The organism is Dickeya sp. ws52, assembly GCF_007210685.1.
Classification (GTDB): domain Bacteria; phylum Pseudomonadota; class Gammaproteobacteria; order Enterobacterales; family Enterobacteriaceae; genus Dickeya; species Dickeya chrysanthemi.
The window spans coordinates 1-57,671 of record NZ_SZVX01000002.1 but is presented as its reverse complement, the minus strand read 5'-3'; the positions used below and the strand labels follow the sequence as shown (position 1 = coordinate 57,671).

Sequence of the window (57,671 nt, the reverse complement as noted above, 5' to 3'; positions counted from 1 at the left end):
AAACCCTTCCTGCAGATTGAAACGCATCTGATGACCGAAAATCGATAACGTTCCCGTGCCCGTGCGGTCATCTTTGGGAGTCCCTTCTTCGAGCACTTTTTTCATCAGTTCCAGATACTGTTTCATACCACCTCTATCTACGTAATTAGATCAACAATCACTGCCGGTTCGACTGGCGGCGATACGCCCAGACCATCATCAAAATACCGGCCAGCACCATCGGCACCGACAGAATCTGCCCCATGCTGATGCCGCTGAATAATCCTAGTTGGGCATCCGGTTGGCGGAAGAATTCCACAATAATGCGGAAAGAGCCGTAACCGATCAGAAATAGCCCGGATACGCTGCCCATCGGACGAGATTTGCGAATAAACAGGTTCAGAATGATGAACAGCACCACGCCTTCCAGCAGCAGTTCATACAACTGCGACGGATGGCGCGGCAAAACGCCGTACTGGTTAACAATCGCCTGCCATTGCGGGTTGCCTGCCGCCAGCGTCATATCTTCGGCGCGAGAGCTGGGAAACAGCATCGCCCACGGCGTATCGGTCGTGACGCGGCCCCAAAGCTCACCATTGATAAAGTTCCCCAGACGGCCCGCGCCCAGACCAAACGGAATTAATGGCGCAATGAAATCAGATACCTGAAAGAAATGACGTTTGGTGCGATGCGCGAACCACAACATCACCGCGATAACGCCCAACAGCCCGCCGTGGAAAGACATGCCGCCGTCCCACACCCGGAACAGATAGAGCGGATTATCCAAAAATGAAGGGAGAGCATAGAACAATACGTACCCCAAACGCCCCCCGACGAACACGCCGAGGAACCCGAAGTAGAGCAGGTTTTCTACTTCGTCTTTATGCCATCCGCTACCCGGTTTGTTCGCCCGGCGTACCGCCAGCCACATGGCAAACACAAACCCGACCAAATACATCAATCCATACCAGTGCAGAGAAACCGGCCCGATAGATAAAATCACCGGATCAAACTGGGGAAATACCAGATAGCTCGTCGTCATCGATCACCACATTATCGTTGCTTTTGTCCCTGATTTCGGGGCTATTCAAGGGGCCGGACGCAGGCAGGTCTCCCGCCGGCCGTCCGCGGTTGCGAATGATAGCATAGCCAGCGGAAACAGTTGGCAACGAGGGAATAAAAGAACTGTAAACATTTACGGGGATTACAGGGAGGGAAAGCGGGCGCCGCCGCGTTTAGCGCCCACCGCGAATCAAGCCGCCAAGCCCACGCTCTTCGATGAAGATCGACGCCCATTGGCGCACTTCGCCGGCTGTTTGTGCTTTAAGCACTTTAGCGACCAGTTGACGGGTTTCATCTTCGCCAATGCGGCGCAACAGGTATTTGATGCGGGCCACACTACGCCCATTCATACTCAGCGTGCGGAAACCCAACCCGATCAGCAACAACGCGCCCATCGGCTCCCCCGCCATTTCGCCGCATACCGAAACCGGCAGTTGGTAATGATGGCACTGAGTGATAATCATATTCAGCGCCTGCAGCATCGCGGGATGCAGGCTGTCGTAAAGGGTGCCGACATGTGGATTATTGCGATCCACCGCCAGTAAATACTGGGTCAGGTCATTGGTGCCGACGGAAACGAAATCGATACGGGATACCAGGTGCGGCAACAGGAACAGCACCGACGGCACCTCAATCATAATGCCGATACGCGGCCGCGGCTGCGGGAAGCCGAGCATTTCCGATACCTCGGCCGCCGCCCGGTCGATTAAGCGCTTCGCTTCATCGATCTCATCCAGGCTGTTGATCATCGGCAATAAAATGCTCAGATTGCCGATATATGCGTTGGCGCGCAGCATGGCGCGAACCTGAATCATGAAGATTTCCGGCTGATCAAGCGTTACCCGAATGCCCCGCCAGCCCAGACAAGGGTTTTCCTCGCTGATGGGCAGGTAAGGCAACTGCTTGTCCGCACCGATATCCAGCGTACGCAACATCACCGGCCGGGTCGGATATAGCCGTAACATGCCTTCATATTGCGTCATCTGTTCCTCTTCCGAGGGGAAACCGTTCTGCAACATAAATGGAATTTCGGTACGGTACAGCCCTACGCCGTCAACCTGATTAATAAAGCGTTTCTCATGCTCGGCGCTCAGGCCGGCATTGAGCATCACATCCACCCGTTCGCCGCTTTTCAGCACCGCCGGGCGCTCCATGTCGTCTTCCGCCAGCCGGGTCAGCTCGTTTTCTTCGCTCAGCAGACGCTGATATTCCTGCACCAGCACCGGTTCGGGATCGACCAGCAACTCACCGCGATAGCCATCCAACACCAACAGGCGCTGGTGCAGTAGATCGGGCTGAATATCCGCTCCCATCAACGTAGGGATGCCCATCGCCCGCACCAGTATGGCGGCATGGGAATTGGCGGCCCCATCATAGGCCACCACACCGGCCAGACGATCCTGCGGCACTTCCGCCAGCACGGTCGCCGTCAGTTCGTCGGCGACTAAAATAAAACGCGGCGGCCATTGGCCATTGCTTTGCGCATTGTCGTCAAGATGAAACAGCAAACGCTGCCCTAACGCGCGCAAATCGCTGGAGCGATCGCGCAGGTAGGGATCTTGCAGGCTGGCGAACTGCGCGGCAAACCGTTCGACAACGACCTTGACCGCCCATTCAGCCACGCTGCCGGTATCCACTTCCTGAAACAGGTCGCGTTTGAGGCGGGCGTCGTTGAGCAAGTGGGAATAGAAATCGAAAATGGCCGCACTCTCTTTCTGCGAACTGGCGCTGAAGCGTTTACTGAAACGGCGAAACTCGGCGCCGGCCTCTTCCATCGCCATCAACAGTCGCGAACGCTCACGGTCGCTGTCGAGACTGGAGGCCGGAAATACCAACTCCAGCGACGGCTGGCTGCGGTCTTGCCAGCCTGGCGCGATAGCAACGCCGGACGACGCAGCCATCGCCTTAATGCGTGTTTGCCGGTATTGCCCGAACAGCGCCTTCATCTGAGATAGGGACAGGATCGCCGCCATCTGGGTGGCCAGCGTCACCATGAACGATTCTTCGTTTTTATCGAATTGCCGGTGCTCGCGCTGCTGTACCACCAGCACGCCCAACAGTTGACGCCGGTGGATTACCGGCACGCCCAGAAACGATCGAAAATGCTGTTCGCGTACGGCAGGAATGAATTTGAAACTGGGGTGGCTTTGCGCATCGGCCAGATTGATAGGCTCGGCCCGCTCGCCGACCAGCCCGACAATCCCCTGGCCAAATGCCAGCGTAATCGTACGGCCGCGCGGTTTTTTCAACCCGCGCGTCGCCATCAGGTAATAACATTGACGATCGTGATCAGCCAGATAGATGGAGCAGACTTCCGTATCCATCGCCAGACAGGTTTCATTCACCAAAATGTCTAACGCATCACTCAGCCGGGCCGCGGCTGCAACCTTTTCAATAATTTCTCGCAGTCGCGTGAGCATCATGATGTGTCGGATTATCCTCGTTTTCGTCTGGTTCCTGATGACATTCGGGTAGCCGAATTCTCCTGTAGCTGCATCACGGCGGTGACGAATTCCTTCATCACCTTTCGGTAAACATCACGTTTGAACGACACCACCTGGCGTACCGGATACCAGTAGCTCACCCAACGCCATCCGTCGAATTCCGGGGTGCCGCTGCTTTGCATGTTGATGTCGGATTCATTACACATTAACTGTAGCAGAAACCATTTCTGCTTTTGGCCGATACATACCGGTTTTGTATCCCAACGCACCAAACGTTTTGGCAATTTATAGCGTAACCAGCTTCGGGTGGAAGCCAGAATACGAACGTCCTTTTTCCGCAGCCCCACCTCCTCGAACAGTTCGCGGAACATCGCCTGTTCCGCGCTCTCTCCGGGGTTGATTCCCCCTTGAGGAAACTGCCAGGAGTGCTGGCCGTAGCGGCGGGCCCATAATACCTGGCCCTGCCGATTACAAATTACAATACCAACATTCGGGCGGTAGCCATCATCGTCGATCACCGGACTACCTCGATAAACTAGAATGCAAAGATGACTCGATTGTTTCACACTCCTGACAGGCGGTAAACTCCCGCTTTACATCCCTTTATTGATACGTTTGCGGCAATTGCACAAACATCGACGGTTCCGGCCCGCCGCATCGCTATCCGCACTTTTCTCTAGATAAAATATCGTTAACCCACAGATAGGATCAAAGTTATAAACATTCGAGCGGCAATTACGCCGTTTTATTCACTTTTTCTGTGGACATCTTTGTGAAGAACATCATGAAAAAGTGCGTAAAACTCGTTTCGACTTTTACGTAAGCGTGATCTCTCTCGCTAAATTGCCATTCCCTTTCAATCAATTAACGTGCTTTTCCCCGCTTTCTCCACCGCGCATTACCACCCGAACTTAATGCCGATTTCAGAGTGGCGAAAGATCGCACTACGCCGGTTTTATCCACAGGCAACCACGGAAAACCAGCCAAAAAATCGGCTAAACCAGCAAAAGCAGCGCCCGTCAAGGCTGTAAATCAAAACAGTAATCCTGAGTTATCCCGGTTATCCCAAAAATCTGTGGATAACATAGTGTAAAATCCTGTTCATTGTCGGTGTCTTGTCGTGAACAAAAATCGGCGGCGCTTTTTTCACAACGATGAAAGGAAAAAAAATCATAAAAGAATCATGCTATTATTATTTTCCGCCTGAATAGCTGAATGCCTGACGTTATCCTCCGTTATGGCTGTATTTTTTTTAATCACCTTTATTACCAGTAACGGATACGCAATCCATGCAGATACCCACGCCTCATCAGGTTCCGCCGGACAGTGAACAGACCTTGCTGTTACGGGCGCAGGCGCTGGCCGGTTATTCGCTGGCGGAGCTGGCCCACGTTGCCGAACTGCCGCTGCCTGCCGACCTTAAACGGGATAAAGGGTGGATCGGTGTGCTGCTGGAACGCTTTCTGGGCGCCAGCGCCGGTAGCAAGCCGGAACAGGATTTCCCCGATATCGGCGTAGAATTGAAAACTATCCCGGTCGATGCACAAGGACGGCCGCTGGAAACCACCTTTGTCTGCGTCGCCCCGCTCACCGGCAACAGCGGCGTAACCTGGGAAAGCAGCCATGTGCGCCACAAGCTAACCCGAGTATTGTGGATCCCGGTGGAAGGCTCGCGCCCCATCCCGCTGGGAGAACGCCGAATCGGCGCGCCGCTGTTATGGAGCCCCAACCCGGAGGAAGAACGGCAATTACGACAGGATTGGGAAGAACTCATGGATTTGATCGTGCTAGGCAAAGTGGAAAGCATCACCGCCCGCCACGGCGAAGTATTGCAGTTGCGCCCTAAGGCCGCCAACAGCCGGGCGCTAACCGAGGCGATTGGCGAACACGGGCAGCCGATTCTGACGCTGCCGCGCGGTTTTTACCTGAAGAAAACCTTCACCACGCCGTTACTGGCCCGGCATTTTCTGCTGTAATGCCCACAGGGCGTAGCGCAGCCTATAGCCCAAATACGTCGGGTTGCAGGAAAACCAACACACCTGCCGCCTGAAGTCCGGCTGCTGTAAATCCTCTTGCCTGCGCAGTAGCAAGACAGAGATAATAGTCGTTTACGTTTCGTTTAAGGATGCACTGAGATAATGTTTGATTGGATCGCAGATCCCAATGCCTGGTTAGCGTTGGGAACACTCACCATACTGGAAATCGTACTTGGCATCGACAACATCATCTTTTTGTCACTGGTCGTCGCCAAGCTTCCCAAACATCAGCAGAACAAAGCCCGCCGTATCGGCCTGATGGGCGCAATGCTGATGCGTCTCGGCCTGCTGGCGTCCATCGCCTGGGTTATCAGGCTCACCAATCCGTTGTTTAGCGTATTCGGGCAGGAGGTTTCCGCCCGTGACCTGATTCTGTTCCTTGGCGGCCTGTTCCTGATCTGGAAATCCAGCAAGGAAATTCACGAAACTATTGAAGGCGGCTCGGAAGATCATACTTCGCAGGTGCATTCCTTCTTTGGCGCCATTGTGCAGATTATGCTGCTGGACATCATCTTCAGTCTGGATTCGGTCATTACCGCCGTGGGTTTGTCTGACCACCTGTTTATCATGATGGCTGCGGTGGTGATTGCCGTCGGCGTTATGATGTTTTCCGCTCGCCCCATCGGCGAATTTGTCGATCGTCACCCCTCGGTAAAAATGCTGGCGTTGTCATTCCTGATTCTGGTGGGCTTTACGCTGATTCTGGAAAGCGTCGATATTCATGTCCCGAAAGGCTATATCTACTTCGCCATGTTCTTCTCCATGTCAGTAGAAGCGCTGAACCTGATGCGCGGCAAGAAATCCTCCAAAAAACAGTAATTCCCCGGTGGGAAACGGTCAATCGGCCGTTTCCCACCCTGTCCTTACGTATCTTTTTAATTTTTTTGCCATAAATCCTAACCTCAGCCAAACCACGCTTTGCTAGACTGAAAAGACGTTCAGTTTTTTTGCTAAATAACAGGTAAATTCAGTATGCGATTTCGGATAAAAACCGCCGTTGCCCTGACTTTTGTCGTCCTGCTCTCCGGCTGTGCCAGCCACTATGTTATCGCTACCAAAGACGGACAGATGCTATTGACCAAAGGCAAGCCACAGTTGGATTCGTCCACCGGGCTGCTCAGTTATACTGATGAAAACGGTGTGCAACACCAACTCAACAACGACAATGTTTCGCAGGTTATCGAGCGTTAAGTACGGTTTCCCCTCAGCCGCCCCACATCGGGGCGATCGTTCAGCTCGTCCCCTGCCACTCCCGCGTCTTTGCGGGAAGAACGCGTTTTCCCCGCATGAATACTCCACCTTGCCGCACAAAGGGCCTTCCCCCCTCCTCACGGCTTGGTTATAGTCAAAATTGCGGTGCCGTCGCACCCGAGTTACTCAGAAGAATAAAAAGGAAACCGCAATGCTCTATCACCGTATTCCCCACAGCAGTTTGGAAGTCAGTACGCTGGGTCTGGGCACCATGACCTTTGGCGAACAGAACAGCGAGGCCGATGCTCACGCCCAGTTGGATTTAGCGGTTGCCGCCGGCGTTAACCTGATTGATACCGCGGAAATCTACCCGGTTCCGCCGCGTCCACAAACGCAGGGGCTGACGGAAAGTTATATCGGTTCCTGGCTGAAAAGCCGCGGCGGGCGTGAAAAGCTGATCATCGCCAGCAAAGTCGCCGGGCCGGTACGTCTCAACGACAATAGCCTGCGCCCGCAGCAAGCGTTGGATCGAAAAAATATCCGTGCCGCGCTGGATGACAGCCTCAGACGTCTGAATACCGATTACATCGACCTGTATCAGTTGCACTGGCCGCAACGCCAGACCAACAGCTTCGGCAAGCTGAACTATCAGTACACCAACGAAAAACCGGCCGTCACGCTACTGGAAACGCTGGAAGCGCTGAACGAACAGGTACGCGCAGGTAAAATTCGCTATATCGGCGTGTCGAACGAAAGCCCGTGGGGAGTGATGCGCTATCTGCAACTGGCGGAAAAACACGAACTGCCGCGGATTGTTTCGATCCAAAATCCGTATAGTCTGCTGAATCGCAGCTTCGAGGTCGGTCTGGCGGAAATCAGCCAGCATGAAGGGGTAGAACTGTTGGCTTACTCGCCGCTGGCGTTTGGCACATTGACGGGTAAATACCTGAACGGCGCCAAACCGGCCGGCGCGCGCAATACGCTGTTTAGCCGCTTTGTGCGCTATTCTGCGCCGCATACTCAGCAAGCCATCGCCGAGTACGTGGCGTTAGCGCAAAAACACGGACTGGATCCGGCGCAAATGGCGCTGGCGTTTGTACGTCAGCAGCCGTTCGTCGCCAGTACACTGCTGGGGGCGACCACGCTGGATCAGTTAAAAATCAATCTGGATAGCCTCTCTCTGACGCTGAACGGCGAGATACTTGACGAACTGGAAGCGATCCACCGCCGCTTCACGTTCCCGGCACCGTAATAACAGCCCCCCGGTAATCCTACCTGGGCTTGCTTTTCGCCGTGTAGAATTACCGATTTCACCTCAGAACGTGAGGCCAAACTGCATGTTGGCGCTGTTCTCGCTCATGTTATCGCTCACCAGACCTTTATAGCCTAGCAACAGCGTCGCATTTGGCTTAATCGCCAACGTGACGCCCACCCGCAATAGCAAAGCATCGCGATCATCCGTCGCAGAGCGGATCGTATAAGCATCGCCGCCTTGCACAAAACTCAGCCGCGTCTGGGTACGGTCCGATGTCAGACGCCGCTGATAGCCGGCATCGACATAGAGTCGGACCGGTGAGAGAGAAGACCAGCGCGCTTCGCCGCGTAAGCCCAGCGTTGAGTATCCTGCGCCACTGCCCTGACGCTCCCAGCGCAGTGCGGCGGCGCTACCGTGCTCCTGCCCCCCCGCAAGATCGAGCCAGGCATACGAGACATTGCCATAAGGTTCAACGCTTAAGCTGTCGTTGAACACGAACCGGTGACTTCCTTCTGCAAACCCCTGAACCAGATTCGCATGATAATCCGCCTGAGCACGGCTCGTGAGCCCGGGCACCTGAATGTCTCGCTCGCTGTCCATATCCAGATAGCTGTAGACCAGACCGGAGCGCCATGCGATACCGCTATAGCTCGTTCCCCAATAGCTGCCGACGTGATAGGCCGTCACATCATTGCTGGCGGCACGCGCCTCGGTTTTGATCTTGCTTTTCTCTGCACCGACGGCAAAGCCCAACGCACTACTTTCACCCATTGGAGCGCCATTGCCGATTAAGAAACCATAACCGCTGTGATTAATGCGTGAGGCTTCGGTAGTCTCATCGAACTGACCATTGTTAGCCCACGTACTCAGCCAAAGTGACTGTGCCTTTTCATCGTGCAGCGCGCTATTGATCTCGTCTCGCACATACCGGCTACGCTGGAGCAATGCGGCACGCGAAGCCGCGTAGATCTCGCCGTCGAGGGTATCGAACGCCGTGCGCGCGGCCCCTTCACTTTGGCTGTTGGCAATAGCCGAGAAAACCGCACCACGTTGCTGGCTCTCAATTGCCTGCGCAACGGCGCGTTGATTACGGCTGGCGGCAACGTCGTTAAAGGGCCGATTATTACGCACCACATCCAGATAAGCCTGTTTGTTGCTATAGCTCAGCGTATCTTGCAGGAAAGGCTGGGTTAAGTTGGACGTTAATCCATCAAAGTTGCCGCTCAGAGTACCGCCGACATTCAACAGGGTAAACCGATTGCCCAATGACTGCGAAGGCGCATCCAGCACCACGGTGCCCGCCAGTGTCGCATCCTGCGTGACATTCAACCCGTCGGCGTTCCCCTGCCCATCAATCTCATAGTGATAAAGACTGCCGGACTTAAAAACCACATTACCAACCGTTAATGTGCCAACCGATGCGCCGGGTGAAAGCGTAGAGCCGTTCTCAAGCGTCACCGTGCCGGCGATTTTGCCATGCCCGCCTAGCGTTGCTGTCGATTGCACCCAGACATCGCCCGCCAGACTGCCGCTCCCCTGCGCGACCTTACCCACCACGACGCTACCACCGGCGACAATGGTCGGCCCAAGATAAGTATTATTGCCCGTCAGGTAGAGCACCCCCGCCCCCTGCTTGCGTAAGCCGACATCCAACTGATACAGGGAACTCCCGCTGGTTGTATTTTTCACCTGAGCGATATCATTGCTCCAGGTGCTGGAATATCCTTGTGTATCAACTGCGTAAATCGCGTAGTTGCCGTTAAACGCGCCGCTACTGAGATCGCTATTGCTTAGCCGCTGCGCATTCAATGCGCCCGGCCCCTGCACGGCTTTGTAAGCGTTAACCATCCCCTGGCCAAACAGCGACTGGTAATCCGCCGTCGTGAGCACATTGATATTCTGCGCGCTGGCGCGGGCTAGAATCGCGCTGCGGACCTGATCATCCGTGAGGTTATTGAAGAACGTATCCTCTCTGACTCGGGCCAGCAGCACGGTCATTTCCTCATCGCTGAATGTGACGCTATTGCTCGTCGCATACACATTGAGTTCGCTACCGAGATAGTTCTGGTGGTCATCGTAATTCTTGTGAATGAGCAACACCGCACGCGGGGTGTTACTGCCGGTGAGCGGCGTCGCCGTGGACAAGAGAATATCGGCGAGTTGCTTACCGTTGAGATACGGAAATGCCTCAGACGCCAGCGCGGCAACGCCCGAAACATAAGGCGTCGCAAATGACGTACCGCTGAATGCCCTCGTAGTGCCGGCATCTCTGGTCGAGACAATGTTTACGCCCGGTGCAAGCAACGTGTACGCAGACGCCCCAAATCCCAGATTGCTGAATGATGCAATAAACGCCGCGCTGGAAGGACGTTGAGAAGGGTCGTAAGCCACAACATTTAACCAGTTATTGGCAATCGTATTATCAATACCGTAGGCATCCAATAGCGTGGGCAGCCCGGCAATAATCGACGGAGTCAGGTGCCCCTCGTTCCCGGCAGCAAACACCGTTAACTGGCCCAGCTTTGCCATCTCCGTACCAATCACCATGTTGTTATTGATGATGCCGTTCAGCAATTCAATCTGACGATCGGTGCTGAACGTCTGCACCGTGTCGTTAAATATTCGGTATCCCCAGCTATTATTGACGATCTTGATATCCGGACGATCGAGCACGTTAAGCTGGGCATTCACCAATGTCTGCGATGAAAAGGTGGTGCCAAACGGCAACAGAGTCGCCTGATAAGCGATGCCGTGAACGCCGCTATCGTTTTTCGCCGCACCAATGACGCCCGCAACCGCGTAGCCATGAAACGCACCACTCCAGGGAGAGGAAATCCACCCGCCCCCCGAGTCCACCCGCCCGGCAAATTCATCACCGTTCAGCTCACCGGTAGCATCAATAACCGCTACGCCAACGCCCTTCCCCGAAAACCCGAGCCCGTAGGCCTCTGCTGCGTTGATAGAATCCAACGCGGCACCGTTGCGCTCATACTCCGCCGTCCGAAAATTATCCGCGCCCCATAACGTTGCAGGACAAAACAGCAGTACCCCCATCGCAAGCACACGGTAACGAGCGCCATCATCGCCCTCTTTCACACCGGCATGGCGCGATTTAGCCGTGATGCGCATTTCCTTGCTTTCCCACACCGATAGCATTAACGCCACCCCACTAGAATACAAGAGTGATATCACTCTATGTTACCAATGAAAATAGTCATAACGCATGAAGGTAACAATTGATGAACATGCTAAGGATGAATGTTACGAAGCCCCCGGATACGGGCATAGAGGAGACAGATAAGAAGATACTGAAAAGTGAGAGAGAATGGTCAAACGATCAAAAAACGGGCATCAGCCCGTTTCCTTAACGCTACGTCAACCTACTTCAATGTTTGCAACAGGCTCTTGCGTTGGTTTTCCAGTGCCGTTACCCGGTTACAGACATCGTGACCAAAACGCTGAAAATCCGCTTCCTGATCATTCCATTCGGTCTGAATCGCTTTCTGCAACCCGCCGAGGTTGCCCATCATTGCCTGTAATGGGTTGCCGCCGCTCCCCATCTGTTTCACGCCCATTTCGTTAAGGCTATCCTGCAAGACGCCGCCCATCGTACGTTCAACGATTTGCCGCCCATCCTGCTCAACCTGTTTAATCGCCTGATGATGGAAAGTCAGGCCATCGCTACGATGCTCGATAATCCGATTCATCTGCTGCTTGAGTTGCTCATCCAGCGTACCAAGGCGGTTACGCACATTACTGTCGCTGCCCAATTGCTGCACAATGACCTTATCCAGCGCCTGGCGCGCTTTCTCCAGATGCTGCCTGGCTCCGTCATCAATCCACGGCAGTTGCTGGCGAAGTTCAGACTGGTACGACTTGGCCTGCTGGCGCTGTGCCGCGCTGAGGTTCAGCGCACTGCCGTTGCTCACGATGTCACCCTGCGGCGAAATTTGCAGATTGCCGCTGGCGCCCACCACTTTCACACTCTGCGGGCTGATAACGATGTCGTCCTGAGGTTGAACATTGCACTGATAAGCGGCCTGCGCCTGCCAGGCCAGTAACATCAATGCTCCCAAGGTCACTTTACGCAACATAAAGACTCCTGAAAAAACAGCGCCCGACGCCGGCCGGAATAGCCGGCGGCAAAGACCAACGACCATCATCACCGGCGATAACCGCCAGTGGTGACCAAGAACGCGCGGTTTAACCGAGGTTAGCGGGCAAATCCCACCAGATATCAAACAGATCGCTGACCGTCACATCCGTCAATTGATGGGATACCAGCCAGCTACGCACCAGCTCGCGCTGTTCATCGGTGCAGTTACCCAGCTTTTGCAGGCACACCAGACCTTCCCACTGCAAATAGCCGCTGCCTTCAAACGCCAACCCATTCGGCTCGATCACTTCATCGACGAACAGATCCAACGTGCGGTCAATCTCTTCCACGCCGATTCCCTGTGGAAAACGCCAACTAACGGAAAAACCAAACTCCTGAAACTCATCGATATGTAACTTTTTACGTAAACGACGACTCCGATTCTTAGCCATTATTGATTCCTCTCAAACATCAGATCCCAGACACCATGGCCCAGCCGCTGGCCGCGGGCCTCAAATTTAGTCAACGGCCGTGAAGCCGGACGCGGTACATAATCATTATGGTCCGACAGATTGCGATAACCTGCGACCGCACTCATCACTTCGAGCATATGTTGCGCATAAGGTTCCCAGTCGGTCGCCATATGGAACATGCCGCCAATCGCCAGCTTACGCTTTACCAATTCAGCAAACGGCGCCTGTACGATTCGGCGTTTGTTATGACGCGCCTTGTGCCACGGGTCAGGGAAAAACAGCTGCACCATGGCAAGCGAACCATCGGGGATCATACGCTCAAGCACTTCCACCGCGTCATGACACATCACCCTGAGGTTATCGACGCCCGCTTCCTGCGCCGCCCCCAAGCAAGCGCCCACGCCGGGGACATGCACTTCTATACCGATAAAATTTTGTTCCGGATGCTGCTGCGCCATCGTCACCAGCGACGCCCCCATCCCAAAACCGATCTCCAACACCACGGGCGCATCTCGCCCAAATAACCGGGCAAAATCCAGCGGCTCATTCTGATATTCCACGCCCATCACCGGCCAAAAATCATCCAACGCCTGTTGCTGCCCTTTGGTCAGGCGGCCCTGGCGGCGCACAAAACTGCGGATTCTACGCAGCGGGCGGCCGTTTTCATCGAATTCCGGAGAGATGACGTTATTGATCATAATGCTTTCTGTAAGTCTGATTGGGTTGGGAAAACGCGCATTATCCAAGGATACGGTTGTTTAGCAAGTAGGCGGAGGCGGAAAGTTCCGGTTTACAGTACATTCACTCTGTGCTGGAATCGCTGTCAAATTTTTACCTGCCGGATAACGACGCCCCTTATGATGCAAGCGCAACAGTTCGCGCAACAGGTACTGGAGTGGTACGAGCGCTACGGCCGTAAAACCCTACCTTGGCAACTTGAAAAAACCCCTTATAAAGTCTGGCTGTCGGAAGTGATGCTACAGCAGACTCAGGTCGCCACCGTCATCCCTTATTTCGAACGGTTTATGGCGCGTTTCCCTACGGTAAGCGAACTGGCGGCGGCGCCATTAGACGACGTGCTGCATCTGTGGACCGGACTCGGCTACTATGCCCGCGCCCGCAACCTGCATAAGGCGGCACAGACCATCGTTAATCGCCATGGCGGCGATTTTCCTACTCGCTTTGACGACATCGTCGACCTGCCCGGCGTGGGCCGCTCCACCGCCGGCGCCATTCTCTCGCTGTCGCTCGGCCAGCACTACCCGATTCTGGACGGTAATGTCAAACGGGTGTTGGCGCGTTGCTACGCCGTAGCCGGCTGGCCCGGCAAAAAAGAGGTCGAGAAACAGCTATGGGCGCTAAGTGAAACCGTCACGCCCGCGCGCGGCGTCGAAAAATTCAATCAGGCGATGATGGATCTGGGCGCGATGGTCTGCACCCGCAGTCGCCCGAAATGCGAACTGTGCCCGCTCAGCAACGGCTGCATCGCTTACGCTAACCACAACTGGGCCGAGTACCCCGGCAAAAAACCCAAACAGACTCTGCCGGAAAGGGACGCCTGGTTCCTGTTGCTGCAAAACGAGCAAACCGTCTGGCTGGAACAACGCCCGGCGGTCGGCTTGTGGGGCGGTCTGTACTGTTTTCCACAGTTCGCCACGAAAGATGAACTGACGCAATGGCTCGAGCAGCGCGGCATCCGGCGGCAGGGGCTGCGGCAGGGCATTGCTTTTCGTCATACCTTCAGCCATTTCCACCTGGATATTGTACCGATGTGGCTGGATATCTCCGACAACGGTTCCTGCATGGATGAAGGTGCCGGTCTCTGGTATAACTTAGCGCACCCGCCGTCCGTAGGGCTTGCCGCCCCGGTGGAACGGCTGCTACGCCAGTTGGCTCAGCCGCAATCGGTCTTCGCTGACGCCTGCGCACATGATGAGGAATAAGCATGAGCAGAACCATTTTTTGTACTTTTTTACAACGCGACGCCGAAGGGCTCGACTTCCAGCTCTATCCCGGCGAGCTGGGTAAACGTATCTATAACGAAATTTCGAAAGAAGCCTGGGCCTTGTGGCAGAGCAAGCAGACCATGCTGATCAACGAGAAAAAGCTCAACATGATGAATGTAGAGCATCGCAAGCTGCTGGAGCAGGAGATGGTGCAGTTCCTGTTCGAAGGCAAGGATGTGCATATCGACGGTTATACCCCGCCGCAACATTAAATGACAGGGGCCGTCAGGCCCTGATGCATCCCTGATCCCGTACGGCTTGATACGATGAAGAAACTGTTTGTTTTGCTGCTTGTCGCCCCGTTGTTGATCTCCTGTTCCAGCAAAAAAGGAGGTGAGAACAACGAGGCTTTTATCAAAGACACCAACGCCTTCGACATTTTGATGGGGCAATTCGCCAATAACATCGAAAACATCTGGGGATTGAACGAGGTGTTGATCGCCGGCCCCAAAGACTACGTCAAATACTCTGATCAATATATGACGCGTAGTCACGTCAACTTTGACGCCGGTACTATCACCATCGAAACCATTTCTTCAACGAATTATCAGGCCAGTCTGCGTCAGGCCATCATCACTACCTTGCTGATGGGGGATAACGCCAGCAATACCGACCTCTATTCCGACGCCAACGATATCCAAATCAGCCGCGAGCCGTTGCTGTACGGCCAGGTGTTGGACAACGCCGGCCAGCCGATCCGCTGGGAAGGCCGCGCCGGCAATTTCGCTGATTATCTGCTGCAAAATAAACTGCAACGCCGCACGTCCGGTATGCGCGTGATCTGGTCGGTGACCATTCAACTGGTGCCGAACCACCTGGATAAACGTGCGCACAAATACCTGCCGATGGTGCGTCAGGCTTCCGAGCGCTATGGCATCGACGCTTCGCTGATTCTGGCGATCATGCAAACCGAATCCAGCTTTAACCCCTATGCGGTGAGCCGCTCCGACGCGCTAGGATTGATGCAGGTGGTGCAGCACAGCGCCGGGCGCGACGTATTCAAGATGAAAGGCAAATGGGGACAACCGAGCCGCAGCTACCTGTTTGACCCGGAAAACAACATCGATACCGGTACGGCTTATCTGTCGATGCTGAAAAACGTCTACCTGTCGGGCATTCAGGACCCGACGTCGCAACGCTACGCGGTGATCACTGCCTATAACGGCGGTGCCGGCAGCGTGTTGCGGGTTTTCTCCAGCGATAAGGACACCGCGTTTAGCCTTATCAATAATATGTCGCCCGGCGAGGTTTACCAGACGCTGACCACCCGCCATCCATCGGCGGAATCGCGGCATTATCTGTACAAGGTCAACACGGCGCAGAAAAACTATCGCGGTTATAGTCGCTAACGTCGCACGCTACAGGCGGTGTCCGGATTTCATAACGGACGCCGCCTATTTCCCTCTGTTGGTCAACGTTTTCTGCCTCCCGCCTTGCAGCCTCCATCCAACACATTAGTAATGATTAATAAACAACCAATACAAACGATTGGTTACAGTCATAAGCAAATACTATCTAAAAAGCCAATTAATAGATTTAAAGACTTTAAAATCGAAATTTATCAAATTAATTATTTGAAAAAATAAAAATAGAAAGCATAAAAACAAAACAAACCCATTGAATAAACGCAGAGAATTTTTGCCTCTCCGGTCAGGAAACGGTAGCATCGCTGACGTTTTTGGCCCACCAACGCGGCAGAGCCAGAAAACCTAATCCACTCGATGAGTCAGGCTGTGACACAACAGCCATTTCATGCTCCTGAATGACAGACAAGGGAACCTAACGGGTAATGAATCAACATAAAAACGAGACCGAACACCACGCCAAACGACGCTGGCTCGATTCACATGAGGCGGGTTACCACAAAAGCATGGGTAACCGTCAGGTACAGATGATCGCCATCGGCGGTTCGATTGGTACCGGCTTATTTCTTGGTGCCGGTGCACGGCTGCAAATGGCAGGCCCGGCGCTGGCGCTGGTCTATCTGGTATGCGGCATTTTCTCTTTCTTCATTCTGCGCGCCCTGGGCGAGCTTATCGTCCATCGCCCCTCCAGCGGCAGCTTTGTTTCCTACGCCCGCGAGTTTTTGGGTGAAAAAGCCTCTTATGTCGCCGGTTGGATGTATTTCCTCAACTGGGCGATGACCGGCATCGTCGATATCACCGCGGTCGCGCTCTACATGCACTACTGGGGCACCTTTGCCGAGGTCCCTCAGTGGATGTTCGCACTGGGTGCGCTGGCGATCGTCACCACCATGAACATGATTGGCGTGAAATGGTTCGCCGAGATGGAGTTCTGGTTTGCGCTGATCAAAGTTGCCGCAATTTCCCTGTTTCTGGTGGTGGGCACGATTTTTCTGGGGTCCGGTAAAACGCTGGATGGCAACATACCGGGGCTGCACCTGATTACCGACAACGGCGGCTTATTCCCACACGGCTTGCTGCCGGCATTGGTGCTGATACAAGGGGTTATCTTTGCGTTCGCCGGCGTAGAGCTGATCGGCACCGCCGCCGGCGAATGTAAAGACCCGGAAAAGACGCTGCCTAAAGCGGTCAACAGTGTTATCTGGCGTATTGGCCTGTTTTACGTCGGGTCGGTCATTCTGCTGGTTTGCCTGCTGCCGTGGAATGCGTATCAGGCTGGGCAAAGCCCGTTCGTCACCTTCTTCAGCAAGCTGGGCGTGCCCTATATCGGCACCATCATGAATATCGTGGTGCTGTCGGCGGCGCTCTCCAGCCTTAACTCCGGGTTGTACTCCACCGGCCGCATCCTGCGTTCGCTGTCTCAGGGCGGTTCCGCGCCGAAATTCCTTGGCAACATGAGCGCCCAGTCGGTGCCCTATGCCGGGATTCTGGTCACCGTCTGTATTCATGTGATCGGGGTATTTCTCAACTATATTGTGCCGTCGCAGGTATTTGAAATCGTGCTGAATGTAGCCTCGCTCGGCATTATCTGCTCCTGGGCATTCATCATTATTTGCCAGATGAAGTTGCGTCAGGCGATTCGTCAGGGCAAAGCCGCACCGGTTGCTTTCCGTATGCCGCTGGCGCCGTTCTCTTCCTGGCTGACGCTGGCGTTTTTGCTCAGCGTACTGGTACTGATGGCGCTGGATTACCCGAACGGAACCTGGACTATCGCCACCATTCCGGTGCTGGCCATCATGCTGATTGCCGGCTGGTACGGGCTGCGTAAACAGAAAGAAGAAGTCAACCGGCTGAAAGCGGAACACGAGAAAACAGCCGCTTGATGACCCATTAGCGATAAAAAAACCGGGGGGGTATTTCCTCCCGGTTTTTTCTTTGGTGAATACAGCACAAGCCAGTTAGCGGGCAATCACATTCGCGCACAAGCGCTTGCTGCCGTCTTCCTGCGCCACGCTGTAAACCCCCTGCAACTCCGGCGCAAAGCCCGGCATCAGGTTAATGCCTGCCTCCAGCGCCTGGAAATAGTGCAGAACCGCACCGCCCCAGATCTCCCCCGGCACCACGCACAGCACACCCGGCGGATAAGGCAACGCGCCTTCGGCAGCGATGCGCCCTTCCGCTTCAGCCAACGGCACTAGATCGACCTCGCCACGAATATACGCGGTATGCGCATCCTGCGGCAGTACTACCGCCTGCGGGAAAGATGCTTTGCGGAACATCTCTTTCTGTAGCCGCTTCACGTCGTGGCTAGCATAAAAATCATGCATTTCCTGGCACAACTGCCGCAACGTATAGCCGGCATAACGCTGCTCATACTTGTGATACAGGCTCGGCAAGACTTCGCTTAACGGCGCATCCTGCTCGATCAGTTGCTCGAACTGCACCAGCGCCGCTACCAGACGCTCCATCTTCACGCTATCTTCCGCCGGCGTCAGCAGGAACAAAATCGAGTTAAGATCGCACTTTTCCGGAATAATGCCGTGCTCACGCAGGTAATTGGCGAGAATGGTGGCTGGAATACCAAATTGGGTATAAGCGCCGGTTGCCGCATCAATTCCCGGCGTGGTCAGCAACAGCTTGCACGGATCGACAAAATACTGTTGCTGCGCGTAGCCCTCAAAGGCGTGCCAGCTCTCGCCAGGCTCGAAGTTAAAGAAACGCACGTCTTGCGCCATCGCTTCGGTGTCGTGATCCTGCCAGCGTTTCCCCCCCACCACCGGCGGCACAAACGGCTTGATAAGCGAACAGCGTTCCAGCAGTTGCTTACGCGCTTCAATCCCCAGCCTGACGCACTCCATCCACAGACGGCGCCCGCTCGGCCCTTCATGCATTTTGGCGTTGACGTCCAGCGCGGCAAACAGCGGATAAAACGGGCTGGTGGAAGCGTGCAGCATGAAGGCGTTATTTAGTCGCTTATGTGGGCAAAAGCGCTTTTGTCCACGAATGTGGTTGTCTTTCTTGTGGATTTGCGAGGTTTGCGAGAAACCGGCTTGCTGCTTATGTACCGATTGGGTGACAAAAATCCCCGGATCGTTCTCGTTTAAGTCCAGCAACAGCGGTGAGCACTGTTCCATCATCGGGATGAACTGCTCATACCCCACCCAGGCTGAGTCAAACAGAATGTAGTCGCACAAATGACCGATGCTATCCACCACCTGCCGGGCGTTATAAATAGTGCCGTCATACGTACCCAACTGAATCACCGCCAGACGGAACGGCCGGGCCTCGTCGGCACGCGCCGGGGCGACGTCGCGTATTAACTCGCGCAGGTAGCCTTCATCAAAACAGTGCGCATCCACGCCACCGATAAAGCCGAACGGGTTGCGGGCCGTCTCCAGATAAATCGGCGTTGCGCCGGCCTGAATCAATGCGCCATGGTGGTTGGATTTATGGTTATTTCGATCGAACAACACCAGGTCGCCGCGCGTCAGCAACGCGTTGGTCACCACTTTGTTCGCCGCCGACGTCCCGTTCAGCACAAAGTAGGTTTTGTCTGCGTTGAACACGGTAGCCGCGAATTTCTGCGCTTTTTTAGCTGCACCTTCATGGATCAACAAATCGCCCAGCTTCACATCCGCGTTACAGATGTCGGAGCGGAACATATTTTCGCCATAAAACTCGAAAAACTGACGCCCGGCCGGATGCTTGCGGAAAAACGCCCCACCCTGATGCCCAGGACAGGCGAACGTGGTGTTTTGCATACCGACGTATTTAGACAACGTGTCAAAAAATGGCGGCAGTAAACGAGCCTGATACTCCGCCGCGGCTTTTTCCAACTGAAGCGCGTGTTCTCCGCCTTTATCCAGACTCAGCCACTCGCTGCCCGGCGGCAGCAGTTCCTCACTGGTGTGCCACGGTTCTCGCACCACGAATGCCGGAATACCGAAACCGGAATGATGCATCACCGACAGGATGCCGCTACGCGCCTCCTCAACCGACACCACAACGGCCGCGATATCGGTAAAATCGGTCTGACTGAGCGCCACAACCGGACGCAAGGTGATTAGACGGGAGGCAACCGCCGCATTAGCCGCAATTTTTAACTGTTTCATGTACCCAAACCCAAACGGTTAAGAATGAGTGTACGTGCCGGAAAGACACCACGCAGAGATAACGCTACGGTTTAAGCGTAACGTACCCCATCAACTACTGCCCAAAACGACGAACAGAATGCCAGCTAACCGCGACAAACGTATGACCCACGCCGAAGGCACAGGTAAACACGCATCATCTGGGACCAGCACCAGCCGATAGACATCAGTAAAATCAGAGACCGGTCGGCTCTATTTTTAATCATGCCTAACAGGGGGCGTAAGTACGCCTCACCGCATAGTGGCAAGGGACAATCGGGAAAACAGAGACGGGGTGAACGCCATACGTTCAGGATGCGGCGACAGCAGCAGAGATCCGGCGCACGGTGTCTGTACCATGAGCATTGAATCCAACATATCCGCAATCCTCTAAATAACCGCAGGTGGAAGGTAAGCTAAAAACCGCGCAATAGTGGCATTATTTTTCGCCGAATTCAAGACAACGAATGTGACAGTATTTATCGGCGCCATGCTGCACGCCATCGGGCCCGCCGTCGCTATTACCACGCCGTCGAACCCACTTAAAACAGCACCGGCTGACTGAAAATAGAGCAACCGCAGCGATTATGACAGAAACTCGTTGACGCTCTTCGTGATATACGGTTTAATGCGCCCCGTTGCCCGGATAGCTCAGTCGGTAGAGCAGGGGATTGAAAATCCCCGTGTCCTTGGTTCGATTCCGAGTCCGGGCACCATATTTTTGTTTTGGGACGTTCCTATACGTCCGGGAACATAGCAAAATCAGTGAGTTGATGAAAATCTGGAGTACCTCAAGGTACTACCAGATTTTTTGACATCCGTAGTTTTTGGGGGCTTAATTGGGGGCCTGTCGGTTCGATAAACTACGGAGCCCCCACCATGCCTCTGACTGATACCGCCATCCGCAACGCCAAGCCGCTCGATAAACCTTACAAACTCAGCGACGCGCAGGGTTTATACCTGCTGATTAAACCTAACGGTTCCAAGCTCTGGCATCTTAAGTACCGCTTCGGCGGCAAGGAGAAGAAGCTGGCGTTTGGCGCTTACCCGACTGTCTCGCTTGCCAGTGTCCGTAAACTGCGTGAAGAAGCCCGAACTATTCTCAGCGCAGGGGACGATCCCGGCGTAAAAAAACAGCACGACAAACAGGCGAAGAAAAACGGTAATACCTTTGAAGCCATCGCTCGTCAGTGGGTGGCCGCGAACATTCGCTGGAGTGAGGCACACGCCGCCAAAGTCCTGCGTTCACTGGAACTGCACGTTTTCCCGCTCATCGGCAATGTCCTTGTCACCGACCTGAAAACCGCCGATCTGCTTATCCCGATACGGGTGGCAGAGAAAAAGGGTTGTCTGGAAACGGCTGCACGGATACAGCAACGCACGACAGTCATCATGCGTTACGCCGTACAGGAAGGACTGATTGCCAGCAATCCGGCCAATGACCTCTGCGGCGCAATCACCCCGCCGCCAAAAAACCATTACCCTGCCCTACCGTTAGAAAGGTTGCCGGAACTACTGGAAAGAATCGAAGGCTATTCCGGCAGACTGCTGACAAGATTGGCGGTACAGCTTAATTTGCTGATCTTTATCCGTTCCAGCGAATTACGTTTTGCCCGTTGGACGGAAATCGATCTGGATAACGCCATGTGGACACTTCCCGCACAGCGGGAGCCCATTACGGGTGTGCGTCACTCAGAGCGTGGTGCAAAAATGAAAACACCGCATCTGGTGCCGCTGTCAAAACAGGCGGTAACGGTACTGAAGCAGCTAAAACTACTATCCGGCAACGGGGATTTGCTCTTTCCGGGCGATCACGATGCGCGTAAACCAATGAGTGAGAACACTATCAACAAAGCGCTGCGAACGATGGGGTACGACACGCAGGCGGACATCTGCGGACATGGCTTCCGCACGATAGCATGTAGCGCGTTGATTGAATCAGGTCGATGGTCAAAAGATGCCGTGGAGCGGCAGATGAGCCATCAGGAGCGCAACCACGTTCGCGCCGCCTATATTCACAAGGCGGAGCACCTCGACGAACGCACGCAGATGATGCAATGGTGGTCGGATTATCTTGATGCCTGCCAGCATCAGTTCATCCCGGCTTATCGCTTTGAGAAGTCGATTAAGGTTGCCTGAGTCAGACGGATGCACTGATGGAATAAGCCGCTTCTGATCGAAAAGAGTCGGCTTATATTGTTTCTTTACGCCGCTGTTGCATCAGGGCTGAGGCGGAGCGCAGCAGAGCGAGCACCGAACATCCCTGATACAACAGCGGGCTCTGTCACCATCGCAATGACCCGTTTTTACCGGGACAAGCGATACGACAGACCGAGCTTGTATGGCTTTTTAATGGATGCGAACAGCAGAAATTAAAAAGTGGCGTGAGGCGAGTAAATTCCATTTCGCAGAAATGGCTAATTTGCGTCGCCGAACCCATCTGCAAACAGCCGCGCCCACGCGGCTTTTGCAGACCGGGGGGAGCCGCAAAAAATTTGCCGCCCCAGCGAGCAAATAGGCGCGCCCACGCGCCGGTTTTTGTGGGGGGCTTGCCCCGCACACCGTCGCCGCTAAGTCTCCGGCCACCAGCCGGTAGCGTGGCGCGACCAACCCATTTAAAGCGGCGTTTCCCGTTATTTCGCACCGAGCCAGCGAGGAAAAGAAATAACAGGCTAAAACGCGCGTCTTAAAGGGGTTGGTCGCGCGTAGCGCGCGACGGTGTGCCGCCGTTGACCTTGGGGGTTTTGGCGTGGCGTCCAGCCACGACATTACCCCCATGCGCCAGGCAATAAGGGCGTCCAGCCCGCATGAACTGGCGCACGCCGTTTTGTGCCGGGAAATGTATTTTCCGGCACATGACTGCATTGCGGCCACCGCATTCGCCTCACGCTGTCGGCGCATCACATCGGCTCATACCGTGAGGCGAACTAATGAGGCAATCTCATGAGGCGAATAACAGATGAAGATGATGGAATCAATAATAGTGACACTCACTATCGCGACTCACTGAGAAATTTATCGATAAAAGTAAACTGCCGCGCTTCGCTTGCCTTCTCCCGAACCGTTACCGACCCAAGCCGATAACGGTTCGGGAGATCCTGTTTTACTTTAACGATTTTCTGACTTGCGGTAACGGGAAGGCCAGATTTCCGCAGGCGAAACACCCAGCGCTTCTGCAATCAGCTTTTCCCCTTTAGGCCAGTGTCTTGTTAGCGCATTTGCCAGCGTGGAAGACGCTAACCCCGCGTTACGCGAAACCGCTGCCAGTGTTGTTCCTCGTTTTCTTAACCCGGCGATGATATCAGCCGGGTGCCAGTCTTTATCAATCATCGCCACGATCCTTATTCTGTAGCCTCACATTAAACATCATTTGTTCAGAGAGTCTAAACAACCACGATGTTAAGTAATGCTAAACACTAAGTCAATCTATGATCATTGATGGTGTAATGAATGCTGCCTGCTCGTCTCAAAACCGCCCGACTACGGGCAGATCTCACTCAGGAAAAACTGGGAGTTCTTGCTGGCATCGAGGAAGAAACTGCACGTTCCCGCGTGTCTCAGTATGAAGGTGGGATACATCGTCCAACGTTTGAAATGATGTGCGCATTTGCAAAGGTGCTTAATGTGCCGGAATGCTACTTTTACACCGTTAACGATGATTTTGCTGACATGATCCTGGAGCTTTATCTTAAACATCAGCGCCATTCCTGATGAATGCAAAATAAGTACCCCTCCCTATTGTTCAGGAAGTCTAAGCAACCATCATGTAAAGTAGTGCTAAACATGCTATCAATATTCTTATTGATGGTGCCATTATGCTGCCCATTCGCCTTAAAACTGCCCGCCTACGAGCAAATCTCACTCAGGAAAAGCTAGGCGTACTGGCGGGTATTGAAGAAGCCACCGCACGATCACGCATATCCCAATATGAAAGCGGTATACATCGCCCAACATTTGAGATGATGTGCGCGTTTGCCAAGGTGCTTAATGTGCCAGAATGTTATTTTTATACGGTTGATGATGATTTTGCGGAAGTTATTTTAAAGTTACATAATGGTGAAAGTGTTCAATGGGAAAAATAAATCAATCCACATAATAATTTTTAAAATTAAATTCATTTATTGGAAAGAGCAACCTTGTAGGTTGTAAACAGGATGTATTTTCCTATCTTACTGGGAAATGATTAGTATTACTATTTTCCCACTCAACCATAATTCAATTGCCATGCTGGGTTTCATAGGCATGAAAAACACTAAATTCACCATATGCAAAATATGCTTCATTAAACAAATAATAACTAGCTATAATATTATTTCCTATCAGTATAGCTATATTACCGGCACCTGACTTTACAAGTGCCGGAGTGGGTCGTTATCGTAAAAAGGCGACCAATAATTTTAATAAAATAGGAACTTATTATCAGATAGCATCTATTTAACCTTCCAGCTCCCATCTAAATAATTATTTTTTAAAGAATAAACCCCATATATCTCCAGCCATTTATCACCATCGAGATCGATTGGATGCATTGAATGAACATTTTTCTCACCAGTAACAACCCAAATTATATTTAAATTATTTTTTGAAAGAAATTGTTCTATCTTATTTTTATCAACAATGAGTGCCGATTCATTTTCATACTGAATAGAGGGATCCAGAAATATAATTTCCCCATCGCAATCCAACCATTCCCCGGTATTTTTAGAATAGTCCAATTTCATTCCATGATACATAAATTCGCAAGGTGCCAGATATGATAGCCCATTATCACCCGACGAATCAGATTCCCAATAATGTCTTTCTGCTGTTAAACAAATATTTGCAATAGGTTTTCCTCTTCTTCGCCAATTAGTATGAATATCCTGCCATCCCTTATCCCCATAATACGGGTCGTCAAAAAATTTATATGCTGGCGACCAGTAGTACTCTCGACTAAATACTCGGTATTGCTCATGCGTTTCTGGTAAGTTTTGGATTAATGACAGATCCTTATTCAACTTGCTTATTAATTTTGTAAATTCAACTTCTTTGACTAAATAACTTCTAACTTTATACCAAAGGTGCTTAGTCGAATGTCCATATTTATCCGCACCAAGAGGAAGTGGTTCATCCCATGTAAAATAGCCATCAAGCAAAAAATACTTTTTATTATCAGCAGAAAAAGCTGATATCATTTCAATTGGGTCAGGTAGATTACTCTCTCTTTTCAACCAATCTTTAATAGATCCATCCCAATCATTATAGGTTTTTTCATTATTCCAAAATTTTTTTTGTTTTATAATCTCTTTACTATAAGGCATCGTGGTAGGATCTATATTTCTAACAAATATTTCCCATGGCCCCTGAAACCAGACATAATCTTTCGGCTCTGACCATCGACTTCTCCCATCTGCCTGCTTATGATTATCTGCAATACGAGCCAGAACCTCATATAATGCAATCCATTGGTATTTTTTACCTATTCTTTCTTTCCTGTTCCTACTTCTATTTCCTTCACCAGCATATCGATCAAACTTTCCATGCTTCTCTACATCATAGCCATATTTCTCAAAGATCAGCTTACAAGCATAGTTACTTAAATCATTAGGATCAAATTGATCCCATCCTGATAAGGCACTTTCAAATGTATAGCGCCCAAAATCACCATACCCGCCTGTACCACGACCATATTCAGTTACCATTGAGCTTAATATGGCATTCTGACTCCAGTAATATTTTTTAAAATCCGTAGCATTATAGTCATATTTATACGCATCAATCTCCTCATTGGTAGGGAAAGTCGTCGGAAAATAACTACGATATGGAGGTCGAATGATATCAATGTTATTGAGTTGATATATATTCTTATATACTGCATATTCGATTATATTTCTTGCATAATCCCTGACAAGAACATTAGGATATACCTCTTCAGCTTCAAAAATAGTAGCAGCAATATTTTCAGAAAGTTTATCCAGCCCTTCCAGAGTAACAGAGTTTAAAACCGCGCCATAAGAAGCTGCTAGAATTCGCTCAATTACATAAGGATCATTAACATCTTTAAAGCTATCTATGAGCGCCGTAATCGTTTTAATATTATTTTTTAATAAATTGGCTAACGATTTCGTTGCACTATCTCGTAATTTTATATTTGTGCTCGTCAGTAACCATGACAGTGCCTTAGCGGCCAGTAATCTTGAGTCATCCGATAAATAAAATTTATCCTCTTCCGATCCAGCCCAGTCAATTAAGCGCTGCATCGAAGAAATTTCATAATCATCTAAATTATGGAGATACTTCGTCCAGAATGAATCTCTATTTGCCATTGAATGTTTTGAAAGGAATTTATGCAAACTATCTGCATTATAAAAATGCTCAGGATCGGAGGATACTGTATAAACCATCTGCATAAAGGCATCAAATCCATTGTCAAATGGAATGATATATTCATTAATATACTTTAGAGTCTTTTTCTCAATATTATCGGTCTTACGCCAGATAAGACATGAAATGAATGCACGTATAATTCCATCATGCTTCTTATATTTATCATCAACTAGCTCATAAAGCTCTTTACCAAATCTTTCAGGCAACTGAATAGAAAGTGACTCAACAACCCCCTGATAAAGATAAATTTGTTTTATATATTTATATAACTCACCATTATCTTTAAAAATATAAACCAGTGCATCACTATTATTTTCTAAATATTTATTCAAAAGAAAAGATACTGTCAGATGATCTTCAAATCGTTCATAAGCAAGATAGACACCTTCTTCATAATTATCTTTCTCATCCCAATAAATATTCTTTGATAATATTCCTTCGGAAATTAATTCATCAAGAAAACGACGTCGATCACTATATCGCCTAATGTTTTTCTCTGCTATATCAAATGCAGTTTCATACGGAATAAAAATCAAGTCATTACTTAGCTTATATTCTATTAATTCATTAATAGTTTTCTCTATAAGCTTAGAATTTTCAGGGTAATTAAAATAGGAAGGCCTCGATAATTTAGCCTCAACGCTGTTTATAAAAAAAGCAATGATATTACTTATCCCGGAATATCCTTTAGGAATTTTACTGAATCCAGAACGATGTAAACCTTCGCAAAAAATTTTAAGAAAAAGTGGGTTACTGAATTCCGGATGTAATATCGGGATCTCTGGTTGCTCTATGTTATATTGAGAAAAGAAGAACTTAGACGCCTGATATTCGACATTTCTAAAACCAGAATGGGTAATCCGTGTTATTTTATTTTCATTGAAAAAGTCTTTTGGGACAATTAATTTATCATATGAACTTCTGATACTCAAAACAAGTCCGAGCCAAGGGTATTTAGAGAACTGATTAATCATACCGACTAAATAATCAGGCCAAAAATACCGCCCTTTCCCTTCATTGATTGCATCAATAATAAATAGCAGACGCTCTCCCTGAGCCTCTGCTCTGGCATTCAATGCTCCTAATAAGACATTTTCTTTACCATCAACACGCAGAATATTTCTTAGTATTTGTGTCCATGGTGACTCTTCTGATACAAAGTTCTGCCCCAAAAGCAATAGGCAGGGAACCCTACTCTTTATTCGATGGTTTGCTATATCCGCTAATAAATGAGATTTTCCAATCCCGGCCTCTCCTGACAGAATCATTAGAGGGTTATTTGCCAATTTCAACATTGGGCCATTTATAAAGTCTGAAAAGTCAGAAATTGCCTGCCACGTATTACTAACCTGATACCTCAGATCGTCATTTTTCTTATCACTATTATCAATAAATTCATGTTCAAAATCAGATAAATACTTACTAATATTATCTATGTAACTCAACAATAAATTTATATCAAACTGTTCCAATCCACGGACTTCGGAAACAAAGCAGCCTTTAACATCAGAAATCCATCGTTTAAATTCCTCAGAAGTATTATTACCAGAATGATGAATGGACCGTTCTGCAAACTTGTTAAGTTTTGCAAGGAAGTCATGGAAATTTCTATGTACTACCTTATAAAAATCACTATTTCTGCTGATTGCATCAAAATTTCTGGCAATATCTAGTTCGACATTCAATTCAGGTGTATATCGTTTACCAAGGTTTTTAGTACTCTCTTCTACCTGTTCGCAAAACCAACGCTCTGTCAGTTCTTCCATTGAAAACCAAAAATGCAACCGGCCAGCGTTATTTTCCTGCGATAAGCGATGAATTAGCTCTGAACTTCCCCAATACTCAATGCTGATATCTCTTCCCAGCCCCTTAGCATATTGTATCCATTCAGCAACCTTTTTATTCCATTTATCCATAAACCAATCCTGATCTTTTCTACGAGGATCCTGACGGTCTAATGGAATACATATATAATATTTAGTAAGGCTTGGATGTGTTTTTAAAGCAGTTTCAAATGACTCCTTTATCTGTTTCCACTGAGCATCCCCCATACAAAAAAAATACTTTGCCTGCCAGCCATATTCAGAACCATCATCAAGTATACAGTAAGCTTCAACACCGCCATCAGGCGCTGCCACACGGCGAAAATCCACTTTGTTTTTAATAGGTTCTTCTCTTGCTAACTGACAAATTAGTTCTTCAAAAGCATTATTCTGAGAATTGTTGAACGTCCTAATGTCTTCCCATCTTATCGACATATTGATTCCTTGCGGTGTATGTTCAAACCAAACGGCACATGGTACTGATTTATTGAATATAAAAGATTGTACGAATGATACAGACCAGATACAGCATTAAGCAGCGTTAACCGAGAAAACAACTGTGTTTCATGACAAAAATCACAAAAACAAAGCGATTTTTTATGGGGGCTTTCGTGGGGGCACTGTTTACGATAAATACCAATAAAACCAATGATAAACAGCATGTTAATCGTGGATACGATTCCGAGTCCGGCACCACTATTCATAAGGCCTCGCTGCAAAGCGGGGCTTTTCCTTTTCTGGCTACGGTCGGTTTCTGGTCGTTGCAACACGTTATTTTTTGCTGGATTTCTCGCCATTTTCGCAGATGTTCGTTACTTTTAGACACCTCAATAGCCTCTGATGAGCCTGTTCCTTACCTCGCTGCTACGGTCTTTCTACGGTCCTCTACGGTTCCCCTTTCTCAAAATATTCATAATGAAGTAGAAAAACGGGGGAAATGGGGAATTTCATTTTTTATGTTATTTAACAATATGTTATTAGTCATTACTCCCGGGGGGAGACCGGGGAAACTCCTCTTCAGGCAAGGGGAAAGAACTCAGCGTCATCAATTTCCTCCAGTCAACCGGGTAAGCCCACTATACTCTCCACCTGTAATATTCCTGTTTTTCCCTTATGATTCTTCGCATCAGCAAAACCCCCGCTTTCCACGTATCTAAAGAAACGATTCAGCCGAAGTTATGCGCTATATAATGACATACATCATATTCAGTATAAGAATGAGAGTACGCCATTCAGTACATTTCTTTACAATCTATGTTTTCTGTGAATACTAAGACAGAGTTGTATAATTCAAAAAATTTATGGATGAAATATATGAATATATTTGAACAGACACCGCCAAACCGCAGACGTTATGGTCTTGCTGCGTTCATCGGACTGATTGCTGGTATCGTTTCAGCATTTGTTAAATGGGGGGCTGAAGTACCGCTGCCTCCCCGCAGTCCGGTTGATATGTTTACTTCTGCATGTGGCCCTGAGTCACTCATCCGGGCAGCAGGACAAATCGACTGCTCCCGTAACTTCCTGAATCCTCCATATATTTTCCTTCGTGACTGGCTCGGCCTCGCCGATCCTAATGCGGCAGTGTATACCTTTGCAGGACATATATTTAACTGGGTGGGTGTAACACACATCGTCTTTTCGCTCATCTTTGCAATAGGTTACTGTATTGTTGCTGAAGTCTTCCCTAAGATTAAACTCTGGCAGGGCTTACTGGCCGGTGCATTAGCACAACTTTTTGTTCATATGATTTCTTTCCCTCTCATGGGATTAACGCCGCCATTATTTGACCTTCCATGGTATGAGAACGTATCTGAAATCTTCGGTCATTTAATCTGGTTTTGGTCTATTGAAATTATTCGCAGAGATCTTCGTAACAGAATAACTCACGAGCCAGACGCCGAAATCCCCCTAGAGTGTGTCCCGTAACTGTTTTTTGTACAATCAGGGACATGATTTCACCACAAAAAGTGCTTTAATTTGGCTCGTTATGATTTTCCCGATGAAGCCTGGGCGCTGATTTCTCCCATGCTGCCACCTGAAAGAGGCTCTTCCCGAGGCGGGCGTCCTTACTTTGCGCACAGACATGTCATGAATGGCATATTTTGGGTGCTTTGCTCTGGCGCCCCCTGACGGGATTTACCTGAGCGTTATGGTCAATGGAAAACCATTTACAACCGTTTCAATCGGTGGTCTAAAGCCGGAGTAATGTACAGTATTTTCAATAAATTACTCCAGATTCTGGATGAAAAAGCACTGATTGACTGGGGTGTTATCGCGCTGGATGGCAGTAACGTTCGTGCCCTGAAAGCGGCGGCCGGTGCGAAAAAAAACATCCCGATGAATGTGAGGACCATGGGCTGGGTCGCTCTCGCGGCGGCTTTGGCACCAAAATCCATCTGGCGACAGATGGCACAGGATTACCGCTGAGTTTTTGCCTGAGCGGTGGACAGGCCCACGAAAGCCGATACGCGGAAACGTTGCTCAACCGGGTCGGGATTATCCGAAAAAGCGGGCACCTGAAATCACGTCCGAAAGCGGTGCTGGCGGATAAGGGTTATTCAGGTAAAAACCTTAGCATTCATTTGAAAATGAAAGGAATAAAAGCGGTTATTCCTTTTAAATCGAATGAGAAGGCCACTCAGGACGGACGTCTGCCCCTCAATACGAGTCTGTACAAAAAACGCAATGTCGTGGAGCGTTGCTTTGCGATACCTGAATCACCCGCAGCCCTGCATCGCGCACCAGCGCTCGGCCAACGCCCTGACCATGCCATGATTTATCTACCGTCAGACGACCCAGCACCACCACCGGGATCGGATCGGGCATATTGCGGCGAAAGCGTCCAGACGCAGCGTTTGTCATCACGGCACTGGAGGCCAATGAGTAATACGCCAGCACTTTTGAACCATCACAACTGACGAAAGTCCTTGATGCGCCAGTGACCTGATTTTTCATCGCCCGTTGTTTCAGCCAGTTATCCATAGACTCCACACCGCAACAGAATGCAGATAGTACATGTTCGGCGCTGAGTGGCTCAGGAGCGGAGATCATTTTTTCTGTTCCCACGGTGCAGGTGTTTGCATGGTTTTACGTAGCGCGGCATTCGGCGAGGGAGTTTGATCCAAGCGGGCAAGGAATTCCTGATAAGCATCGGGATCTGCCATAATGATACGCTGATCGATCAACGCTTCCTCTGCGGCGGCGCGAGCAGCTTCAAGCACAAAATCAGTGCGATTTTTCCCTCTGGCCTTCGCCGCACGGTCGATAAGGTCACGATCGGCGGGCTTGATGCGTAACACGAAACCTTCGTAACGCTGGCAAGTGAGCTTTATAAACGAAACATCGCATACCTGCATATCTTTGACATCGGCATCAGCCCTGAATTAGCCCGCAACACTCTACTTATTTTGCGCTCGCCACGCCTTAACGAGTTGTCGGCGGCTGCCCGAGTAGCGATCTTTCAGGAATTCAGCCTGGGTAATACGGTCAACGCGAAAAAGTCGGAAATCACCACGCAGTTCACACCAGCCGGCGATAAAACGGTGGGATTCCACAAAGCCTAAGACGATCGGCCAAATGACACGTTCCGACGCCTTACCATGCTGATCGGTGTACGTAATGCGCATCTTGCGTTGTCCTCGCATAGCCTGCCGCACCAGCGCCAGGTCAAGGCTCGAGGCCATCTCCTTTTGGCGGCCGACATAGAGCGCATCATCATCCAGCGCGCGTCTCATCTCGGGATTCAACACGCCGCCGATTTTAGCCAGCGCGTTCTGCGCGGCCAACGCCAAGGCGTCGTCAGTCTGGCGGCTGACCCATTGCGCCCCCGCCACCAGTGCCTGTAACTCTTCTTCCGTGAAAGACAGCGGCGGCAGAAGGAAACCGGGGCGCAGGATATAACCCACGCCGGGGGCACCGTCGATATCGGCTCCCATAGCTTGTAGCGTAGCGATATCACGGCGAATAGTGCGCAACGACACACCGGTTTCCCGCGCCAATACTTCGCCGGACACCGTTCCCCGGTGTCGGCGAAGTGCCTGTATCAGCTCGAATAACCGGTGGCTGCGCGACACGCTTAATCCATCGCAACCACACCCTTGCCGCCAGGCTTACAGCCCGTGTCAAGGAGGGTGATAAGCGGAATTGCGTCGCGCAGTTGTACGCTTTTGACGCCTTCGCGCCGGATTATTTCCGGCACGCCGTAGTGATGGTATTGAATACGCTTCATTAGCCTGCCGCTCGCTCAAAGGTCAGTGAGGTTGAACCGATGCCGCATACGCAGCAAATGGCGTTGCATCGTAAATCACCGTGGTAGCGGTTATCTTACCCTCTCTGACGGTAAGCCGTTCCGCCACCACAGAGTGCGGCACCGGATGCGTTTCAACCTCGTAAACCACGATAGCCTGCTCGTCATCACCGTAAGCGGCAAGAAGAGTCAGGTTTACGATCATCTTGGCGAAGCCTTCCTGAAAAGCCTGGAAACGCTCAATCCCCGCAAGCTGTCCAATGGGTGATGAACAGACGATATTCTCAGCCGACATCGAGACAATGGCGTCGATCTCTTTTTTCGCCATTGCCGCCACATAATTACGTGCGATATCCAAGGCTCCGTTACTCATTTTAGTCATAATAGTTTTCCTGTGTTGTGATAAAGAAAATCCAGTCTAGAGCAACGTAGTGACAGATCTTGTCACCATGGTGTTGAGCGTAATCAGGCAAGATGCGATAGCCGCCGGAGCATGTAATGAAACTTTCAGATTTAGGCGACAGAATTTGCATTATGGGGCCATCGAACAGCGGCAAGTCTACTCTTGCTAATGCGATTGCAAGGAAATGTAATCTGGACGTGATCCATCTGGATCAGCTTTTCCATATTCCCTATTCAAACTGGCAGGAACGCCCGTTGCATGAATTTCTACAATTACACGATGAAGCCATCAAGCGGGAAAAATGGGTCATGGACGGCAATTACAAACGATGTCTGCCGCAACGTTTATCCCGGGCGACGGGGCTTATTCTGCTGGATGTCTCCACGCTATCGAGCGTGCTGCGTTATATCAACCGAACGCTATTTCAATACAAACGCTATGGCGGGCTGGCAGGCGGCACGGACCGGCTGAACGGGAAAATGTTTCGTCATATTATCGTCGCCACGCCCAAGAACAGGAAATATTATGCCGAGCTGTTTGAAACGGTCCCACTCCCCAAAATCAGGCTCGCTTCGATTAACGAGATGAATAAACAGTTTGATGAATGGGGACTGACGAGATAACACAGGCTGACGCGCCAGAGAGCATGTGGAACAAGGAGTATCAGGAACAGGATTGTCTGTTTATGCCTGATATTTGCCCACAAAAGTGGGTATTCGGTATAAATGAGTCAAATATCCGGCGTCAGACCGATGTTTTCCGTGACCGGCTTGCTCCCGAGGCGTTCCAGTGCTCGGCGATGCGCGGCATACTTTCTTCTATCCAGTCCACCAGCACCTGCACCTTTTCCGCCGCTTCTGTTCCTAATGGCGTCAGGCTGTATTCGACGTGGGGCGGCACCACGTCATAGGAGACCCGATTAATCAGGCCATCGCCTTCCAGACATTGCAGCGTCTGGGCCAGCATACGCTCGCTGATACCCTTGATCAGACGACGCAGCTCACTGAAACGCAACGTTTTTGATTCCAGCACCACCAGGATCAAAATCCCCCAACGGCTGGTGATATGTTGCAATACTTCCCGTGACGGGCACGCCGCCACCAGCAAATCACCGCGCTGAAACTTTTCGATTGTTCCCATACCTCACCCTCAATTGATTCTGTGGCGCCACCGGTTTTAGGGTAAGGAGCGCACTAAAAATAAGCAATCGCTTTCATGCATCCCCCTTTTCGAGGACATCGGGCATAGGCATAAAAGAACCCGATGGAATAACGATTGATTAAATCATGCCGAATGTGTAGGTGGAAAAACACGGAGAAAGTCAGACTGCCGCAGAATGGAATATTTCTCTTTATCTAATGGGAGGCTGTCTTAAAAAAGACGCATAAGACTTTCAGCAATTCAAGAAATTCATTCCTTCAAATAACGCGAATTAAAGCCTGTTATTCAATCAATCAATAAACACAATAAATTCAATTACCTAAGAAATTACCGTGCTTCATCACAGCTGAAGCCGGGCAAAAGGCTATCGCCGCCAGAAATGAAAATGCTAGGCTGTGCCGCGTTATTGTCGTAATGACATGCCGAAAAAGCAGTCTCATTTTGATGCGAGACACGCATTCCCGTTACCACAGGAATGCTTTTTCTTTTATACCCAAAATAATTCGCGTTGCAGGACAACCGACTTACGTGTTGAACAACACATCTGCAACGTGAAGTATGACGGGTATATTTATTTTTATTACCGCGTTTATATCTACAAGAACACTACGAGCACACAGCAAAAAAGGAAATATTTTCCTCAATACCTTCTTTAATAAAGGAATGCTCGTATGTACAAAAAATACCTCGTCCGCGCCATGACGGTGGCCGGTCTGTTTTCTCCCGTCATAACCTTTGCCGCCGGCACCTGGTCAGATGCCAGGAACGACGCTATGGGCGGCACCGGCGTCGCTTCGTCGCATTACGGTTCCGCCGCACTGATCAACCCGGCATTACTGACCAAAGCGCAAGCCGGCGACCATGTGAGCCTGATTTTGCCTTCCGTGGGCGTCTTCATTGCCGACCCGGACAAAGCGGAAGACAAGTTCGATCTCATCAAAAGCAGCTGGGATAGCGTTAAAAACACCCTGAATACCAGCAGCGGCATCAGCAATCCGCTGTTACGTCGACTGGCGTTGCAGCAAGGCATCGCCTCCTTCCAGTCGCTGCGGGGCGAACTGCAAAACATCAACGGCGATAGCGCCTACGGCGACGCGGCCGCCGCCACCGTGGTGGCAATTCCTAACGACACGCTGCCCCTCGCGTTTGTGGTGAAAGGCTGGGGCGTCGCCAACGCCAAAGCCGTCGTCACCGACCGCGACCTGGCTTATCTGGATAGCGTGGCGGCAGGTACGACAATCCCCACCTCGGCGGATCTGAACAGCTTTACTTCTCGGGCCGAAGGCGTCGGTGCGCTGGTGACCGAATACGGCGTCGCGATGGCGAAACAGGTCGATATCGCCGGTCAGTCAGTTGCCGTGGGTATCACGCCAAAACTGCAACGAATTGATACCTATAACTATATTGCGTCAATCAATAACTACAGCGCATCTGATTTCCGTAATTCGGAATTCAAGAAATCCAGTTCCGGCGCCAACCTGGATCTGGGTTTCAGTACCGACCTGACATCGCGCTGGAGCGCCGGACTGGTGGCGCAGAACCTGATTGGCCGCCGAATCGATACCAAAGAGGTACAAGGCATCCAGCGCACTTTCACTGTTCGTCCGCAAGTCACGGCAGGCACCGCCTGGAATACGGAAACGCTGACGCTGGCCACCGATATCGACCTGACGCCCGCCAGCGGCTTTAACGGCGAGACGAAACATCAGTACGCCGGGGTCGGCGCAGAATACCGCGCACTGTCCTGGGCGCAGTTGCGCGTCGGTTACCGCGCCAATATGCGCGACAGCGATAAGAATCAGGTCACGGCCGGTTTCGGCCTGTCGCCGTTTGGTATACACCTCGACCTGACCGGCATGGTCGGCACCGAAAGCAAACACACCTACGGTGCCGCCGCCAAACTGAGCTTTACCTTCTGATGTTCGCTCCCGGCATCGTCGTGATGCCGGGACACCCCACGGTTATTGCTTACGCTCTCTTTTTACCCCCTTCCCATTGCATCACCAGGCTCATCGCGGCGGGTAGCACCGTCAGTGTCAGCAATGTAGCGACGATCAATCCACCGATAATGGCGTAAGCCATCGGCCCCCAGAAGACCTGGGCGGCGATCGGGATCATCCCTAAAATCGCCGCCAGCGCAGTCAACAGAATCGGACGCGAGCGGTGGTGAGCCGCCTGCATGATGGCGTCGTTGGTCGCCATTCCCGCCGCCGCGTTGGTATCCACTTCACTGATCAGGATAACCGCATTGCGGATAATCATTCCGGCCAGCGCGATCACCCCCAGCAAGGCGACAAAGCCCATCGGCGTCCCGGTCGGCAACATTGCCGCCACCACGCCAATCAATCCGAATGGCGCCATCAGCAACGCCAGCATCATGCGTGAGACGCGCTGCAACTGCACCATCAGCAAAATCAGCATCACCAGCAGCGTTACCGGCAAGACCTGATAGACCGAGCTGTTACCCTTACTGGATTCCTCCACCGCGCCGCCTTCTTCAATGGAATACCCGGCCGGTAACGACGCCTGATACGCCGCCACCTTCGGCGCCAGCGTCGCCGACAGAGTTTGAGCGCGAACCCCCGGCATCAGATCGGTCTGTACCGTGATAAACGGCAGGCGTTGACGGCGCCAGATGATCGGCTCGTCCACGCCGTACCCGACGGAGGCTATCTGCCCCAGCGGCACCCGTTGGCCGTTCGCCGCACGCAATTGCAGGCTGGCGACGGTATCCAGATCTCGCCGTTCCTCGTTACGGGCACGCACGATTACGTTCACCATGCGGTTACGGTCGCGCACGCTGGTGATGACGTTGCCGGAAAAAATGGTCGCTAACGCACTGGCGACATCCTGCGAGCTGATCCCCACCGCCCGCGCCTGCGTTTGGTTGACGTCAACGCGAATGGCACGCTCCGGTTCGCCGGCCGTCATGCTGATCTCCTGTGCACCGGGAGTGTTCCCCATCAACGTAGCCAAACCGGCGGCATACTCACGCACCTTGCCAATATCCGGCCCGCTGACCCGATATTTGAGCGGCCAGCCCACCGGCGGCCCTAATTCCAGCGGCGACACGCGCGTCACCAGGTGGCTGAAATCCTGCTGCAGGCGCTTTTCCAGCCGGGCCCGCAACGCATCGCGCTCTTTCAACCCTTTCGCTACCACCACCAGTTGCGCGATATTTTCATTCTGCAACAGCACATCCATCGGCAGATAAAAACGTACCGCGCCGGAGCCGACATAGGTGGAAAAATGGTCCAGATCCGCATCGCCTTTCAGCGACTGTTCCAGCCGCACCGCCTCTCGATCGGTGGCCTCCTGCGACGCATTATTCGGCAGCGTCAGGCTGACCAGCAGTTCCGGCCGGTCCGACGCGGGGAAGAATTCCCCCTCCAACCGCCCCGACGCCACCACGGCCAGTGCCAACAGCGCTACCGCCAGCAACAGCGTACGGCCGCGGTAGCGCAACGCCGCCGACAGCAAACGGTGATAGATGCGCGACAGCCGGCCGGCGTGATGATCATGGCCTGTCATCGCCTTCGGCAGCAGCCAGACGCCAATCAGCGGCGAGAATAGGATCGCCACCACCCAAGAGCTGATGAGCGAAATCATCACCACAATAAACAGCGAGTAACAGTATTCGCCGGCGCTGGAAGCGGCAAACCCCACCGGAATAAAACCGGCTATCATCACCAGCGTGCCGGTCAGCATCGGAAACGCCGTCGTTTCGTAAGCGCGGGTGGCGGCACGTTCACGCGCGTCGCCCTGCTCCAGACGGGATACCATCGCTTCCACGGTGATCATCGCGTCATCCACCAGCAAGCCCAGTGCGATGATCAACGCCCCCAGAGAGATACGCTGCAAACCGATACCGGCTATCTCCATTCCGGTGAAGGTCATCGCCAGCACAATCGGGATCGAAGCCGCCACCACCAGCCCGGCGCGGCTTCCCAGCGACAGGAACGACACCGCCAGGACGATCACCACCGCTTCCAGCAGCACCCTGACGAAACCGTTAACCGACGAGGTCACCACCGCAGACTGATCCGCCACGTTAGTGACTTCAATACCGTGCGGCAACGACGCGCTAATCGTCGCCATCTTGTCGCGCAGTGCCTGACCGAAGGCCAGCATGTTACCGGTCGGCGCCATCGAAACCGCCAGCCCGATGGCCGGTTGCCCGTTGACGCGAAACGCCGGCGCCGGTGGTTCCGCCGCCTGGCGGTGAACCGTCGCGATATCCGTCAGCGGGATAAAACGGCCGCCGATACGCAGCGTTACCTGACGCAGGCTCTCTTCGGACACAAACGCGCCGCTGACCCGCAATGCCACCTTGTCATTCCCGGTTCGAATAGTACCGCTCGGGCTGACGGCATTCTGTGCCTGCAACGCCGCCGTCACCTGTTGCAGGTCCAGCCCCATGCCGGCCAGTTGTCTTGGCGAGAACGCGACGACAATCTGCTCTTCCTGCGCACCCAACACATCGATTTTGCCGACATCCGGCGTGGCGAGCAGCTCGGTGCGAATGTCGTCCACCTTGTCGCGCAGTTCACGCGGCGAGTAGCCGTCGGCGGTAAAGCCATACAGGGTGCCGAAAGTATCGTCAAACTCATCGTTGACCGTCGGCTCGCCCACGCCGTCCGGCAGGCTGGGGGCGATATCCTTCATCTTTTTACGAACGCTGTACCAGATGCCCTGAACCTCGGACGGCGGCGTATTGTCGCGCAGGTTGACGAAAATCACCGCCTCGCCGGGGCGGCTGTAACTTTCAATAAAGTCGAGGTAAGGCGTTTCCTGCAGTTTCTTTTCCAGCACATCGGTGACGAAACTGACGGTATCCTGCACCGTCGCGCCCGGCCAACCGGCGGATACCACCGCGGTTTTGATGGTAAAGGCCGGGTCTTCGTTGCGCGGCAGCCGTTCATAGCTCATGACCCCCGCCGCCACAATCACCAGCATGAAAAAAGCCACCAGTTGCTGATGGGCCAGCGCCCAGGCAGAAAGGTTCCATTTTGGTTTGGGTCCGGATGACATTATGGCGCCTCCGTCAGCGCGACCTGCTCGCCGACCCGCAATTTACTCACGCCGGCGGTGACCACCTTATCGCCAGCAGCCAGACCATCGGCGACAATGATCTGCGTATCGCTGTAATGACGTAGGGTGATCGGTTGCAGCCGTAGCGTCTGAGTCTGCGAGTCAACCACCAACACGGCCGGATTATCGCCCTCGCGGGTCAACGCCGAAGCCGGCAACACGATAACACTGCCGCCGGGCAGCGTGATTTCGCCCTCGACCGTCGCCCCCAGCACCATGTCCGGCGGCGGGTCGATGAGCGAAACCCGCACCCGCCAGGTACGGGTTTCCGCATCAGCCAGCGGGCTGACGTCACGCACACGCCCCTGGGTTTTAATCGCCGGGTTGGACAACAAAGAGATCGTGACCACCGGGTCCGTCAGGCCGCGGGTAATCAGACGTTCGGAAACATTAAATACGGCGTCGCGGCCGGCAAACGTCGCCAGACGCACCACTTCCTGACCGGCGTTCACCACCTGGCCGGGATTGGCGCTGACTGCGGTTATCACCCCGGCGACCGGAGCGGATAAGCGGGTATATCCCAAACGGTCCTGCGCGCTTTTAACACCGGCTTGCGCACTTTCACGCACCGATACCGCCGATGCCCAGTTAGACTGCGCTTCATCCAGTTGCGAGCGGGAAATAGCACCATTGGGTGCCAGTTGCCTCATTCGGTTGAGGTTCTGTTCCGCCAGCCGTTCTGCGGCTATCGATCGCGCCAAATCCGCCTTTGCGCTTTGCAGTTGGTTTTCACTGTCGCGGGCATCCAGTGCGGCGATCGCCTCGCCTTGCTTTACCGCCGAACCCACATCGACTGCGCGCGACACTAGCCGCCCATCCAGACGAAACGCCAGCGCGGTCTCCTCCGCCGGGCGGATCTCGCCGGTCTGGGAGAACACGTCGCCGGCGGCCGACGGCTGTACCGTCACCGTGCGGACCGGGCGCGCCGGCGAGGAGGCTGGCGCATCGGTGGGATTATCACAGCCGGATAGCGTACCGGCGAGCAGCAGCAATAACGCCCACACCCCGCCGACCCGCACAATAACGCCGCCGCTGTGGCGACTCAGATGATGAAAAATACAAAGCATGGATGCTGCCTGTGTCATGATGATTTCCTGTTACCCGTCATCATCATTACAGCGCACACATTTCCAGATTGTTTCCACGCTTCATCAAGAAACGGTCAAGAACGCTGAAAAAACGCGTTTATTTCACGTCCGGTATCAACGTCACGCCATCGGCAGAGTGAGGGTAAAACACATGCCGCCTTGCGGATGGTTTTCCGCCGTCAGCGTGCCGCCAAGCGCTTCGCAAATCGCCTGCGCGATGGATAGCCCCAGCCCACTGCCGCCGGAATGGCGTGCCCGTGAAGTATCGGCCCGGGAAAAACGCTCGAAAATATGCGGCAGGAATGCCGCGCTGACGCCGGGGCCGTAGTCACGAAAGCGAATCAGCCAGTGATCCTGCCGCCGTACTACCTCGATTCGCTGCGTCTTGCCCTCTTGCGCATAACGCAGGGCATTATCCATCAGGATGGTAAACACCTGCCCGAGCCGGATCGGGTCCGCCAGACAATCCCCTTCTTCATCGGCGTGCAGCGTTATGCTGAAATCGACCACCTCCGCATTCGGCTTCAGCCAGGCGATACGGTCACGCAGCAGTTCCACCGGGTTCATTCGGGTCTTGTCGATAGCCAGTTGACCGGCGCTGGCCATCGACAGCAAATGCAGATCCTCAATCAGCCGATTCAGGTTGAGCATCTGGTTCATCACCATCTGTAACTGCCGGGTATCCGCCGGGAAAACGCCATCCAGCATCCCTTGTAATCGTCCCATCGCCGCCGTCAACGGCGATCGCAACTCATGCGCCATCGCCACATGCGAGGCATGTAATTCACGCTCGTAACGTTCCAGTTGATCGGTCATGGCATTGAAGTTTTGGGTCAGCAAGGTCAGCTCCGCCGGCGCGCCCGGTACGGTACGCGCTCGGGTGGCGAACTGCCCGCGGGCCACTGCACGGGCCGACATCGCCAGTTGGCTAAACTGTACCGACAACGGCCGAGCCGCCCACAACCCCAACAGGACGATTAATGGGATCGCCACCAGCACCAATATTCCCAGGATCACCCAATCTTCCGAAACGATCGACAGATCGAAAGATTGAGGGCCGTACCAGGTATCCAGTATCTGGTAGTAACGGGTGCGGTTCAGTTCGGGGTTAATCTGTAATGCGGCGAACTCATGGCGCACCGCTTCCGGCATGGTATGGCGCACCCACAGATTCCAGATGACGAACCGCAGCCACATGCAGGTGGCGATCAGCACTACCGTACCAATCGCCAGCGACAAAATGCGAATACACAGCCAGCGCCACAGCGAGAGATGAGGCATATTTTTCATGGTTGACGAAACCTGTAGCCCACCGCGCGTACCGTCAGCAGCACATCGCCGATACCGACCGCTTCAAGTTTTTTACGCAGGTTATAGATGTGAGTATCCACCACGCGTTCGAGCGCGTCGCTGTCCGGCAGGCAGGCTTCCAGCAGTTCCTGCCGGGAAAACGCGCGGGTTTGGGCGCGCAGCATGGTCGTCAGCAAGCTGAACTCCGTCGGCGTCAGATCCAGCGGCCGGCTGTCCCCTTGCGCATCGGTCACCGCCGCCAGCATGGCATCCTGATCCACCACCAGCGGGCCAAAACTCAGCGGCTTGCCGGGCGTCATCGCGCCGCACGTGCGCCGCAATACCGCCTGTACCCGCGCCACCACTTCGCCGGGATGGTAGGGTTTGGTCACATAATCATCGGCGCCGTAGCGTAAAGCGCCGATTTTATCGGTGTCGTCACCCATGGCGGTCACCATGATCACCGGCACATCGCTTTTACGGCGTAAAGCAGCCAGCACTTCGGTGCCGTTCATGCCCGGCAGCATCACGTCCAACAGAATCAGCGCCGGCTTGGCTCGCAGCGCCATTTCCAGCCCGCTGACGCCATCACGCGCCAGCAACACCTGAAAATTATCGCGCTTCAGGTAAGCCTCCAGCACGCTGGCGGCATCCGCGTCATCTTCGATTATCAGAATGCGTTTCGGACTCATCATGGCTCTCTTGACAATTTCTTAATAATTTCCCGACCGGGCATTGACGCCGATGTGTATACTCCGGTGTTTCGTACCAGGACGTACGGCTACGCCAGTACAAGGCAACACCTCTTTCCCGCTTTAAGGAGTTCCGACAGGATGATAGTGCGACACAGACCTTTTTACATAGCGACTCTTTTCTTCGCCGTCAGCAACCTAAGCTGGGCCGATGATACCGCGCCCGGTCAACAAGATGGCGTCACTCTCGGTCTCGCCGCCCACAATGCGCCTCGCTACAGCGGTTCAGACGAACGCGCCTGGGCTATGCTGCCGGTGATTCAGGCGCGTCAGGGCGCCTTCTTTTTCGATACCGCCAAAGGCGTCGGCTATGACTTGCAGTTCGGCCAGTTTTATCTTGAGCACACGCTGGGCTACGCGCCCGGACGTACCGATAAGAAATCCTCTTTCCGGGCAGGCTCCGACAAGTTACGCGGTATGGGTAACATCGACGGCGTGCTGAACACCGCCGTAGCGCTCGGCTGGCAATTCACCGACCAACTGTCGGTGGAAGCGAAAGCGATTCTGCCGTTGACCGACAGCCAGGGCGTGCAATACCAGACCTCGCTCACCAGCATTCTGTTCCAGGACAAATCGGATACGCTGGGCGCCCAGGGCACATTGCTGTTCGGCGATGCGCGCTATAACAATCTGTTTTACGGTGTGAATCAGCAACAGAGCCAGAACTCCGGCTATCGCACTTATCAGGCAGAAAGCGGCCTGTACGGCCAGTCCATCTCGCTGTTCTGGACACACCAGTTTGATCCGCACTGGGCCGCGACGCTCAGCGGCAGCTATACCCACCTGAACGATAAAGCGGCGGACAGCCCGATCGTGTTCAGCGCCAATCAGAGCGAAGGGACTTTTGCCGTGACTTACGCCTTCTAAGCCAGCCGGGCCTCGCCCATTACATGGGCGACCACGGTGGCTTTGTCGTTATGCGGCGGTATAACCGGGTGGAGGATGCAGTCGTAAGCGCCTCCGCCCGGTGAACCCGGCAATGACGTTTTAAATACCCGACACCGTTATTCTGCGGCTCAAATTATCTCGAATAAAGTTTGCCGCGGCCGCTTCCCCTTCTTTTTTCTTTGTGTTTAAACAACCAAAATATTCAGCCCACATTAACGAAATATCGAAACAACGTGCTATTCGCACAGAATAGCTATTCGACATAATTAGAAAAAACAATAACAGCACAAAAAGCTAAACAAACCGACAACAGAATAAGAATAAACGCCGGGGAAATTGAAAACCGAAAACCGGGTGAAATAGAATGGCCACGCTGCTCCTGAGCGTGATTCAGACAGCATTCGCTTTTGGCCTTTCGACAATAAATCAAGGTTATCTCGTCATGAAAAGAGTCTTCATCACCGGGGCCACAGGTTTCCTGGGCGGTGCAATTATGGAAAAAGCGTTACAGGACAAGCAGATTGAAAAAATATATATGCTGGTCAGAGCCGCTACCAGACAGGATGGACTTAAACGAATTCTCAATAACCTGCGTAAATTTGATATTTCAGAATCACTATTATCTTGTTTAACGGAAGAGAATATTATTATCGGCGATTTGGCCGAACCCGAATCATTTATTCATCACCCGATGCTGGACGGCATCACTCATGTCATTAACAGTGCGGCCATCGCCTCATTTGGCAATAATCCTTTGATCTGGAAAGTCAATGTAGAAGGCACTCTGGCCTTTGCCAAACGGATGAGTCAGGTTACATCGCTGCGAAAATTCATTCAGATCGGCACCGCGATGTCCTGCGTACCGGATCAAGACCAGGTGGTCGAAGAGTGCGGACAACTGGATACGGAAAAATCGCATATCGTCGAATACACCCTGTCCAAAGCCACCATCGAAAATCTGATGCGTGAACACTGCCCGGCCATGCCGTTACTGATTGTGCGCCCGTCGATTATCGTCGGTCATTCGCACCTGGGCTGTAAGCCCTCCAGCAGCATCTACTGGGTATTCGAAATGGCGATGAAACTTCAGCGCTTCATGTGCTCGCTGGATGACAAAATCGACGTTATTCCGGTGGATTTCTGCGCCGAAGCCATCCTGATGCTGCTGCATACGGAGCAGGCGGTTAACGATATCTATCATATTTCCGCCGGCGAAGCCTCCAGCGTCAGCTTTAACGAGGTCGATCAGGCGATGGCGCAAGCGGCGGCGCGCGCTCCGATGGGAGCAGACTATCGTCAGGTGAGCTACCACGACCTGATCAAACTGCGCAGCCGCTTTAGCTCGCTGTATGGCCCATGCAATGAACGCCTGATGCTGCGCGCGATGCGTCTGTACGGATCGTTCGCTCAGCTCAATGTGAAATTCAGCAACCGCAAACTACTGCAACTGGGCATGAAAACCCCGCCGCGCTTTACCGAATACGTAGGGAAATGTGTGGAAACCACCCGTCAGTTCAGCGTACCGGAACTGATGACGGTAGATTTCAAATAGCCTCGCTGCCCATTCACCCTGCCATCGCCACGGAAGATGGCAGGGTCGAGACAATGTTCCTGCGTTTACCGCAATCCATCCGATGCGTTATCGGACGAGGCGATTTCATTCATATTCATTCATGCGCCATTATTAATCGGCCGACGCGAACCGGGGCACACCAGTTGACGGCTCTTGATGTGATACATTTCCAGATTGGGACGCAGGAAAAACGCCATTTCCCATGGGTTCTTGTTGATGAACGCATGGCGGACTTCCTCAAACAACGGCGTTGCCGGGTCAATCAGATGCGCGTCGCCTTCGATCAAGGTGTAATTCCATTCGATGGAGCGCTCAAAGGTGTAATGTGAACGCTCATCCATCGCGAAAAAGCAGTGCGGGTTGCGTTTGAGCAGTTTGGATTTGAAGGTTTCCGGAAAGGTAATCAGGAAAATATCGTCCTCGACCGAAGAGAGGAACGCCAGCACCGTGGTATGCGGCTGCTCTTCCGCCATCGTCACCAGCACGCCGACTTTATTGGTAAAGTCCTTGCGCTCGGTGTCCGGCAGTGCGGTCATGGAAGTCAACGGCACCGGCCGTTCCGGTCGGTTGTCGGTCGGGAACACATAACCCGGTTCATGGATGTCTACCACCGGCGTGAAACCGTGCAATAACTTGCACTCGCGCGGCGCCAGAATCACCCAGTCTTCGTCCACACTCGCCACCCGGCCTTTATACGACGCACGATACACCGAGATATTGGCGTCAAACTCATCAACACCGGTGCGATTGTCGAGGTGTACCGTCGCCAGGTCGCCCACCACCAGGTTATGCCCTTTCGGGAAAAATACCCGCAGGCTGTTGTCGGCACGCGGATACACCCCGCAGATATGAATTACCACATTGCCTTGTTGGTAACAGGCCAGCACCCCCAGCACCTGTTTACCCAGATACGTCGTCAGACTCATGTTGCAGCACCTTATTTATTCTTCTCGTTACCCGATACGTCAGGCTGTGTGTAAAGCCGCCGCGGCGGTTGGCCGAACATCGCCCGACCATCGCGCCTGCTTTTCCACCCTATGGAGCGAAAGATGGGCTGTCAAGACGTTTGCGGTCTTTACCGCCGCCGCCGTTAACGTGTGAATTTAACTCGCGTATACATGATTTTTTCGTCATAGATATTCATGCATCGCACAGATAGGTTCGCCAGCTTGCTGCTGCACAGAGCAGCTCGACCTGCACATAATCCTCCTGATTCGATCAGTCCGGCAATCAGGCCGTTATCGCCCGATATAACACATGCCCGATTGGCATAAAGGCCGGCTGGCCTGCCCCGTAACAGGCTTGTATGATGGCAGGCCAAATAAATAACAGACTATCTCATTAAAGCAGAGTCCTTTACGAAACCCTGCCGGCTCGTCACCGCCAACCTGCACGGAACCCAGCCTACTTACCGAGGATGCTATGACAATCAGGCGTTATCCACACCTCGCCCATTGGGGCGCGTTCACCGCTGTCGTTGAGGATGGCCGTCTTATTCGCTGCGAACCCTTTGCCGACGATCCAGACCCATCGCCGATGCTCGATTCCATCGTACCGCTGGTCTATTCCGACAAGCGTATTCGCAAACCGGCAGTGCGCCGCTCCTGGCTTGCGAAACGCGAACACAGCGACCGCACGCTGCGCGGCAAGGAACCGTTCGTCGAGGTGGATTGGGATCTGGCGCTGGATCTGGTGGCGGAAGAAAACCGCCGGGTACGCGACCACTATGGTGCCGACGGCCTGTTCGCCGGGTCATACGGCTGGTCTTCCGCCGGACGTTTTCATCATGCCCGATCGCAGGTGCGGCGTTTCTATTTCTCCGGCGGCGGCGCGGTGGACCAAACCGGCAACTACAGCTGGGGGGCGGCGCAATTCTTCCTGCCGTATGTGATCGGCACCTTCCACCCGCTAACCGGCAAAGTCACCGAGTGGCGCAGCGTGGCGGATCACTGCGAGCTGTTTATTGCCTTCGGCGGGCTGGCGCTGAAGAATGCTCAGGTGGCTTCCGGCGGCGCCGGTCACCACACGCTGAAACCGGCGCTGGAAACGCTGGCGGCACGCGGTATTCCGGTGATTAACATCAGCCCGATGCGGGATGATTGCCCGGCGTTCGTCAACGCGGAGTGGATACCTATCCGCCCCAACACCGACGTGGCGCTGATGCTGGCGCTGGGTTACGAGATCCAACGCCGGGAAGCGGAAGACCGTGATTTTCTCGACAGCCACTGCGTCGGTTACCCGTCGCTGCGCGACTATCTCAACGGCCGCAGCGATGGCATCGCCAAAACCCCGGCGTGGGCCAGCGTCATCACCGGCATTCCGGCTGAACGTATCGAAAAGCTGGCTCGGCAGTTGATCGGCGTACGCAGTTTTATGACCTGTTCTTATTCGGTGCAGCGCGCCCACCGCGGCGAACAGCCTTACTGGATGATGATCGCGCTGTCTGCGATGCTCGGACAAATAGGTCTGCCGGGCGGCGGCTTCTCGTTTGGTCACGGCTCGATGAACAGCGTCGGCAACGAACGCATCACTTCGCCGGCCCCCGCCTCACCGTCGGTGCCGAATCCCGGCCAGTCGATTCCGGTGGCGCGCATCGCCGATATGTTACTGCACCCCGGCGAGCCCTATACGTTTTGCGGCGAGCAGCGAACTTACCCCGATATCCATCTGATTCATTGGGCCGGCGGCAATCCGTTCCACCATCACCAGCAGCTCAACCGGCTGGTGGCGGGCTGGCAACGGCCGGATACGGTTATCGTGCAGGATATCGTCTGGACCGCCGCGGCGCAGATGGCGGATATCGTGCTGCCTGCCACCACCTCGCTGGAAAGAAACGATATCGGCGGCTCCTCGCGCGACCGCTTCGTGTTCGCCATGCATCAGGCGATTGCGCCGCAGCATCAGGCCCGTCACGACTACGATATCTTCAGCGAGCTGGCCCAACGCCTGGGTTACGGCGACGCCTTCACCCACGGCGGCCGTACCGAGCGCCAGTGGCTGGAATCGATGTACCTCGCCTGTCGGGAACGTCAGGGCTGCGCCGGTGAAAGCTGGCCTGATTTCGACGGTTTCTGGCAGCAAGGATTCGTGGATGTTCCGATGGATGAGCAGCCGTTCGTGTTTTTCGAAGAGTTTCGCCACGACCCGCAGCGTCACCCGTTGAACACGCCGAGCGGCAAAATCGAGCTATTCAGCCGCACCATTGCCGATTACCGTTACCCGGATTTCGCGCCGCATCCGCAATGGCAACCGCCGGTGGAATGGCTGGGCGCTGAAGCCACACAACGCTGGCCGCTGCATTTTATCTCCATTCAACCGTCCGATCGGCTGCACAGCCAGCTCGGCAGTACACCGCAAGTCATCGCCAACCAAACCGCCGGACACGAAACCCTGTACATGCACCCGCAAGATGCGGCCGCACGCGGCATCCGCCATGGTGAGCGGGTGGAAGTTCGCAACGATCGCGGGCGTATCTACGCCGGAGCCGCAATCACCGATGGCGTTACGCCGGGTGTGGTGATGATGGCGACCGGCGCCTGGTTTGATCCCGGCTTTGGTCAGGCGCAATGGCACGCGGTGGAACAATCCGGCAATGCCAACGTGTTGACGCGGGATATGGGTACTTCGCCGCTGACGCAAGGCCCCAACGCGATGAGTTGCCTGGTGGACGTGCTCGCGCTCTGACGCCTGGCTGAACTGTAGACAAAAAAACGCCCCCGGCAAGCGGGGGCGTCGTTTACGCCGGAGCCGTATTATGGATTACGGTTTCGGGTGCGTTTTCTCATTGTCATGATGAGCGTGGTGGTCGTGACGAGACAACCAATCCAGATACCCCATCACAAAAGCGGACAACACAAACGTCAGGTGGATGATCACATACCACATCAGCTTGTTGTCCGGCACGTTTTTGGCATCCATAAATACCCGCAGCAGGTGGATGGACGAAATCGCCACGATCGATGCCGCCACTTTATTTTTCAGCGAGCTGGCATCCATTTTCCCCAGCCAGTTCAGTTTCTCCTTGTCCTCGCCGATATCCAGCGCCGACACAAAGTTTTCATAACCGGAGAACATCACCATCACCAGCAACCCGCCCACCAGCGTCATATCCACCAGCGACAGCAAGGTCAGGATCAAATCGGATTCCGCGATGGAGAAAATGTTCGGCAGGACATGCCAGATTTCTTCAAAGAACTTGATGGCCAGCGCCAGTAATCCCAGCGACAACCCCAGATAAACCGGAGCCAACAGCCACCGCGCAGCGTACATCGTATTTTCCAGAAAACGTTCCATAGCGCCCATCAGTACAGGTTTCAGAGAGGTGCATGATAGCGAAAAACCGTACCGGAGTGTTATTGAATTGTTTGTCGATATAGCATATTGATTTTAAAAAAATTTCACCCTATTTCACTGCATTATATCGCCAATAGCCGACGCCGGCGTACGTCGTAGCAGAATCAACAACTATGATCCTGATCGCGCCAATCTTCACGCGGTTGCCACTGTTGCGTCACACATGACCATCCGGCAAAGGAGTATCGTCCGCCGCTGTGCCAGTCTGTGTATTTCGGTATAGCGTTCCCTACAACGCAACACTGCAACACTCATCACAAGACAAATGGACGATGCATCATGATGAAACCTCTACAGGCATGGCGTACCCCGTTGTTGACGTTGGCATTTGTGCTGCCGCTGACGGCGACAGGCGCCGTACAGCTAACGCTGGACGGTATGAACAGCACGTTGGATAACGGGTTGCTGAAAGTGCGCTTCGGCGCAGACGGCAGCGCAAAAGAAGTATGGAAAGGCGGTACTAACCTGATTTCCCGCCTCTCCGGCGCGGCGCGCGACCCGGATAAAAATCGCAGCTTTTATCTCGATTACTACTCCGGCGGCGTCAACGAATTCGTGCCGGAGCGGCTAAACGTCATCAAACAGACGCCGGACATGGTGCACCTGGCCTATATCGATGACCAGAACGGCAAGCTGCGGCTGGAATATCACCTGATCATGACCAGCGGCGTCAGCGGGCTTTACAGCTACGTGGTGGCCGCCAATACCGGCGCAGCGCCGGTAACCATCAGCGAACTGCGCAACGTTTATCGCTTTGACGCCACCCGGCTGGATACCTTGTTCAATAGCATCCGGCGCGGCACGCCGCTGCTGTACGAAGAACTGGAGCAGTTACCCAAAGTGCAGGATGAAACCTGGCGGCTGCCTGACGGCAATGTCTACTCCAAATACGACTTTGCCGGTTATCAGCGCGAAAGCCGCTACTGGGGGGTGATGGGTAACGGTTACGGCGCCTGGATGGTGCCCGCCAGCGGTGAGTACTTCTCGGGCGATGCCTTAAAACAGGAACTGCTGGTGCATCAGGATGCGATTATCCTGAACTACCTTACCGGCTCGCACTTCGGCACGCCGGATATGGTGGCGCAGCCGGGCTTTGAAAAACTCTATGGCCCGTGGCTGCTGTACATCAATCAGGGCAACGACCGGGAACTGGTGGCGGATGTGAGCCGCCGGGCTGAACATGAGCGCGCCAGTTGGCCTTACCGCTGGCTGGATGATTCGCGCTATCCCCGCGCACGCGCTACCGTCAGCGGCCGCCTGCGCACCGATGCGCCACATGCTACCGTGGTGTTGAACAGCAGTAAGGAAGAGTTCGACGTCCAGACCACCGGTTACCTGTACACCACGCGAACCCATCGGGATGGCCGCTTTAACCTGGACAACGTGCCGCCGGGTGAGTACCGGTTGTCGGCTTACGCCGACGGCGGCACACAAATCGGCCTGTTGGCGCAGCAAACCATCCAGGTCGACGGTAAAAAAACCCGGCTCGGCCAGATTGACGCCCAACGCCCCGCGCCGCTGGTATGGGCCATCGGCCAGGCTGACCGACGCGCTGAAGAGTTCCGCTTCGGCGATAAGCTACGCCAATATCACTGGCAAACCGAAGTACCGGCCAACCTGACTTTCGACATCGGTAAAAGCCGCGAACGCAAGGACTGGTACTACGCCCAGACTCAACCGGGCAGCTGGCATATCCAGTTTACTACCCGCACGCCTGAGCAGCCTTACACCCTGAATATTGCGCTCGCCGCCGCCAGCAACAGCGGTATGACGACACCCGCCAGCTCGCCGCAGTTGGCGGTGAAGCTCAACGATCAATTGCTGACGACGCTGAAGTACGACAACGACAAGGCGATTTATCGGGGAGCCATGCAAAGCGGCCGTTACCATGAAGCGCATATTCCATTGCCGGCCGGCATACTGCAACCAGGCAGCAACCGCATTACGCTGGAGCTGCAGGGCGGAATGGTGATGTACGATGCCATCACGCTGACGGAAACGCCGTCACGTACGCACCCCTGAAACGTCACTATAGATGTCCCTCACTTTATGCCTGTTCCGGATGGATGCCGGTATGGGCATGAAGTGGACTCCGTTTGGACCACCGCTTACTCTGTCAGTTTTCCAGTACGCACCGGAGCAACAACCTATGCAGAACATCACCCTTATCACCGGCGGTTCACGAGGTATCGGTCGGGCGACCGCATTACGTCTGGCCCGGCAAGGGCATTGGATAGCCATCAGTTATCTGCGCCAATACCATCAGGCGCAACGTGTGGTTGAAGAGATTACCGCACTCGGCGGTAAAGCCATCGCTATTCAGGCCGACGTCGCAGACGAACAACAAATCGTCGCGTTGTTTGCCAATATTGATCGCGAGTTAGGGCCTCTCTCCGGTCTGGTCAACAACGCGGGTATTCTGCGCCCGCAAGCCCGGTTTGAAGAACTGGATGCAGCCCGCCTCAACGCGATGTTTGCCGCCAATATCACCGGTTGCTTTTTATGCGCCCGTGAGGCCATTAAACGCATGTCTCATCGTCATGGCGGACGTGGCGGCGCTATCGTGAACGTCTCATCCGCCGCTTCGCGACTGGGTGCCCCTTATGAGTATGTAGACTACGCCGCGTCTAAAGGCGCGCTCGATTCGATGACCAAAGGTTTATCGCTGGAAGTAGCCGCAGAAGGGGTCCGGGTCAATGCCGTGCGCCCCGGCTTTATTTATACCGATATTCACGCCGATGGCGGTGAACCGGGCCGGGTCGACAGGCTCAGCCAGGCGATCCCGATGCAGCGCGGCGGCCAGCCGGAAGAAGTCGCGAACGCGATAGCCTGGCTACTGTCGGATGAAGCCAGCTATGTCACCGGTAGCTTTATCGATCTGGCCGGCGGGAAATAACCATGACACTCAGCCCGACCGCAGGCTGATAAAAACAAAAACGCTGCACCATAATAGCGCAGCGTCATGAAGGTGAGCGACGGTATAATCCTGTAACCTCACCGTGATCGCATCCGTTCTCGGTTCCCTGGTGTCGGATGCATGATTGTCTGCGTCAATGGCGACGGCGACAATCAATTAGCAGTTCAACTATAAAATCTACTTATAATGGATTACCTGCTTAGCACAGATTAATTAATTTATCTAAACGTTACAGCAATAAAAACACTTAAGTCAACACATTCATAGACACTTTATGATCTTTAATGTTCATTTTTAATGATGATGTTACAACACCCTCCAATCCATTGAATAAATCCACACTGTTTCATGCGGTTTTTCCGTTTTAATCCTCCGAAAAAAGCCGAATTACCTGAGATTTTTCTACACAATGGGGATAGGTGAAAGTAACGCGTTATCGTAAGATGAACCAGTCTGAGAACTGACCTGAGAAGGGATGACCATGAAAACAACGAATGCTCAGCGCAAAACCAATATCATTAAAAATATTGAATATCTGATGCGTACCCGAGGTGAAACCAAAGCCTCATTTTCCAATCGTACCGGGGTAACGCGTACCACTATCTACAAAATTCTTGAAGGTAGGGTAAACAAAGTTCAGCAATCCACCATCAATCGCATTTCCGATTTCTTCGGCGTGTCCTGTGAAGAAATCGAAGATTACGATCTGGAAAAGGTGGAACGCCTGAACAATACCGTCTCGTTCGACGGCAATAAAAATCCTGCGGCAATCCCGATTATCCCACAGTCGCAATTTCTGTCGGTACGGCAGCACAAGATTGGGCAGTTAGCCGTGCAATACCCATTGACCTGGTTCTTCGGAGAAGAGGCCAACATGGTAGCGGTGAAGGTGGAATCGCAAATCGGCGATGCCTTCTACCCCGGCGCGTTGCTGCTTATCCGTCGGCCGCCGGCACTGATGCCGAATACGCCGATGCTCTACCACTCTCCTGCCTCGGGATTTTTCGTCGACATCCCCGATGCGCCGGACGCAGCGGATAAAAAACGCCCGGAGGACGTCGTCCTGTTGGGATATATCATAGAGGAAAGGATATAAATGGATGCAAACAAGAAATTCAAGCTGCTGGGGTTCAACCACAGCGGCGAGTTATCAGCCAATATCATGGTGTTGTCGACCGGCAAGATGATCCACATGGATCTCAAGGAACTGGTCGATAGCGAAATCTCTGATGACCTGAGCCGGCACGAACTCAATGCATTGTACAAAAAACTCTACGCCGGCAAAGACATCACTACCGCTTACGACATCAGCGACAGGAACGAACGCTCCTGGCTGGCCTACCTGATGATTACCGCCGCACTCTGCGTTATTTATATTTTTTCCACCGTCAGCGGCGTAAAGCCGATATTTATTCCGGCACTGAATCTGGTCGTGCCGCCTGCCGTTTTTGTCTACCCGTTGACCTTTATTTTGGTGGATATTCTCAATGAATTTTATGGGCTGCGGCTGGCGCGCCGTACCATTCTCATCGCGTTTTTCTTCCATCTGGCGTTTGTGCTCGGGCTGTGGGTTACCAGCCTGATCCCCGGCCTGCCGGAATGGGAATACAGCAACACTTACAGCGGCATCGTGGAAAGCATGATGGCGGTGCTGGTGGCTTCATCGCTGGCTTACCTGATTTCCGAAAACATCAACGCCTGGGTACTGCATAAGATCAAGATCATGACCAAGTCCCGCTACTTGTTCATCCGCGTGATCACCAGTACAGTCACCGCTTCCGCCGTCGACAGTGTGATTTTCTGCACCATCGCGTTTTATAATGTGCTGAGCTTTGACGTGATCCGCACGATGATCCTGTCGCAATTTCTGATCAAAGTCGTGTATGCGGTGTTGGGCGTCGGCCCGATTTACGGAACCCGCAGGCTGTTCAGAAAATACATTCATGCCGTACCAGCAAGGAACTGAGCGATATGCATATTACAGAAAACGATAGCATTACCCATCTGGGGGTGCGCTCCAGCTACCCGGACAAATACGACCCGACGCTGCTGGAAGCGCTGCCGCGCGCCCGTGGCCGCGATCTGGTAGGCCTGACCGGCTCAACCCTGCCGTTTGACGGCTACGATCTGTGGACCGCCTTCGAATTGTCGTGGCTTAACCGCAAAGGAAAACCACTGGTGGGGATCGCCGAATTCATCATCCCGGCCAGCTCGGAAAACCTGATCGAATCCAAATCGTTCAAACTGTACCTTAACAGCTTCAACCAGACCCGTTTTCAGGATATCGGCGAAGTACACGCTACGCTTATCAAGGATTTGTCCGCCGCCGCCAACGGTGACGTCAAGGTCACGTTGTACCCGGGGTTGACCGGTTACCCGTCGCAGATCGATACCCTGCCCGGCATCAACATCGACGAGCTGGACATCGAAGTAAACGATTACGGCTTCAATCCCGATTATTTGCAGCACGCCGTGCGCGATAATGCGCCGCTTGTCACCGAAACGCTGTGCTCCAACCTGCTGAAATCCAACTGTCTGGTGACTTACCAGCCGGATTGGGGCAGCGTGGTCATCAAATACGAAGGCCGGCAGATCGACCGGGAAGCGTTGCTGCGTTACCTGATCTCGTTCCGCCAGCACAATGAGTTCCACGAGCAGTGCGTCGAGCGCATCTTCAATGACCTCAAGCATTACTGCCAGCCGGAAAAATTGACCGTGTTCGCCCGTTATACCCGTCGCGGCGGTCTGGACATCAACCCGTTCCGCAGCGACTTCGAAACCGAAGCCGCTACCGGCCGGCTGGTTCGTCAGTAAGACCTGGCGCCTCCCCGTCGTCGGGGAGGCGCAGCCCCTCACCTTGCGGCAAATACTGTTTCAGCCAGGCGATAAACGCCGAAATACGCGCCGGTACATGCCGACGCTGCTGGTAAACCGCGTAAATATCCGCTTCCGGCATGGTGTAATCCGGCAACAGCGCCACCAGCTCACCGCTCGCCAGCCAGGGGCGCACATCCCACAGCGAACGCAGGATAATGCCGTGCCCGTCCAGCGCATAACGCATGATCACCTCGCCGTCGTTGGCGGAAAGATTGCCGAAAGCGCGATGGGTAAACTCGCGGCCGTCGCGATAGAAACGCCATAAGCCGTAATCGCTCTCGTACTGACGCAACACCAGACAGTTGTGCCCGGCAAGATCCGCTACCGTTTGCGGTGTACCGTAACGCGTCAGATACGCAGGCGCGGCGCACAGCACCCGTGGATTTTTCATCAGTTGGTAAGCCACCAGCCGGGAATCCGGCGGTGCGCCGAAGCGAATATCGATATCCACGCCGGCATCCAGCATGTTGAGCGGCTGACTGGTGAGCTGCAATTGCACTTCCAGCTCGCGGTGCCGGCGGGCAAATGCGGAAATCAACGGCGCGATGTGGCGTCGCCCGAAACCGAACGACGCATTCACGCTCAGCCGTCCGCGCAGCGTGAGCTGGTTACGGCGTACCTGACTTTCCAGTTCCTCAATTTCATGCAGAATCGGCAATGCGCCCTCGGCGTATAACTGCCCTTCCGGCGTTAAATCCAGCCGGCGAGTCGTACGCCTGATCAATTGAACACCCAGCCGTTGCTCCAGTTGCGTCAGGCGTTTGCTGACGGCCGGCAGCGACAGTCCGCTTTCACGCGCCACCGCCGTCAAGCTACCGAGCGCGGCGATACGGCTGAAGAACAACAAATCATCGATTGAACGCATTTATTCTTCTCTTTTATTCAACAATGCTTTTACCGAAAGCGAAATTGTTTACACCGAATAGAGTAAATACACTCTCTGCTATCCGAGTGCAATCGTTCAAAAAAACGTTCAGGAGTTGTCATGTCTCAACCACATTACCGTATCGCCGTTATTCCCGGCGATGGCATCGGCAAGGAAGTGATGCCGGAAGGGGTACGGGTACTGAGCCGTACTGCCGAGCTGTTTAATATCAAGCTGGAGTGGGAATGGTTTGATTTCGCCAGCGCTGATTACTACCTCCAGCACGGCAAAATGATGCCGGATAACTGGTTTGCGCTGCTCAAGGGCTTCGATGCCCTCTACTTCGGTGCGGTGGGCTGGCCGGACGTGGTGCCGGACCACGTGTCGCTGTGGCAGTCGCTGCTGTTATTCCGTCGTGAATTCGACCAGTACGTCAATCTGCGCCCCTGCCGCCTGATGCCGGGAGTGAAAGCGCCGCTGGCCGGTCGCCAACCCGGCGATATCGACTTTTACATCGTGCGTGAAAATACCGAAGGCGAGTATTCCAGCGTCGGCGGCAAGATGTTCGCCGGCACCGAACGCGAAGTGGTGATTCAGGAAACGGTGATGACCCGTGTCGGCGTCGATCGTATCCTCAAATTCGCCTATGAACTGGCGATGCGACGCCCGAAAAAACACCTGACCTCGGCCACCAAATCCAACGGCATCGCCATCACCATGCCGTACTGGGACAGCCGCGTCGCCGAAATGGGGACTCACTATCCACAAGTGAAGGTGGACAAATACCACATTGATATTCTTACCGCCAACTTCGTGCTGCACCCGGACTGGTTCGACGTGGTGGTCGCCAGCAACCTGTTCGGCGATATTTTGTCCGACCTTGGCCCAGCCTGTACCGGCACCATCGGCATTGCGCCGTCGGCCAACATCAATCCGGACCGCACGTTCCCCAGCTTGTTTGAGCCAGTGCATGGCTCAGCACCGGATATCGCCGGCAAAGGTATCGCCAACCCGATAGGCCAAATCTGGTGTGGAGCGATGATGCTGGAACACCTGGGTCATTACGATGCCGGCGCGGCGGTGCTCAGTGCGATTGAGCGCGTACTGGAACAGGGGCCGGAGAATGCGCCGTTGACGAAAGACCTTGGCGGTAGCGGCAATACGGCTGCGCTGGGTAAAGCAATTGCGCTGGCCGTGCACCGCTAAATACATCAGAGTGCAGTAATAACCTGCCCGCAAACATGAAAAAGGCCGCTGACGTAGCGGCCTTCTGGCTATCACAATGAAAATATTGTAATTTTTTTCGTGGGTTGTACGTTGTTGGAATTGATAATATCAAACATCATGCGTACCTATCAGCCATTTAAGCGATGGTACTTAAGCGATAATACTTAGGCGATAATACCGGTTTGCCGTCACTGACTCTGCACGTGTTAACTCTTACTCCGGCCCTAACGCAATACCCCAGAATATGCCCACAAAACGAGTCGTTCATAACCGACGAAAACAAGAAGGCCGCTGTCATAGCGGCCTTCTTGTTTAATACGGGTTTGCTCTGGGCAATTAATGCATGGCACCCGGCGGGATGTCTTTGTAAGCATTAACATAAGCGACCAGAAGTTTTTTCAGGAATTTACGCACGTCGATCACCTTGACTCATGAATGATTTGTGAACTTTCTGGTAAAATATTGTACGTTTTGTTGAATCCTGACGCAATACTTTTGTGACTCAAATCACAAAAAAGAGAGTTTGAGGTTCACCAGTTTTACGCCGCAACATGCTATATGGCTGATACATAGTGTTTTTCCCCATAAGCCAGAATCAGGAATACTGCCCTCATAAAGCAAATAACCCGCGCAGTGGCTAACACCGTTCACTTAAGGTGTTTTGAGTGAACGGGATACTGGGTTTTTGAGATCCGAACGGCCCTCGCTTTGG

General features: G+C 53.1%; 48 protein-coding genes, 1 tRNA gene and 2 pseudogenes (1 of these 51 running past the window's edge). 26 read left to right on the top strand and 25 right to left on the bottom strand.

Translation table 11 applies throughout. From position 1 onward, the window contains the following. The 4 genes from thyA to rppH form a co-directional block, all read right to left on the bottom strand. Positions 1–126, bottom strand: the beginning of a protein-coding gene (gene thyA / locus FDP13_RS02100; protein ID WP_012770867.1) for a thymidylate synthase. It extends 669 nt beyond the left edge of the window; only the first 126 of its 795 coding nucleotides appear in the window; its start codon is at positions 124–126; its stop codon lies off the left edge, out of view. 31 nt (positions 127–157) lie between these two features. Continuing rightward, positions 158–1,021, bottom strand: coding sequence for a prolipoprotein diacylglyceryl transferase (gene lgt, locus FDP13_RS02095; RefSeq protein WP_012770868.1), 864 nt, complete (start codon positions 1,019–1,021; stop codon positions 158–160). A 193-nt stretch (positions 1,022–1,214) separates the two neighbouring features. After that, positions 1,215–3,461: a phosphoenolpyruvate--protein phosphotransferase gene (gene ptsP, locus FDP13_RS02090; protein ID WP_033576099.1), complete on the bottom strand. Its 2,247-nt coding sequence runs from the start codon at positions 3,459–3,461 to the stop codon at positions 1,215–1,217. 14 nt (positions 3,462–3,475) lie between these two features. Beyond that, complete coding sequence (gene rppH, locus FDP13_RS02085) at positions 3,476–4,003, bottom strand: RNA pyrophosphohydrolase (RefSeq protein ID WP_012770870.1); 528 nt, start codon at positions 4,001–4,003, stop codon at positions 3,476–3,478. A gap of 771 nt (positions 4,004–4,774) precedes the next feature. On the opposite strand from rppH, the gene mutH reads away from it, so the two are divergent. The 4 genes from mutH (at position 4,775) to FDP13_RS02060 (ending at position 7,964) form a co-directional block, all read left to right on the top strand. Continuing rightward, complete coding sequence (mutH, locus tag FDP13_RS02075) at positions 4,775–5,461, top strand: DNA mismatch repair endonuclease MutH (protein WP_143838436.1); 687 nt, start codon at positions 4,775–4,777, stop codon at positions 5,459–5,461. Between the two features lie 162 nt (positions 5,462–5,623). Next, positions 5,624–6,340, top strand: coding sequence for a TerC family protein (locus tag FDP13_RS02070; protein WP_012770872.1), 717 nt, complete (start codon positions 5,624–5,626; stop codon positions 6,338–6,340). 153 nt (positions 6,341–6,493) lie between these two features. Continuing rightward, positions 6,494–6,712 (top strand): YgdI/YgdR family lipoprotein, encoded by a 219-nt coding sequence (locus FDP13_RS02065; protein WP_012770873.1) that lies wholly within the window; start codon positions 6,494–6,496, stop codon positions 6,710–6,712. 211 nt (positions 6,713–6,923) lie between these two features. Then, positions 6,924–7,964, top strand: a complete 1,041-nt coding sequence (locus FDP13_RS02060) for an NADP(H)-dependent aldo-keto reductase (RefSeq protein WP_143838434.1) — start codon at positions 6,924–6,926, stop codon at positions 7,962–7,964. A gap of 63 nt (positions 7,965–8,027) precedes the next feature. Here FDP13_RS02060 and FDP13_RS02055 read toward each other — a convergent pair whose 3' ends face one another. From FDP13_RS02055 to trmB, 4 genes are all read right to left on the bottom strand, one after another. Then, the gene (locus tag FDP13_RS02055) at positions 8,028–11,123 is read right to left on the bottom strand and encodes an autotransporter domain-containing protein (protein ID WP_143838432.1); all 3,096 of its coding nucleotides are present in this window, start codon (positions 11,121–11,123) and stop codon (positions 8,028–8,030) included. Positions 11,124–11,347: 224 nt separating this feature from the next. After that, a complete protein-coding gene (locus FDP13_RS02050; RefSeq protein ID WP_143838430.1) occupies positions 11,348–12,061 on the bottom strand; it encodes a DUF2884 domain-containing protein in 714 nt (237 codons plus the stop codon). Positions 12,062–12,170: 109 nt separating this feature from the next. Then, positions 12,171–12,515 (bottom strand): YggL family protein, encoded by a 345-nt coding sequence (locus FDP13_RS02045; RefSeq protein WP_143838428.1) that lies wholly within the window; start codon positions 12,513–12,515, stop codon positions 12,171–12,173. Continuing rightward, entirely contained in the window at positions 12,515–13,234 is a 720-nt protein-coding gene (gene trmB, locus FDP13_RS02040) for a tRNA (guanosine(46)-N7)-methyltransferase TrmB (RefSeq protein ID WP_143838426.1), read from the bottom strand. Before trmB ends, FDP13_RS02045 begins: the two co-directional genes overlap by 1 nt. Before the next feature lie 159 nt (positions 13,235–13,393). Between trmB and mutY the strand changes: the two genes are divergently transcribed. The 4 genes from mutY (at position 13,394) to ansP (ending at position 17,789) form a co-directional block, all read left to right on the top strand. Then, positions 13,394–14,479 (top strand): A/G-specific adenine glycosylase, encoded by a 1,086-nt coding sequence (mutY, locus tag FDP13_RS02035; protein ID WP_012770878.1) that lies wholly within the window; start codon positions 13,394–13,396, stop codon positions 14,477–14,479. A gap of 2 nt (positions 14,480–14,481) precedes the next feature. Next, positions 14,482–14,754, top strand: coding sequence for an oxidative damage protection protein (locus FDP13_RS02030; RefSeq protein WP_012770879.1), 273 nt, complete (start codon positions 14,482–14,484; stop codon positions 14,752–14,754). Between the two features lie 54 nt (positions 14,755–14,808). Further along, positions 14,809–15,891 (top strand): membrane-bound lytic murein transglycosylase MltC, encoded by a 1,083-nt coding sequence (mltC, locus tag FDP13_RS02025; RefSeq protein WP_012770880.1) that lies wholly within the window; start codon positions 14,809–14,811, stop codon positions 15,889–15,891. A 440-nt stretch (positions 15,892–16,331) separates the two neighbouring features. Further along, positions 16,332–17,789 (top strand): L-asparagine permease, encoded by a 1,458-nt coding sequence (gene ansP, locus FDP13_RS02020; RefSeq protein WP_012770881.1) that lies wholly within the window; start codon positions 16,332–16,334, stop codon positions 17,787–17,789. A 75-nt stretch (positions 17,790–17,864) separates the two neighbouring features. Here ansP and FDP13_RS02015 read toward each other — a convergent pair whose 3' ends face one another. Beyond that, positions 17,865–20,018, bottom strand: a complete 2,154-nt coding sequence (locus FDP13_RS02015; protein ID WP_143838424.1) for an ornithine decarboxylase — start codon at positions 20,016–20,018, stop codon at positions 17,865–17,867. Positions 20,019–20,676: 658 nt separating this feature from the next. Between FDP13_RS02015 and FDP13_RS02010 the strand changes: the two genes are divergently transcribed. Both FDP13_RS02010 and FDP13_RS02005 read left to right on the top strand, forming a co-directional pair. Beyond that, positions 20,677–20,752 (top strand) — tRNA-Phe (locus tag FDP13_RS02010). 163 nt (positions 20,753–20,915) lie between these two features. Next, a complete protein-coding gene (locus FDP13_RS02005) occupies positions 20,916–22,175 on the top strand; it encodes an integrase arm-type DNA-binding domain-containing protein (protein ID WP_143838422.1) in 1,260 nt (419 codons plus the stop codon). Between the two features lie 969 nt (positions 22,176–23,144). Here FDP13_RS02005 and FDP13_RS01990 read toward each other — a convergent pair. Further along, positions 23,145–23,366: a helix-turn-helix transcriptional regulator gene (locus tag FDP13_RS01990; protein ID WP_012883610.1), complete on the bottom strand. Its 222-nt coding sequence runs from the start codon at positions 23,364–23,366 to the stop codon at positions 23,145–23,147. A 120-nt stretch (positions 23,367–23,486) separates the two neighbouring features. Here FDP13_RS01990 and FDP13_RS01985 point away from each other — a divergent pair, with 120 nt between their 5' ends. Both FDP13_RS01985 and FDP13_RS01980 read left to right on the top strand, forming a co-directional pair. Further along, the gene (locus FDP13_RS01985) at positions 23,487–23,747 is read left to right on the top strand and encodes a helix-turn-helix domain-containing protein (RefSeq protein WP_012883609.1); all 261 of its coding nucleotides are present in this window, start codon (positions 23,487–23,489) and stop codon (positions 23,745–23,747) included. 104 nt (positions 23,748–23,851) lie between these two features. Next, positions 23,852–24,118 carry a helix-turn-helix domain-containing protein gene (locus FDP13_RS01980; protein ID WP_143838420.1) on the top strand — a complete coding sequence of 89 codons (267 nt, stop codon included), beginning with the start codon at positions 23,852–23,854 and terminating at the stop codon, positions 24,116–24,118. A gap of 348 nt (positions 24,119–24,466) precedes the next feature. On the opposite strand, the gene FDP13_RS01975 is transcribed toward FDP13_RS01980, so the two are convergent. Beyond that, positions 24,467–28,660 (bottom strand): hypothetical protein, encoded by a 4,194-nt coding sequence (locus tag FDP13_RS01975; RefSeq protein WP_143838418.1) that lies wholly within the window; start codon positions 28,658–28,660, stop codon positions 24,467–24,469. A gap of 131 nt (positions 28,661–28,791) precedes the next feature. Here FDP13_RS01975 and FDP13_RS01970 point away from each other — a divergent pair, with 131 nt between their 5' ends. The 3 genes and pseudogenes from FDP13_RS01970 to FDP13_RS01960 form a co-directional block, all read left to right on the top strand. Then, positions 28,792–29,382: a hypothetical protein gene (locus tag FDP13_RS01970; protein ID WP_143838416.1), complete on the top strand. Its 591-nt coding sequence runs from the start codon at positions 28,792–28,794 to the stop codon at positions 29,380–29,382. 157 nt (positions 29,383–29,539) lie between these two features. Beyond that, entirely contained in the window at positions 29,540–30,154 is a 615-nt protein-coding gene (locus FDP13_RS01965) for a YagU family protein (RefSeq protein ID WP_012770884.1), read from the top strand. Positions 30,155–30,205: 51 nt separating this feature from the next. Continuing rightward, positions 30,206–30,933, top strand: a pseudogene (locus FDP13_RS01960) (IS5 family transposase); the annotation flags it as partial. Here the strand turns inward: FDP13_RS01960 and FDP13_RS01955 are convergent. The 5 genes and pseudogenes from FDP13_RS01955 to FDP13_RS01940 all read right to left on the bottom strand — a co-directional run. Beyond that, positions 30,929–31,279 (bottom strand): annotated as a pseudogene (locus tag FDP13_RS01955) (GNAT family N-acetyltransferase); the annotation flags it as partial. The pseudogenes FDP13_RS01960 and FDP13_RS01955 overlap by 5 nt on opposite strands. Continuing rightward, positions 31,276–31,527 (bottom strand): DUF1778 domain-containing protein, encoded by a 252-nt coding sequence (locus FDP13_RS01950; RefSeq protein WP_234424363.1) that lies wholly within the window; start codon positions 31,525–31,527, stop codon positions 31,276–31,278. The gene FDP13_RS01950 and the pseudogene FDP13_RS01955, both read right to left, overlap by 4 nt. A gap of 99 nt (positions 31,528–31,626) precedes the next feature. Then, positions 31,627–32,301, bottom strand: coding sequence for a YafY family protein (locus tag FDP13_RS01945; RefSeq protein ID WP_027712934.1), 675 nt, complete (start codon positions 32,299–32,301; stop codon positions 31,627–31,629). Between the two features lie 2 nt (positions 32,302–32,303). Next, positions 32,304–32,456 (bottom strand): hypothetical protein, encoded by a 153-nt coding sequence (locus FDP13_RS21595; protein WP_153248400.1) that lies wholly within the window; start codon positions 32,454–32,456, stop codon positions 32,304–32,306. Positions 32,457–32,478: 22 nt separating this feature from the next. After that, a complete protein-coding gene (locus FDP13_RS01940; RefSeq protein ID WP_027712935.1) occupies positions 32,479–32,856 on the bottom strand; it encodes a nuclear transport factor 2 family protein in 378 nt (125 codons plus the stop codon). Between the two features lie 116 nt (positions 32,857–32,972). Between FDP13_RS01940 and FDP13_RS01935 the strand changes: the two genes are divergently transcribed. Further along, positions 32,973–33,500, top strand: a complete 528-nt coding sequence (locus tag FDP13_RS01935) for an ATPase AAA (protein ID WP_012770889.1) — start codon at positions 32,973–32,975, stop codon at positions 33,498–33,500. 121 nt (positions 33,501–33,621) lie between these two features. Here the strand turns inward: FDP13_RS01935 and FDP13_RS01930 are convergent, their stop codons facing one another. Continuing rightward, positions 33,622–34,017 carry a helix-turn-helix domain-containing protein gene (locus tag FDP13_RS01930; protein ID WP_012770890.1) on the bottom strand — a complete coding sequence of 132 codons (396 nt, stop codon included), beginning with the start codon at positions 34,015–34,017 and terminating at the stop codon, positions 33,622–33,624. Positions 34,018–34,709: 692 nt separating this feature from the next. Between FDP13_RS01930 and FDP13_RS01925 the strand changes: the two genes are divergently transcribed. Further along, a complete protein-coding gene (locus FDP13_RS01925; protein ID WP_143838412.1) occupies positions 34,710–35,957 on the top strand; it encodes a conjugal transfer protein TraF in 1,248 nt (415 codons plus the stop codon). Positions 35,958–36,006: 49 nt separating this feature from the next. Here the strand turns inward: FDP13_RS01925 and FDP13_RS01920 are convergent, their stop codons facing one another. The 4 genes from FDP13_RS01920 to FDP13_RS01905 form a co-directional block, all read right to left on the bottom strand. Then, positions 36,007–39,069 carry an efflux RND transporter permease subunit gene (locus FDP13_RS01920; RefSeq protein WP_012770892.1) on the bottom strand — a complete coding sequence of 1,021 codons (3,063 nt, stop codon included), beginning with the start codon at positions 39,067–39,069 and terminating at the stop codon, positions 36,007–36,009. After that, complete coding sequence (locus FDP13_RS01915) at positions 39,069–40,214, bottom strand: efflux RND transporter periplasmic adaptor subunit (RefSeq protein WP_143838410.1); 1,146 nt, start codon at positions 40,212–40,214, stop codon at positions 39,069–39,071. The genes FDP13_RS01920 and FDP13_RS01915 overlap by 1 nt, the downstream gene beginning before the upstream one ends. 123 nt (positions 40,215–40,337) lie before the next feature. After that, the gene (locus tag FDP13_RS01910; protein WP_143838408.1) at positions 40,338–41,507 is read right to left on the bottom strand and encodes a cell wall metabolism sensor histidine kinase WalK; all 1,170 of its coding nucleotides are present in this window, start codon (positions 41,505–41,507) and stop codon (positions 40,338–40,340) included. After that, a complete protein-coding gene (locus tag FDP13_RS01905; protein ID WP_143838608.1) occupies positions 41,504–42,199 on the bottom strand; it encodes a response regulator in 696 nt (231 codons plus the stop codon). Before FDP13_RS01905 ends, FDP13_RS01910 begins: the two co-directional genes overlap by 4 nt. A 141-nt stretch (positions 42,200–42,340) precedes the next feature. Here FDP13_RS01905 and FDP13_RS01900 point away from each other — a divergent pair, with 141 nt between their 5' ends. Next, positions 42,341–43,126 carry a MipA/OmpV family protein gene (locus FDP13_RS01900; protein ID WP_143838406.1) on the top strand — a complete coding sequence of 262 codons (786 nt, stop codon included), beginning with the start codon at positions 42,341–42,343 and terminating at the stop codon, positions 43,124–43,126. A gap of 463 nt (positions 43,127–43,589) precedes the next feature. Then, positions 43,590–44,699, top strand: a complete 1,110-nt coding sequence (locus tag FDP13_RS01895) for an SDR family oxidoreductase (protein ID WP_012770897.1) — start codon at positions 43,590–43,592, stop codon at positions 44,697–44,699. Between the two features lie 119 nt (positions 44,700–44,818). On the opposite strand, the gene FDP13_RS01890 is transcribed toward FDP13_RS01895, so the two are convergent. Further along, positions 44,819–45,646, bottom strand: coding sequence for a hypothetical protein (locus tag FDP13_RS01890; RefSeq protein WP_033576071.1), 828 nt, complete (start codon positions 45,644–45,646; stop codon positions 44,819–44,821). Positions 45,647–46,142: 496 nt separating this feature from the next. On the opposite strand from FDP13_RS01890, the gene FDP13_RS01885 reads away from it, so the two are divergent. Further along, entirely contained in the window at positions 46,143–48,404 is a 2,262-nt protein-coding gene (locus FDP13_RS01885; protein ID WP_143838404.1) for a molybdopterin-dependent oxidoreductase, read from the top strand. 75 nt (positions 48,405–48,479) lie between these two features. Here FDP13_RS01885 and FDP13_RS01880 read toward each other — a convergent pair whose 3' ends face one another. Then, positions 48,480–49,013: a TIGR00645 family protein gene (locus FDP13_RS01880; protein WP_012770900.1), complete on the bottom strand. Its 534-nt coding sequence runs from the start codon at positions 49,011–49,013 to the stop codon at positions 48,480–48,482. Between the two features lie 339 nt (positions 49,014–49,352). Between FDP13_RS01880 and FDP13_RS01875 the strand changes: the two genes are divergently transcribed. The 5 genes from FDP13_RS01875 to queF all read left to right on the top strand — a co-directional run bounded on the left by FDP13_RS01875 (position 49,353) and on the right by queF (position 54,804). Further along, positions 49,353–51,095, top strand: a complete 1,743-nt coding sequence (locus FDP13_RS01875) for a polysaccharide lyase family protein (RefSeq protein WP_143838402.1) — start codon at positions 49,353–49,355, stop codon at positions 51,093–51,095. A 127-nt stretch (positions 51,096–51,222) separates the two neighbouring features. Continuing rightward, a complete protein-coding gene (locus FDP13_RS01870; protein ID WP_012770902.1) occupies positions 51,223–51,969 on the top strand; it encodes an SDR family oxidoreductase in 747 nt (248 codons plus the stop codon). 502 nt (positions 51,970–52,471) lie between these two features. Then, positions 52,472–53,086 (top strand): helix-turn-helix transcriptional regulator, encoded by a 615-nt coding sequence (locus FDP13_RS01865; RefSeq protein WP_027712950.1) that lies wholly within the window; start codon positions 52,472–52,474, stop codon positions 53,084–53,086. After that, entirely contained in the window at positions 53,087–53,956 is an 870-nt protein-coding gene (locus FDP13_RS01860; RefSeq protein WP_012770904.1) for a queuosine precursor transporter, read from the top strand. Between the two features lie 5 nt (positions 53,957–53,961). Further along, complete coding sequence (queF, locus tag FDP13_RS01855; protein WP_033576074.1) at positions 53,962–54,804, top strand: NADPH-dependent 7-cyano-7-deazaguanine reductase QueF; 843 nt, start codon at positions 53,962–53,964, stop codon at positions 54,802–54,804. On the opposite strand, the gene FDP13_RS01850 is transcribed toward queF, so the two are convergent. Continuing rightward, positions 54,779–55,732, bottom strand: coding sequence for a LysR family transcriptional regulator (locus FDP13_RS01850; protein WP_143838400.1), 954 nt, complete (start codon positions 55,730–55,732; stop codon positions 54,779–54,781). The two genes, queF and FDP13_RS01850, sit on opposite strands and share 26 nt — an antisense overlap. Before the next feature lie 120 nt (positions 55,733–55,852). Here FDP13_RS01850 and FDP13_RS01845 point away from each other — a divergent pair, with 120 nt between their 5' ends. Next, complete coding sequence (locus tag FDP13_RS01845) at positions 55,853–56,938, top strand: tartrate dehydrogenase (protein ID WP_143838398.1); 1,086 nt, start codon at positions 55,853–55,855, stop codon at positions 56,936–56,938. 357 nt (positions 56,939–57,295) lie between these two features. Here the strand turns inward: FDP13_RS01845 and azuC are convergent, their stop codons facing one another. Further along, positions 57,296–57,373, bottom strand: a complete 78-nt coding sequence (gene azuC / locus FDP13_RS21950; protein WP_368664444.1) for a stress response protein AzuC — start codon at positions 57,371–57,373, stop codon at positions 57,296–57,298. Positions 57,374–57,671: the final 298 nt, after the last annotated feature.

Excerpts from the sequence above, each read along its gene's own strand:
- FDP13_RS02005 (WP_143838422.1), top strand. The coding sequence starts at position 20,916 with ATGCCTCTGACTGATACCGCCATCCGCAACGCCAAGCCGCTCGATAAA.
- ansP (WP_012770881.1), top strand. The coding sequence starts at position 16,332 with ATGAATCAACATAAAAACGAGACCGAACACCACGCCAAACGACGCTGG.
- FDP13_RS01930 (WP_012770890.1), bottom strand. The coding sequence starts at position 34,017 with ATGGGAACAATCGAAAAGTTTCAGCGCGGTGATTTGCTGGTGGCGGCG.
- FDP13_RS02060 (WP_143838434.1), top strand. The coding sequence starts at position 6,924 with ATGCTCTATCACCGTATTCCCCACAGCAGTTTGGAAGTCAGTACGCTG.
- FDP13_RS01915 (WP_143838410.1), bottom strand. The coding sequence starts at position 40,214 with ATGACACAGGCAGCATCCATGCTTTGTATTTTTCATCATCTGAGTCGC.
- FDP13_RS01980 (WP_143838420.1), top strand. The coding sequence starts at position 23,852 with ATGCTGCCCATTCGCCTTAAAACTGCCCGCCTACGAGCAAATCTCACT.
- mutH (WP_143838436.1), top strand. The coding sequence starts at position 4,775 with ATGCAGATACCCACGCCTCATCAGGTTCCGCCGGACAGTGAACAGACC.
- FDP13_RS02015 (WP_143838424.1), bottom strand. The coding sequence starts at position 20,018 with ATGAAACAGTTAAAAATTGCGGCTAATGCGGCGGTTGCCTCCCGTCTA.
- FDP13_RS02030 (WP_012770879.1), top strand. The coding sequence starts at position 14,482 with ATGAGCAGAACCATTTTTTGTACTTTTTTACAACGCGACGCCGAAGGG.
- FDP13_RS01975 (WP_143838418.1), bottom strand. The coding sequence starts at position 28,660 with ATGTCGATAAGATGGGAAGACATTAGGACGTTCAACAATTCTCAGAAT.
- lgt (WP_012770868.1), bottom strand. The coding sequence starts at position 1,021 with ATGACGACGAGCTATCTGGTATTTCCCCAGTTTGATCCGGTGATTTTA.
- mltC (WP_012770880.1), top strand. The coding sequence starts at position 14,809 with ATGAAGAAACTGTTTGTTTTGCTGCTTGTCGCCCCGTTGTTGATCTCC.
- FDP13_RS01880 (WP_012770900.1), bottom strand. The coding sequence starts at position 49,013 with ATGGAACGTTTTCTGGAAAATACGATGTACGCTGCGCGGTGGCTGTTG.
- FDP13_RS21595 (WP_153248400.1), bottom strand. The coding sequence starts at position 32,456 with ATGAAGCGTATTCAATACCATCACTACGGCGTGCCGGAAATAATCCGG.
- trmB (WP_143838426.1), bottom strand. The coding sequence starts at position 13,234 with ATGATCAATAACGTCATCTCTCCGGAATTCGATGAAAACGGCCGCCCG.
- FDP13_RS01965 (WP_012770884.1), top strand. The coding sequence starts at position 29,540 with ATGAATATATTTGAACAGACACCGCCAAACCGCAGACGTTATGGTCTT.
- FDP13_RS01875 (WP_143838402.1), top strand. The coding sequence starts at position 49,353 with ATGATGAAACCTCTACAGGCATGGCGTACCCCGTTGTTGACGTTGGCA.
- mutY (WP_012770878.1), top strand. The coding sequence starts at position 13,394 with ATGATGCAAGCGCAACAGTTCGCGCAACAGGTACTGGAGTGGTACGAG.
- FDP13_RS01865 (WP_027712950.1), top strand. The coding sequence starts at position 52,472 with ATGAAAACAACGAATGCTCAGCGCAAAACCAATATCATTAAAAATATT.
- FDP13_RS01845 (WP_143838398.1), top strand. The coding sequence starts at position 55,853 with ATGTCTCAACCACATTACCGTATCGCCGTTATTCCCGGCGATGGCATC.
- FDP13_RS02065 (WP_012770873.1), top strand. The coding sequence starts at position 6,494 with ATGCGATTTCGGATAAAAACCGCCGTTGCCCTGACTTTTGTCGTCCTG.
- FDP13_RS02050 (WP_143838430.1), bottom strand. The coding sequence starts at position 12,061 with ATGTTGCGTAAAGTGACCTTGGGAGCATTGATGTTACTGGCCTGGCAG.
- FDP13_RS01925 (WP_143838412.1), top strand. The coding sequence starts at position 34,710 with ATGTACAAAAAATACCTCGTCCGCGCCATGACGGTGGCCGGTCTGTTT.
- FDP13_RS01940 (WP_027712935.1), bottom strand. The coding sequence starts at position 32,856 with ATGACTAAAATGAGTAACGGAGCCTTGGATATCGCACGTAATTATGTG.
- FDP13_RS01895 (WP_012770897.1), top strand. The coding sequence starts at position 43,590 with ATGAAAAGAGTCTTCATCACCGGGGCCACAGGTTTCCTGGGCGGTGCA.
- queF (WP_033576074.1), top strand. The coding sequence starts at position 53,962 with ATGCATATTACAGAAAACGATAGCATTACCCATCTGGGGGTGCGCTCC.
- FDP13_RS01860 (WP_012770904.1), top strand. The coding sequence starts at position 53,087 with ATGGATGCAAACAAGAAATTCAAGCTGCTGGGGTTCAACCACAGCGGC.
- FDP13_RS02070 (WP_012770872.1), top strand. The coding sequence starts at position 5,624 with ATGTTTGATTGGATCGCAGATCCCAATGCCTGGTTAGCGTTGGGAACA.
- FDP13_RS02045 (WP_143838428.1), bottom strand. The coding sequence starts at position 12,515 with ATGGCTAAGAATCGGAGTCGTCGTTTACGTAAAAAGTTACATATCGAT.
- FDP13_RS01905 (WP_143838608.1), bottom strand. The coding sequence starts at position 42,199 with ATGAGTCCGAAACGCATTCTGATAATCGAAGATGACGCGGATGCCGCC.
- FDP13_RS01935 (WP_012770889.1), top strand. The coding sequence starts at position 32,973 with ATGAAACTTTCAGATTTAGGCGACAGAATTTGCATTATGGGGCCATCG.
- FDP13_RS01910 (WP_143838408.1), bottom strand. The coding sequence starts at position 41,507 with ATGAAAAATATGCCTCATCTCTCGCTGTGGCGCTGGCTGTGTATTCGC.
- FDP13_RS01920 (WP_012770892.1), bottom strand. The coding sequence starts at position 39,069 with ATGTCATCCGGACCCAAACCAAAATGGAACCTTTCTGCCTGGGCGCTG.
- FDP13_RS02055 (WP_143838432.1), bottom strand. The coding sequence starts at position 11,123 with ATGCTATCGGTGTGGGAAAGCAAGGAAATGCGCATCACGGCTAAATCG.
- FDP13_RS01890 (WP_033576071.1), bottom strand. The coding sequence starts at position 45,646 with ATGAGTCTGACGACGTATCTGGGTAAACAGGTGCTGGGGGTGCTGGCC.
- FDP13_RS01850 (WP_143838400.1), bottom strand. The coding sequence starts at position 55,732 with ATGCGTTCAATCGATGATTTGTTGTTCTTCAGCCGTATCGCCGCGCTC.
- FDP13_RS01985 (WP_012883609.1), top strand. The coding sequence starts at position 23,487 with ATGCTGCCTGCTCGTCTCAAAACCGCCCGACTACGGGCAGATCTCACT.
- FDP13_RS01970 (WP_143838416.1), top strand. The coding sequence starts at position 28,792 with ATGACAAAAATCACAAAAACAAAGCGATTTTTTATGGGGGCTTTCGTG.
- FDP13_RS01900 (WP_143838406.1), top strand. The coding sequence starts at position 42,341 with ATGATAGTGCGACACAGACCTTTTTACATAGCGACTCTTTTCTTCGCC.
- ptsP (WP_033576099.1), bottom strand. The coding sequence starts at position 3,461 with ATGCTCACGCGACTGCGAGAAATTATTGAAAAGGTTGCAGCCGCGGCC.
- FDP13_RS01885 (WP_143838404.1), top strand. The coding sequence starts at position 46,143 with ATGACAATCAGGCGTTATCCACACCTCGCCCATTGGGGCGCGTTCACC.
- FDP13_RS01990 (WP_012883610.1), bottom strand. The coding sequence starts at position 23,366 with ATGATTGATAAAGACTGGCACCCGGCTGATATCATCGCCGGGTTAAGA.
- FDP13_RS01870 (WP_012770902.1), top strand. The coding sequence starts at position 51,223 with ATGCAGAACATCACCCTTATCACCGGCGGTTCACGAGGTATCGGTCGG.